This is a genomic window from Embleya sp. NPDC025285, from assembly GCF_055558835.1.
In genome coordinates this window covers 1-57,091 of sequence record NZ_JBVHLU010000060.1, presented here as the reverse complement: position 1 = coordinate 57,091, position 57,091 = coordinate 1, and the positions used below count along the sequence as shown (strand labels likewise).

The 57,091-nt window shown below is 70.3% G+C and carries 47 protein-coding genes, 3 pseudogenes and 3 CRISPR repeat arrays (1 of these 53 cut by a window edge); of the genes and pseudogenes, 27 read left to right on the top strand and 23 right to left on the bottom strand.

What is annotated here, in order from left to right; genetic code table 11:
• Positions 1-292, bottom strand: partial view of a pentapeptide repeat-containing protein gene (locus tag ACZ4FV_RS32665; RefSeq protein WP_465323951.1) — the start only. It extends 1,310 nt beyond the left edge of the window; the window shows 292 of its 1,602 coding nt (coding positions 1-292); the start codon lies at positions 290-292; its stop codon lies beyond the left edge, outside the window.
• A 348-nt stretch (positions 293-640) separates the two neighbouring features.
• Between ACZ4FV_RS32665 and mobF the strand changes: the two are divergent.
• Both mobF and ACZ4FV_RS32655 read left to right on the top strand, forming a co-directional pair.
• Positions 641-1,813 (top strand): annotated as a pseudogene (gene mobF, locus ACZ4FV_RS32660) (MobF family relaxase); the annotation flags it as partial.
• A 330-nt stretch (positions 1,814-2,143) separates the two neighbouring features.
• Positions 2,144-3,748, top strand: a complete 1,605-nt coding sequence (locus ACZ4FV_RS32655; RefSeq protein WP_465323962.1) for an AAA family ATPase — start codon at positions 2,144-2,146, stop codon at positions 3,746-3,748.
• A 723-nt stretch (positions 3,749-4,471) separates the two neighbouring features.
• Here ACZ4FV_RS32655 and ACZ4FV_RS32650 read toward each other — a convergent pair.
• The gene (locus ACZ4FV_RS32650; RefSeq protein WP_402239369.1) at positions 4,472-4,666 is read right to left on the bottom strand and encodes a hypothetical protein; all 195 of its coding nucleotides are present in this window, start codon (positions 4,664-4,666) and stop codon (positions 4,472-4,474) included.
• 541 nt (positions 4,667-5,207) lie between these two features.
• Positions 5,208-5,522: a hypothetical protein gene (locus tag ACZ4FV_RS32645; RefSeq protein WP_402239372.1), complete on the bottom strand. Its 315-nt coding sequence runs from the start codon at positions 5,520-5,522 to the stop codon at positions 5,208-5,210.
• A gap of 387 nt (positions 5,523-5,909) precedes the next feature.
• Between ACZ4FV_RS32645 and ACZ4FV_RS32640 the strand changes: the two genes are divergently transcribed.
• On the top strand, positions 5,910-6,185 hold the full coding sequence (locus ACZ4FV_RS32640) for a hypothetical protein (protein WP_402239374.1): 276 nt from the start codon (positions 5,910-5,912) through the stop codon (positions 6,183-6,185).
• 7 nt (positions 6,186-6,192) lie between these two features.
• Positions 6,193-6,435: a hypothetical protein gene (locus tag ACZ4FV_RS32635; protein ID WP_402239376.1), complete on the top strand. Its 243-nt coding sequence runs from the start codon at positions 6,193-6,195 to the stop codon at positions 6,433-6,435.
• A gap of 316 nt (positions 6,436-6,751) precedes the next feature.
• Here ACZ4FV_RS32635 and ACZ4FV_RS32630 read toward each other — a convergent pair whose 3' ends face one another.
• The 3 genes from ACZ4FV_RS32630 to ACZ4FV_RS32620 form a co-directional block, all read right to left on the bottom strand.
• Positions 6,752-6,949 carry a hypothetical protein gene (locus ACZ4FV_RS32630; RefSeq protein WP_402239377.1) on the bottom strand — a complete coding sequence of 66 codons (198 nt, stop codon included), beginning with the start codon at positions 6,947-6,949 and terminating at the stop codon, positions 6,752-6,754.
• Positions 6,950-7,667: 718 nt separating this feature from the next.
• Positions 7,668-7,853, bottom strand: a complete 186-nt coding sequence (locus tag ACZ4FV_RS32625; protein WP_402239379.1) for a hypothetical protein — start codon at positions 7,851-7,853, stop codon at positions 7,668-7,670.
• Positions 7,854-7,949: 96 nt separating this feature from the next.
• Positions 7,950-8,108 carry a hypothetical protein gene (locus tag ACZ4FV_RS32620; RefSeq protein ID WP_402239381.1) on the bottom strand — a complete coding sequence of 53 codons (159 nt, stop codon included), beginning with the start codon at positions 8,106-8,108 and terminating at the stop codon, positions 7,950-7,952.
• A 228-nt stretch (positions 8,109-8,336) separates the two neighbouring features.
• Between ACZ4FV_RS32620 and ACZ4FV_RS32615 the strand changes: the two genes are divergently transcribed.
• Positions 8,337-9,332, top strand: coding sequence for a hypothetical protein (locus tag ACZ4FV_RS32615; protein ID WP_465323950.1), 996 nt, complete (start codon positions 8,337-8,339; stop codon positions 9,330-9,332).
• Positions 9,333-9,597: 265 nt separating this feature from the next.
• Here ACZ4FV_RS32615 and ACZ4FV_RS32610 read toward each other — a convergent pair whose 3' ends face one another.
• Complete coding sequence (locus ACZ4FV_RS32610; protein ID WP_402239386.1) at positions 9,598-9,795, bottom strand: hypothetical protein; 198 nt, start codon at positions 9,793-9,795, stop codon at positions 9,598-9,600.
• Between the two features lie 555 nt (positions 9,796-10,350).
• The gene (locus tag ACZ4FV_RS32605) at positions 10,351-11,472 is read right to left on the bottom strand and encodes a PP2C family protein-serine/threonine phosphatase (RefSeq protein WP_465323949.1); all 1,122 of its coding nucleotides are present in this window, start codon (positions 11,470-11,472) and stop codon (positions 10,351-10,353) included.
• A 238-nt stretch (positions 11,473-11,710) separates the two neighbouring features.
• On the opposite strand from ACZ4FV_RS32605, the gene ACZ4FV_RS32600 reads away from it, so the two are divergent.
• The 4 genes from ACZ4FV_RS32600 (at position 11,711) to ACZ4FV_RS32585 (ending at position 14,531) form a co-directional block, all read left to right on the top strand.
• Entirely contained in the window at positions 11,711-12,775 is a 1,065-nt protein-coding gene (locus ACZ4FV_RS32600; RefSeq protein ID WP_465323948.1) for a site-specific integrase, read from the top strand.
• A 76-nt stretch (positions 12,776-12,851) separates the two neighbouring features.
• Positions 12,852-13,013, top strand: coding sequence for a hypothetical protein (locus tag ACZ4FV_RS32595; RefSeq protein ID WP_465323947.1), 162 nt, complete (start codon positions 12,852-12,854; stop codon positions 13,011-13,013).
• Positions 13,010-13,576 carry a DUF4145 domain-containing protein gene (locus ACZ4FV_RS32590; protein ID WP_465323946.1) on the top strand — a complete coding sequence of 189 codons (567 nt, stop codon included), beginning with the start codon at positions 13,010-13,012 and terminating at the stop codon, positions 13,574-13,576. The genes ACZ4FV_RS32595 and ACZ4FV_RS32590 overlap by 4 nt, the downstream gene beginning before the upstream one ends.
• A gap of 136 nt (positions 13,577-13,712) precedes the next feature.
• Positions 13,713-14,531, top strand: a complete 819-nt coding sequence (locus ACZ4FV_RS32585) for a hypothetical protein (protein WP_465323945.1) — start codon at positions 13,713-13,715, stop codon at positions 14,529-14,531.
• A 445-nt stretch (positions 14,532-14,976) separates the two neighbouring features.
• Here ACZ4FV_RS32585 and ACZ4FV_RS32580 read toward each other — a convergent pair whose 3' ends face one another.
• Together ACZ4FV_RS32580 and ACZ4FV_RS32575 are read right to left on the bottom strand one after the other, a co-directional pair.
• Entirely contained in the window at positions 14,977-16,092 is a 1,116-nt protein-coding gene (locus ACZ4FV_RS32580) for a DUF1963 domain-containing protein (RefSeq protein ID WP_395874423.1), read from the bottom strand.
• A gap of 788 nt (positions 16,093-16,880) precedes the next feature.
• Positions 16,881-17,543, bottom strand: coding sequence for a hypothetical protein (locus tag ACZ4FV_RS32575; RefSeq protein WP_465323944.1), 663 nt, complete (start codon positions 17,541-17,543; stop codon positions 16,881-16,883).
• Positions 17,544-18,279: 736 nt separating this feature from the next.
• On the opposite strand from ACZ4FV_RS32575, the gene ACZ4FV_RS32570 reads away from it, so the two are divergent.
• Both ACZ4FV_RS32570 and ACZ4FV_RS32565 read left to right on the top strand, forming a co-directional pair.
• Positions 18,280-19,275 carry a protein kinase domain-containing protein gene (locus ACZ4FV_RS32570; protein WP_402242217.1) on the top strand — a complete coding sequence of 332 codons (996 nt, stop codon included), beginning with the start codon at positions 18,280-18,282 and terminating at the stop codon, positions 19,273-19,275.
• Between the two features lie 19 nt (positions 19,276-19,294).
• Positions 19,295-19,654: pseudogene (locus tag ACZ4FV_RS32565) on the top strand (IS701 family transposase); the annotation flags it as partial.
• A gap of 295 nt (positions 19,655-19,949) precedes the next feature.
• On the opposite strand, the gene ACZ4FV_RS32560 reads toward ACZ4FV_RS32565, so the two are convergent.
• The 4 genes from ACZ4FV_RS32560 to ACZ4FV_RS32545 all read right to left on the bottom strand — a co-directional run bounded on the left by ACZ4FV_RS32560 (position 19,950) and on the right by ACZ4FV_RS32545 (position 26,266).
• Positions 19,950-20,333 carry a DUF6009 family protein gene (locus tag ACZ4FV_RS32560; protein WP_465323943.1) on the bottom strand — a complete coding sequence of 128 codons (384 nt, stop codon included), beginning with the start codon at positions 20,331-20,333 and terminating at the stop codon, positions 19,950-19,952.
• 111 nt (positions 20,334-20,444) lie between these two features.
• Positions 20,445-22,019, bottom strand: coding sequence for a DNA primase family protein (locus ACZ4FV_RS32555; RefSeq protein WP_465323942.1), 1,575 nt, complete (start codon positions 22,017-22,019; stop codon positions 20,445-20,447).
• Positions 22,016-23,035 carry a bifunctional DNA primase/polymerase gene (locus ACZ4FV_RS32550; RefSeq protein WP_465323961.1) on the bottom strand — a complete coding sequence of 340 codons (1,020 nt, stop codon included), beginning with the start codon at positions 23,033-23,035 and terminating at the stop codon, positions 22,016-22,018. The genes ACZ4FV_RS32555 and ACZ4FV_RS32550 overlap by 4 nt, the downstream gene beginning before the upstream one ends.
• A gap of 1,059 nt (positions 23,036-24,094) precedes the next feature.
• Positions 24,095-26,266 carry an NACHT domain-containing protein gene (locus ACZ4FV_RS32545; RefSeq protein WP_465323941.1) on the bottom strand — a complete coding sequence of 724 codons (2,172 nt, stop codon included), beginning with the start codon at positions 26,264-26,266 and terminating at the stop codon, positions 24,095-24,097.
• 398 nt (positions 26,267-26,664) lie between these two features.
• Here ACZ4FV_RS32545 and ACZ4FV_RS32540 point away from each other — a divergent pair.
• Positions 26,665-26,829, top strand: a pseudogene (locus ACZ4FV_RS32540) (protein phosphatase); the annotation flags it as partial.
• 26 nt (positions 26,830-26,855) lie between these two features.
• On the opposite strand, the gene ACZ4FV_RS32535 reads toward ACZ4FV_RS32540, so the two are convergent.
• A complete protein-coding gene (locus ACZ4FV_RS32535) occupies positions 26,856-27,845 on the bottom strand; it encodes a PIN domain-containing protein (RefSeq protein ID WP_465323940.1) in 990 nt (329 codons plus the stop codon).
• A gap of 509 nt (positions 27,846-28,354) precedes the next feature.
• Positions 28,355-28,729, bottom strand: a complete 375-nt coding sequence (locus ACZ4FV_RS32530; RefSeq protein ID WP_465323939.1) for a hypothetical protein — start codon at positions 28,727-28,729, stop codon at positions 28,355-28,357.
• Positions 28,730-28,926: 197 nt separating this feature from the next.
• Between ACZ4FV_RS32530 and ACZ4FV_RS32525 the strand changes: the two genes are divergently transcribed.
• Together ACZ4FV_RS32525 and ACZ4FV_RS32520 are read left to right on the top strand one after the other, a co-directional pair.
• The gene (locus tag ACZ4FV_RS32525; RefSeq protein WP_465323938.1) at positions 28,927-29,862 is read left to right on the top strand and encodes a hypothetical protein; all 936 of its coding nucleotides are present in this window, start codon (positions 28,927-28,929) and stop codon (positions 29,860-29,862) included.
• Between the two features lie 922 nt (positions 29,863-30,784).
• Positions 30,785-31,315: a ferredoxin gene (locus ACZ4FV_RS32520; protein WP_465323937.1), complete on the top strand. Its 531-nt coding sequence runs from the start codon at positions 30,785-30,787 to the stop codon at positions 31,313-31,315.
• A gap of 118 nt (positions 31,316-31,433) precedes the next feature.
• On the opposite strand, the gene ACZ4FV_RS32515 is transcribed toward ACZ4FV_RS32520, so the two are convergent.
• Positions 31,434-31,880, bottom strand: a complete 447-nt coding sequence (locus ACZ4FV_RS32515; RefSeq protein WP_465323936.1) for a DUF4267 domain-containing protein — start codon at positions 31,878-31,880, stop codon at positions 31,434-31,436.
• Positions 31,881-32,761: 881 nt separating this feature from the next.
• Here ACZ4FV_RS32515 and cas3 point away from each other — a divergent pair.
• The 8 genes from cas3 (at position 32,762) to cas2e (ending at position 42,209) form a co-directional block, all read left to right on the top strand.
• Positions 32,762-35,689, top strand: a complete 2,928-nt coding sequence (gene cas3, locus ACZ4FV_RS32510) for a CRISPR-associated helicase Cas3' (RefSeq protein ID WP_465323935.1) — start codon at positions 32,762-32,764, stop codon at positions 35,687-35,689.
• 216 nt (positions 35,690-35,905) lie between these two features.
• Positions 35,906-37,600: a type I-E CRISPR-associated protein Cse1/CasA gene (casA, locus tag ACZ4FV_RS32505; RefSeq protein WP_465323934.1), complete on the top strand. Its 1,695-nt coding sequence runs from the start codon at positions 35,906-35,908 to the stop codon at positions 37,598-37,600.
• Positions 37,587-38,186: a type I-E CRISPR-associated protein Cse2/CasB gene (gene casB, locus ACZ4FV_RS32500; protein ID WP_465323933.1), complete on the top strand. Its 600-nt coding sequence runs from the start codon at positions 37,587-37,589 to the stop codon at positions 38,184-38,186. The genes casA and casB overlap by 14 nt, the downstream gene beginning before the upstream one ends.
• 47 nt (positions 38,187-38,233) lie before the next feature.
• The gene (gene cas7e, locus ACZ4FV_RS32495) at positions 38,234-39,364 is read left to right on the top strand and encodes a type I-E CRISPR-associated protein Cas7/Cse4/CasC (protein ID WP_465323932.1); all 1,131 of its coding nucleotides are present in this window, start codon (positions 38,234-38,236) and stop codon (positions 39,362-39,364) included.
• A 41-nt stretch (positions 39,365-39,405) separates the two neighbouring features.
• The gene (cas5e, locus tag ACZ4FV_RS32490) at positions 39,406-40,146 is read left to right on the top strand and encodes a type I-E CRISPR-associated protein Cas5/CasD (RefSeq protein WP_402239519.1); all 741 of its coding nucleotides are present in this window, start codon (positions 39,406-39,408) and stop codon (positions 40,144-40,146) included.
• A gap of 3 nt (positions 40,147-40,149) precedes the next feature.
• Positions 40,150-40,908, top strand: a complete 759-nt coding sequence (gene cas6e, locus ACZ4FV_RS32485) for a type I-E CRISPR-associated protein Cas6/Cse3/CasE (RefSeq protein WP_465323931.1) — start codon at positions 40,150-40,152, stop codon at positions 40,906-40,908.
• A gap of 3 nt (positions 40,909-40,911) precedes the next feature.
• Positions 40,912-41,934: a type I-E CRISPR-associated endonuclease Cas1e gene (gene cas1e / locus ACZ4FV_RS32480; protein ID WP_465323930.1), complete on the top strand. Its 1,023-nt coding sequence runs from the start codon at positions 40,912-40,914 to the stop codon at positions 41,932-41,934.
• The gene (cas2e, locus tag ACZ4FV_RS32475) at positions 41,931-42,209 is read left to right on the top strand and encodes a type I-E CRISPR-associated endoribonuclease Cas2e (protein ID WP_380014033.1); all 279 of its coding nucleotides are present in this window, start codon (positions 41,931-41,933) and stop codon (positions 42,207-42,209) included. The genes cas1e and cas2e overlap by 4 nt, the downstream gene beginning before the upstream one ends.
• 79 nt (positions 42,210-42,288) lie before the next feature.
• Positions 42,289-44,686: direct repeats of the CRISPR family, unit length 29 nt; unit sequence GTTGGCCCCGCGCTCGCGGGGATCGCTCC.
• A gap of 558 nt (positions 44,687-45,244) precedes the next feature.
• Here cas2e and ACZ4FV_RS32470 read toward each other — a convergent pair.
• A complete protein-coding gene (locus ACZ4FV_RS32470) occupies positions 45,245-45,994 on the bottom strand; it encodes a hypothetical protein (RefSeq protein ID WP_465323929.1) in 750 nt (249 codons plus the stop codon).
• Between the two features lie 14 nt (positions 45,995-46,008).
• Entirely contained in the window at positions 46,009-46,884 is an 876-nt protein-coding gene (locus ACZ4FV_RS32465; RefSeq protein WP_465323928.1) for a DNA-processing protein DprA, read from the bottom strand.
• Positions 46,885-47,081: 197 nt separating this feature from the next.
• Positions 47,082-48,758: direct repeats of the CRISPR family, unit length 29 nt; unit sequence GGGACCATCCCCGCGGACGCGGGGCCGAC.
• 372 nt (positions 48,759-49,130) lie between these two features.
• On the opposite strand from ACZ4FV_RS32465, the gene ACZ4FV_RS32460 reads away from it, so the two are divergent.
• Both ACZ4FV_RS32460 and ACZ4FV_RS32455 read left to right on the top strand, forming a co-directional pair.
• Complete coding sequence (locus ACZ4FV_RS32460; protein ID WP_465323927.1) at positions 49,131-49,538, top strand: hypothetical protein; 408 nt, start codon at positions 49,131-49,133, stop codon at positions 49,536-49,538.
• Positions 49,539-49,622: 84 nt separating this feature from the next.
• The gene (locus ACZ4FV_RS32455; RefSeq protein WP_465323926.1) at positions 49,623-49,907 is read left to right on the top strand and encodes a hypothetical protein; all 285 of its coding nucleotides are present in this window, start codon (positions 49,623-49,625) and stop codon (positions 49,905-49,907) included.
• Between the two features lie 58 nt (positions 49,908-49,965).
• On the opposite strand, the gene ACZ4FV_RS32450 is transcribed toward ACZ4FV_RS32455, so the two are convergent.
• From ACZ4FV_RS32450 to ACZ4FV_RS32435, 4 genes are all read right to left on the bottom strand, one after another.
• On the bottom strand, positions 49,966-50,232 hold the full coding sequence (locus ACZ4FV_RS32450) for a DUF6247 family protein (protein ID WP_465323925.1): 267 nt from the start codon (positions 50,230-50,232) through the stop codon (positions 49,966-49,968).
• Between the two features lie 82 nt (positions 50,233-50,314).
• Positions 50,315-50,557: a hypothetical protein gene (locus tag ACZ4FV_RS32445; RefSeq protein ID WP_465323924.1), complete on the bottom strand. Its 243-nt coding sequence runs from the start codon at positions 50,555-50,557 to the stop codon at positions 50,315-50,317.
• A 156-nt stretch (positions 50,558-50,713) separates the two neighbouring features.
• Entirely contained in the window at positions 50,714-51,025 is a 312-nt protein-coding gene (locus ACZ4FV_RS32440) for a 4a-hydroxytetrahydrobiopterin dehydratase (RefSeq protein WP_465323923.1), read from the bottom strand.
• Positions 51,026-51,041: 16 nt separating this feature from the next.
• Positions 51,042-52,388 carry a helix-turn-helix domain-containing protein gene (locus tag ACZ4FV_RS32435; protein ID WP_465323922.1) on the bottom strand — a complete coding sequence of 449 codons (1,347 nt, stop codon included), beginning with the start codon at positions 52,386-52,388 and terminating at the stop codon, positions 51,042-51,044.
• A 181-nt stretch (positions 52,389-52,569) separates the two neighbouring features.
• Here ACZ4FV_RS32435 and ACZ4FV_RS32430 point away from each other — a divergent pair, with 181 nt between their 5' ends.
• From ACZ4FV_RS32430 to ACZ4FV_RS32420, 3 genes are all read left to right on the top strand, one after another.
• On the top strand, positions 52,570-52,746 hold the full coding sequence (locus ACZ4FV_RS32430) for a hypothetical protein (RefSeq protein ID WP_465323921.1): 177 nt from the start codon (positions 52,570-52,572) through the stop codon (positions 52,744-52,746).
• 293 nt (positions 52,747-53,039) lie between these two features.
• Positions 53,040-53,330 (top strand): hypothetical protein, encoded by a 291-nt coding sequence (locus ACZ4FV_RS32425; protein WP_465323920.1) that lies wholly within the window; start codon positions 53,040-53,042, stop codon positions 53,328-53,330.
• Between the two features lie 386 nt (positions 53,331-53,716).
• Positions 53,717-55,550: a CRISPR direct-repeat array (repeat unit 28 nt; unit sequence GGAGCATCCCCGCGTTCGCGGGGCCGAC).
• Positions 55,551-55,886: 336 nt separating this feature from the next.
• Entirely contained in the window at positions 55,887-56,927 is a 1,041-nt protein-coding gene (locus ACZ4FV_RS32420; RefSeq protein ID WP_465323919.1) for a hypothetical protein, read from the top strand.
• The last annotated feature ends 164 nt before the right edge of the window (positions 56,928-57,091 follow it).

The following is a 57,091-nucleotide window of genomic DNA, read 5'->3' as shown; positions in this document are numbered from 1 at the left end:
CGTCGGCGGTGAAGGTCGCGCCCCGGAAGTAGGCGTCGGCGGTGAAGGTCGCGTCCCGGAATTCGGTGTCGGCGGTGAAGGTCGCGTCCTGGAAGTAGGCGCCGGCGGTGAACGTCGCGCCCCGGAAGTTGGCGTTGCCGAGATGGGGATGGGTGGTGGCGGGGTCGCGAAGTGCGTCCAGGAGCGCGGTCAGGAGAAAGCTGTCGAAGGTGGTGCTGCGGTGGTCGACGTCGGACCCGGGGGTCAGGGTTGCCAAATACGCGGCCCGATCGGTGGGATCGAGGTGGGTCAAGCACCGTGTGTGTCCGGCGACGTGCACGCCTCGGCAGCCGACGGGGTCGAGGACCGGGTCGGTGCCCTCTGCACAGTGCGGCCAGGGCGGCGGTGTGGGCGAAGGACCGGGAGGCGACGTCATGCCACCGGGGACGACCCGGAGTGATCCTGCGGTTGCGGAGCGATGAACCCGGTTCCGGTTACCTGATGTCCATCAGGTTCACTGACATTTTGCGTGGCCAACCCGCTGACAGCGACTGTCGAAACCCGCTGGCAGTTCCACGGCAGACGACAACACCGCCCACCATGACACGCCAAAGACCAAGATCATTCCTCGGCCTGCGGCTGCGCGGTCGACTACCGGCTCGCCGCCGAGCAGCCCCTTGAGTGGTTCGGCGAAGGCCTGCGCGACGTCGGCATCGAGCCCGGAACGCTGCTGCTCACCGACGCCGACCGGGACAAGGCCCGGGCCCTGGCCGCCGGGTGCGACCCACGCACCGGCGAGCAGCTCGTGGCCCGCAAACAGGAACTGGACCCGCGCGGCAAACTCCCCGCGCGGGCGTTCGTCGACGCGATGCGCGCGGCCGCCGAGGCGGCCGGCACCACCCCGGCCGGGCTGCTCGACCACGGCACCGCCCCCACCAAACGCCTGCGCCGATACGCCCAACTCGAACGCGGACTCGTCAACGAGGGCGACGCGCACAAGGTGCCGGTGAAGGAGCTGGGCGTGCTCGCGCGGGCGGCCGGCATCGACCTGGACGCGGTGTACGGGGCGGACTCGGTGGCCGAGGCGCACCAGTGGGCCGGGGCGAAGGTGACCGTCGGCAACCTCGGGTTCGACGTCACCCTCGAATGCCCGAAGTCGTTGTCGGTGCTGTTCGGCACGGCGCCGGCGGAGCTGGGCGCGGAGCTGCGCGAGACGTACATGGAGGCGGTCCGCGAGAGCGCCGCCTACCTCGAGGACGCCTGCGCGTACGCGATGGCTGGCCACCACGGCGGCGGCCGCCGCGCGGAACGCCGCGACACCTCCGGCCTGCTGGGTTGGGCGATGCTTCACCAGGCGGCCCGCCCCGTCCCCGACGCCCCCACCGAAGTACGGACCGAGGGGCAGGACGCCGAGGAGAGCGCGACCGCCAAGGAGACGCCCCGGCACTCGCCCGGTGACCCGCATCTCCACGTGCACCTGACCGTGATGAACATGGCCCACGCCGACGACGGGAAATGGCGCACCATCGCGGCCGGCGGCCGAGACCTGCACCGTCACGCCCGCGTCGCCGACGCGTACACCGAGGCCCGCATGCGCGCCCTGACCGCCCAGCGGTTCGGGGTGCGGTGGGAGCGTCGGGTGCCCGGCGGGGCGTGGGAGGTCGTCGGCATCCCCGAGTCGATGCGGCTGGGGTTCAGCCGCCGTTCGACGGCGATCCGGGCGAGCGTCGCCGAACAGGGCCTGGGCCCGGGCGCCGGGAAGAGCGTGGGTTCCGCGACCCGCCGGGCGAAGCTCGCGGTGGGCGAGGACGAGACGCGGGTGGTGTGGCGCGAGCGCGGTACCGAGCTGGCGGGCCGCGACGTCGACCTGGTCGTGGCCGAGGCCGCCCCCGACTGGGACGGCCACCACCCCACCGGCCCCGGCACACCACCCGCAGGCCCGCCGCGGTTGCCCTCGCCGGCCGACGTCGCCGCGCGGATCTGGGATCCCGAGACCGGCCTGACCAGCCACCGCAAGGTCGTCACCCGCGTCGACGTCCTCGCCGCGGTGCTGGAGGAGTGCGGCGAGGGCGTCACCGACATCGCCCAGGCCGAGGAACTCGCCGACCAGGTCCTCGAACTGCAGGAGTGGGTCGTCGCGTTGCCGGGCGGCGGCCAACGCCACATGTCCGACGCCGCCCGCTACACCACCGTCGACATCGTCGCGGCCGAGGCGACCATCGCCGCGCACGCGATCGACGGCATGCGCGGCCGCAGGTTCGCCGCCGTCCCGATCGAGGTCGCGGCCGCCGCCGTCCAGATCCGCGAGACCTCCCAGCAGTGGCGGTTCAGCCCCGAACAACTCGACGTCCTCGAAAGGCTGTTGACCGGCGGGAACGGCATCGAGGCGGTCGTCGGCGTCGCCGGCGCGGGCAAGACGTCGTTGATGGCGGCCGCGCGCACCGGCTGGGAAGCCCAAGAGCTGGTCGTCGCCAGCGCATCCACCGCATCGGTGGCGGCCGAGAACCTCTTCAACGAGGCGGCGATCCCCTCCCACTCGATCGCCTCGTGGCTCGCCCGCATCGACCGCGGCCAGGGACTCGCAGGCGTGGACGTCCTGGTCGTGGACGAGGCCGCGATGGTCGACGACCGCGCGATGGCCCGCCTGGTCGTCGAGGCCGCCCGCACCGGCACCAAGGTGGTGTCGATCGGTGACCCCGAGCAGCTGCGCGCGATCGGCGTCGGCGGCATGTTCGCCGAGGTCCACCGCCTCACTCACGGCCTCACGTTGGGCGAGAACCGGCGCCAGGTCGACGCGGCCGAACGCGACGCGCTGCAGACCTGGCGCGACGGCGACCGCCGGGGCGCGCTGCGCGCGTTGGCGGCGGCCGGGCACGTCCACGCCACCGACAGCCCCGCCCAGGCCCACGAACAGATGCTCACCGCCTGGGCCCAGGCCCGCGCCGACATCCCCGACCCGCACGACCGCATCGACGACGTGCTGTTGCTCGCCGGGCGCAACGCGGACGTGGACATGCTCAACGCCGGTGCCCGCGCGCAGGCCCGGGCCGGCGGCGAACTCGTCGGCGACGACGTCGACTACGGTCCCGGGATCGCCCTCGCGGTCGGCGACGTCGTGCGGGTGCGGGCCAACGACTACCGCTCCCGGCGCGGCGCCGGCGCGGACGTCCTCAACGGCTACCGGGCCGTCGTCACCGAGCAGGATCCCGAGCTGGGCGCCCGGATCGCCTGGCGCGCCCCGGGCCCGGACGGGCCCGAGCTCACGCAGGCGTGGATGAGCCCTTCGGCGATCGCCGAAGGGGAGCTCACCCACGGCTACGCGATGACGATCGCCTCCGCGCAGGGACTGACCAGCGACGTCGCGCTGGTGTACGCGGCCGGCGCCGACGCCTACACCATCTACCCCGGCATCACCCGCGCCCGCCGGCGCACCGACACCTGGCTGCCGCTGGACGCGCTGGAGGACGACACCACCCGGATCCGCCTGGGGCCGGTTGCCGACCGCGCCGAGCGCCTGGACCGCGCGGTGACCGCCTACGCCGACCGCGTCGAACGCGCCCGAGGCCTGCGCGAGGAGGCGAGCATCCGCGCCGCGCTGCCCGCGGACCGGCTCGCCGCCGAGGACGCGATCCGCGTCGACATCGAACGCGACCGCCGCGAGCAACGCGCCCGCGAACGCCGCCAGGAGCAACAGCTGCAGCAGACCCGGCGCCCGAGGCTGCCGGCCCACCAGGGACCCGGACACGGCGGCCGCGGGTTCTCGATGTAGGCACGCACGGCACCGGGCCACGGGAACAGGAGACCGTCGACGACCGACGAGAACGCCATGGCGAAACCACTGGGGCCCGGCCGCCGCAGCGTGGGTGGATTGGGATTGCTCACGACAAATCCCATATACAGACTGCGCGTCCGACAGGGTGTACAAAGCCCGCCCACCTGCGGCAATGCCCGACACCGGGCGTCGTATCCAAGGACGACGGGCCACGCGAGGCCCCCGGCGACGGGGCAGGCGACGCCCTAATCGTCACGCCCCGATCCGGTGACGATCAGGGCATCGGGCGATTCGCAGGATCCGACGCCGATGACCCTCCCCGCTGGGCCGCCTGACGTTGGCGCGTCGCCGAGGTAGGCACGCCTGCGGCGGCCGCCGTCTCGTATCGCCTGTCGGCGCCATGCCACCTGCGGCGGCATCGGGGCCTCTCCCGCCGGCCCCGATCCCCGGCGGGCCCTCGCCTACCGTCTCGCCCGCGTCGGTGGGCACCGTCGGGCGACGCCGGTCCAGGCCTGCGACTGTGCTCGCCCACGGCCGCCCCCGTCGCGATGGTGGGACCAATGGGACCGTCCATCGCGGGCGCGCGGGCGCGTGCCAGGTCCCGACATCTTGTGTCTCGCCCTGAACGGACGCCTCGACACGAGGCGTCGACCTGCGCGTATGCCTGCGTCACGGTGTCGCGGGTGCCCGAGACGGTGGTTCCGAGGTGGGACCGTCGGCTCAGTCGAGGCCCGCTTCGGCGCGCAGCTCGGCGATCTCGCGGTGCGCGGCCGCGAGATCGGCGGCCATCCGTCGCGTGCCCTCGGCGACTCCCGCCTCCCACACCTGACGCACGAGCTGCTCGGCGGCGGCCTGGTCCAGGCCGGTCACCGCCATCACGCGGTGGGTCAGGGTCACGATCGGATGCTCGTCCATGCCTTCAGGACATCCCGCCGGCCCGTACTCCGCACGGCGAGGACGCTCGCCACTCCCGCAGCCTGTGACGAACTGTGACGAAAACCGGGGCGCGGCGCCGTATCCCCCGCCCCCCGCGGTCGCCTGCCAGGTGGGCGAGGCCGTCGAGCGCCTGCAGACGGTGGCGGACGGGCCGAACCGGGACTGGGGACCGGACGTCACCGAGACAACCGGCGCCGCCGTGCGCGACCTCCTGGCGGTCCTGGCCGGCATCGACGCCGGGCCGCCGAGATGCTGCAGCCGGTCGCCGACGCCTTGGACCCGATCCTGCAGCGGCTGTACGAACAGGCCCGGGCCCGATGGGAGTCCGACCATGGCGACCCCGGGCCGGCCGGGTTGTGAGACTTGTAAGACCACCCTCGCGCGCGGGCACGCGCGCGAGGCCTCGAATCCCCGCCCTGAGCAGCCCGGACGCCCGATCGGCCACTCGCTTAGTCAAGTCCCGGGACTTGACTAAGCGACGGTCGCGACGTGTGCGTTTCTTCGTCTCGCGCTGGCGCCGCTACTCGTCGTCGAGGCCTTCGTGCAGCAGGAACGTGGCGGTGCTGCCGAGCTCCTGCAGGACGTCGAGCATGCCGGCCACGCCCTTCCACTCGGGATTCAGCGCCGGGTTCAGCCCGGCCGCTTTGGCGTCCTCCCACAACGCGGTCACGTAGGTGACCAGTTCGTGCCGCGCGAGCAGCTGCGCGCCGCGCTCGTCGGCGGTCAGCGTCAGAAAGCGCGCCCGGTCACGCTCGCGGAACGCGTCGCTCAACGCCATCGCCGCGTGCTGCGCGTCGGGGAAGTCCTTGGTCTCGTTGGTGCCCGTGACAGTCATGCCGGGCACGCTACGGCCGGCCCCGCCGCCGGGGCGACCCGTTCTCGGTGAGGGGTCTTCGGAATGTTCGGACTGTTCCCATACGCGCACGTGCGCGAGGCCGTCGGGCGGGTGACAACGTCGGGTTGTCGCCCGGCGGGCCCGCTTCGACGTGTAGGTCCGGCTGTAGGTTCACCCCGGCCGACGCCCCTACAGGCCCGACCTCGCCAAGCCGCAGCCCACGCACGTGATCGGGCCCACGTGCCCGGTCCGATCAAGGGGTGCGGCCGGCGGCCGGGGAAGACGCGGGCGGGCCGCGATGTCACCCGGAAGGCCGCGTGCCGCCCGCAGGGGCGGGCTCGTTGTCGAGGTCGACGCATTCAAGTCGACCCAGGAGATTCGGCAACGATGTCGAGGAAGACGGACCCGAAGGCGAGCGAGCGGACGTTCGACACCGTTCTCGCCGAGGCCCAGGACACCCCATGGCTGTTGGTGTGCCACATGGATCAGGCGGGGCGTTCGATCGTCCTGCCGGTCCAGTCCCCGGAGCATGCGGCGGCGTGCCTGTCGTCACCCTTCTTCGCTCCGAAGGAGGGCACCCGCAAGCTCTTCGAGATCGTGCGGCCGGAGTGGCACGAGAAGGCCCCGCCGGTCTCGGTTCCACCGTTCACCACCAAGAGGTAGGCGAAACATGCACGGTGGGGATTACTCGACTCTCTTCGCGGTCTTTCGCGGCACCGGCGTCATCAACCGGGAGGGCTTCTATCTGCCGACGTACGATCCGGAGACCGGCGCGTGCAACGGCCGGATCGACGCACACGCGTTCGCCCACGAGATCCTGAACGCCCTGGGCCGCTGCGGAGAGGAAGAGGGCACCTGCCCCCTGCCGTCCTGTGCGCCCGAGAACGACGACGAACCCGAACGCGTCGCGTAGGCCACACAGTTGTGCGCCCGGCCCGTGCGTGACGCACAACCTGTGCGCAGTGCGGCGCACAGCCCGACGCACGGCTGTGCGTGCGTCACCGGGCGCACGGCGGCTCGTTGTGCGTGTGTGCGCCGACCGTCCCCCGTGGTCGGGGCTGTGCGTCCGGCGACCCATCCCCCGAGGTCGCCGGACGACGCCCCTCCCCGGCCGGTCGGCCGACGCGCGGAGTCGTGGGGCCGAAGGTGTCGTCGACCATGCCGCCGAACGCGGCCGGGCCCGCCCGGCGATCCGAGGGGGAACGCGGGACGAGCCCGGTGTCGAGGAACTACTCGGTGATGCTCACGACGGTGGAGACGGTGCCGGACACCAGGTGATGACCGGCCTCCTCACCGATGCCGCTGAGCAGAGCCGGCAGGAGCAGGGCCAGCGCGGCGTACGCCCGCCTTCCCCACCGCGACCGCGGGGGCGTCCCGGTCGGTTCCGGGGCGGCGTGACAGCATTGAAGTGGTTCGTCGGTGGGCATGTGTGTGCCTTCCTGTCGTACCGATTGGAGATGATGGCTCCCGGCGGCAACCGGGGGCCGTCGCCCTTTTTGGCGGCGGCCCGGTGAGCTCGACAGGCACAACCCTAAGCACACCGAGCCGCGCGCTCGGGGCCTCCGCGTGACTCTGACCTGCGGTGGAACCGGCTGATTCGGCCGATCGGAGATCCCTTCGATTTATCCCGACACGGTCTCGGACCGGTACCGCCGACACGCCGCTTCGACCGGCGCGGACAGGCTGCCGGACACATGTCGGGACACACACGCGGACAAGTCCGCGTGTCCGCGCCGGTTGTCCGCCCGACAACGCTCGTCGGCGGTCGTGCACGCCGCTGACCAGCGCCGACAGTGTCGGGACAACCGGGGCGGACACTGTCCGCCCCGGTTGTGAGGCGGGCACGCCCGTCGGCGAGCGGGCACATCGCTGACCAGCGCGGACACGCGGCGGACAAAAGGCGGACATGTCCGCGCCTTGTCGCGACACCTGTACGGGCAAGGTGTCGGGCGGACACATCTGCGGACATGTCCGCGAGTGGTGCGGACACGGTGTCGAAGGTGTCGATGTCGGTTCGACACAACGCCCGCCCGTCCACCGAGGCGCCCCCGCGAGCGTTCGATCTTCGTCGCCTCGACCCCCTGCGACTTCACTCAAACGGGTGACATGGCAGTTCGTCGGGGCGCCCGAAATCCGAGGCGAGGTCTACAGCCCCAGGCCCTCGGTGGCGGCGTCCTCCCACATCTCGCCGTCCTCGACGTAGGACCAGAACACCGGCGAGTTCGCCGAGTGTCCGGACTGCTTGCGCAGCTTCTCCGGCTTCTTGCCGCGCTTGCGGCCGGTGGTGGGGTTCAGCCCGGCCGCCTTGGTCTCCTCCCACAACGCGTCCACGTAGGAGGCCGGGACCCCTGTGGGCGACCTGCCGTTCTCGCGTCGCCGGGTTGTGCCCCATGGAGGCGGGCTTTGCGGGGCCGGGTTCCGGAAGGGTCACCGCCCGAGCCAGAACGTCCCTGCCGATCCGAGGACGGCGGCGGCGACGGCGATGATCCGGTGGGGGATGTGCTGGACAGTCAGGCGCAGGCCGCCGACGCGCAGTTCGAGGAAGGGTCGCGTGCTGCGTGCGGTGGAGGTGCGGGGTCGGGGCATGTCGGGTTCTCCGTTCGTTCGTCGTGTGCCGGGTGGTCACCGGGCACGGGACGAGCGTCCGGCGTTTGTGGGGTGCTGCGGCAGGGGGAACGGGGTGTTCCCGGTGGATTGGCAAGGCATCGTTCGGCAGGCGGGGTGTTCCCGGTGCGGAAACCTTCGGGTTCTCGCACGGCACGGCTTACAGTCCCGCTTGAATCGGGAACGGGAACGGTGTCGAAGGGGGCAGGCATGATCGAGGAGACGCCCGAGCGGGACGGTGTCGAGCCGGGGGCGGCGGTCTACGGGGCTGCGATGGAGGAGTGTTTCGAGCGGTGCGGCGCCTCGCGCCGGGAGTTCGCCGCGTCCATCCCCACCAACGCCTCCGTCGTCACCCGCTACTTCCAGGGCCGGCGCGTTGCACCCGCCTCGTTCCTGAATACGCTCGCGGCGTTCCTCGCCGAACGCGGCGCGCCGCTGGCGCTGCAGGAGGCGGAACGGTTGGACGAGTTGCGACGCGCGGCGCTGGACGCGAGTGCCCGCCCGCACCACCAGGCCCAGGCGTGGCGCGAACGCGCCGAACGTCTCGCCCGCGACAAGGACGAACTCGCCGCGCTCCTGCGCGAACAGCAGAACCGCGGCGACCGCGAACGATGCGAGACCACCCGGGCCCTCAACGTCCTCGGCCTCGATCTCGCCGAACTTCGCGAGGACCTCGACTGCGCGCTGGCCGACAACACCCGCCTGCAGGCGGAGAAGACCACCACCGAACACGAACGCGACGAGCTCCGCACCCGCGTCGAGCGGCAAGACGGCCAGCTCGCCGCCGCCGCGTCCCACACCCGCAACCTCGAACACGAGCTCACCGAACAACGCACCATCGCCGAACACCTGCGCCGCGAGGTCGAGGTCCTGCGCGGCCAAGTCCACACCCTCGCGCGGGAGGCCACCCCGGCGGAGACGCCCGCCGTCGCATGTGTTCCCACCCCGGCAACACACCCCGATCCAGCCCCGCGCACCCCTGGGGAGGAAGTCCGGCGGCGGGGATCGCGCGAGTGGGAAGAGCTCATGCTGCGCTCGGCCCCGGCGCCGGAACCGAGCCTGCGGCGGGGATCGCGCGAGTGGGAGGACATCATGCTGGGCTCGGCCCCGGCGCCGAAGCCGAGCCTGCGGCGGGGATCGCGCGAGTGGGAGGACATCATGCTGGGCTCGGCCCCGGCGCCGAAGCCGAGCCCGCGGCGGGATTGAGGTTCGTTCCCACGGGATTGGTCACTGCCGTTGCTGTGGTGGGGACGTGGCCCGTGAGCGGGGTACCGATGTGGGTGCGTCACCACACCTTGATCTTCCAGGTGAGCGCCTTGATTCTCCTGGCCCTGCGCATGCGCCTGATCCCCGGCATCGTCCGAGACGCAAGGGACCACGGGGTGACCGACGGGGAAGCACGTGCGCTTAGTCGAGCGGCCGGGCCCGCCCGGCGTTCCGAGGAGAACGCGAGGCGGGCCCAGGGTGTGTGTTACTCGGTGATGCTTGCGACGGCGGATGCGGTATCGGTGACCAGATGGCGTCCGGTCTCCTGACCGACGCCCACCAGCACGGCGAGTACGAGGGTGCCGAGCGCGGTGAACGCACGTCGCCGCCACCGCGAGCGCGGGGCCGGAACAGCCGGTGCCGGATCGGCGTGACAGCATGGAAATGGTTCGTCGGTGGGCATGAGTGTCTCCTTCTCGGACCGATGTGAGAGATGGCGGCTCCCGGCTGGCACCGGGGGCCGTCGCCGTTTTTCCGGCGGCGGCCCGTTGAGCGGCAACAGCAGACTAGCCACGTTCCACGGAGGCTGTTGACGCTCTGACCTGCGCGAACGGTGGGGGGACAACGCGGACAAGGGTGTGCGGACACGGGGGACACCCTTGTCCGCGCTGTCCTGCCGGAGTGTCCGGGACACCTTCGGACCTGCGCGGACACGGGGGGACAAGCGGGGGACACGTTGTCCTGCAGTTGTCCGCGGCCTCCGCCCAGGAGGCCCCGAAAAAATCTTGAGATTTCCGAAACTCGCGCGGTGAGAACGAGAGCAAGTGAAAACGGACAAAAAGGTGTCCCGGGTGGGGCGGACACCGTTGTCCCGGTTGTCCTGTCCACTCGTCCGCGACGTCCCGGACCTGCGCGGACACTGTCCGGACACGCTGTCCTCCGGTTGTCCGCCGGGGTGTCCGGGAGGTCGGGTCGGAGGCGTGAAGGGGGACGCTCTCCAGGTCGCCGGTGGAGGCGATCACCCGGATGGTGTGGTCGAACTCGGCGACATCCCGACGGATTCGGAGGCGTTGTCCAGGGTGAAGGCGAGGAGGACCCGATCGTCCTCGTCGGACCCGGGGGCCTGGTGCGCCAGTAGCGCGTCGCAGACGGCCGGGGGCGGGCCGGTGGACGCGGAGAAGCGATTCAGGAGGTGTGCGAGTCCTGCGTCGAAGTTCTCCTGGCGCCGGGCGATGAGGCCGTCGGTGTACAGCAGACACATGGCGTCCGGCGGCAACGACATTTCCGTAGCCTGATAGTTCGGGTTGTCCGCCACTCCGAAGGCCAGGCCGGTGTTGCCCCACGCGACTCCGCTCGCGCCGCCCGGCGCGCGGAGGAGCGGCGGAGGGTGCCCGGCCGAGGTGAAGGTGAACCGTCGGGTGCCCGGGTCGACGATTCCGTACACGCCGGTCGCGATCCACGAGGACCCCGAGATGCCGAGCATGAGGTTGTTCGAGCGTTCCATCACCTCTTGGGGCGGCAGGCCCATCGACGCGAAGGCCCGCATGCCCGCGCGCAGTTGCCCCATCAGGGCGACCGCGCTCGGTCCGCTGCCCATGACGTCTCCCACGGCGACGCCGGTTCGACCGTCGGGCAGGGGGATGACGTCGTAGAAGTCTCCGCCCATGCACCAGTAGATGGCGGGGCGGTAGCGGGTGGCGATGGTGATTCCCGGAGTCTCGACCACGTCGGCGTGCAGCATTGCCCACTGCAGATGGAGGAGGGCCTCTCGATCCTCCTGTTCCCGCGCGTTTCGTTCCTGAGCCGCGGCCACGAACCTGATCAACACATGGTCCGTGTCCGTCGACGAGGTTGGCGTTTCTTCCCGGGCGGCGCTGTCGCCAGGCTTTGTGTCGGATGCGGCGGTCCACAGTTCGAGGAACCGTGGGATCTCCTGCTCCGGTGTGGTGCTTCGAGCCCGTGTTCCCAGGATCTCGACCAACGTCTCGACCGTGTCCCATCTGGGCAGGCGCGCCTGGGTGAAGGCGGTGTGGAGCGTGCTGCGCGATATCCGCCACCCGCAGAGCCCGCTCATCTGGTCGAGCGAGGGCAGGCCCGCCCACAGATGCAGATGGTGCAGTGCCTCGTTCAGGTCCTTCAATGGACCCTCTGGAAGGTTCGGGCGTCCGAACCTACCCGGGTTGCCCACGTGTTCCCCCTGTCGTCGTGGTGGCGTCGAAGGAGAGTCTTGGGTACGGGAGTCGGACATCGGACACTTCTGGACGGCGCCGGACCTTATTCCTCGTGAATAAGGCCAACAGGGTTGGCATCGCGTCGGATAAGCTCCCCTTATCCGACGCGACAAACCGGACGCGTCACCACGTGAGGGAGACCCGCCCGTGAGGCACGTCCTCGAAGGCGCTCCGGACGGCGGCCGCGACGAGTTGGTGACGCGCTGGGCCGAGCGGCACGGCGTCGACGTCGCCCGCCGCCTGGTCGAGGCGGAGGACCTGGCCGACGCCGTCGGCGCCGCGATCGTCCCGACCAACACCACCGACACCTACGACAAGGCCTGGCGGACCTGGGAGCGATTCACCACCGCGCAGGGCCTGCCGGTCGACGAGGGCGGCCGCGGTTCGTTGGTGGCGTTCGTCGCGTGGATGCTGCGCGAGGGCCGCCTCGACGGCACTGGCTACGCGCCGCGGTCCGTCTCGACGATCCTCGCCGCGGTCGTCGTCGGGTTGCGCGAGCGCGGTGTGCGGATCGTCCGCGACGACCAGGCCGAGGCTCGCAAGGCCCTGGACGGCCTCACCGTGCGGCTCCTGCAGGAGGGCGAGCGGCGCGGACGCGGCCAAGCCAAGGGCGTCAACGCCGGGGACCTGTACACCGTGGTCCGGGCCTGCCCCGACACCCTCACCGGACACCGCGACCGTGCGCTGGTCCTCACCGGCCTGCACTACGCCTCCCGCGCCCAGGACCCCGCAGGCCTCCTCGCCCGCGATGTCGCCCTGCACCCGCGAGGCCTGGTCGTGTCGATCCTCACCGGCAAGACGAAGCACTCGGTGCGCGACGCCCGGATCCTGCGCCAGTACGATCCGGAGGTCTGCCCGGTCCGGGCCTGGGAGACCTACCGCGCCCGACTCGCCGCCGACGCACCGCTTGAGTGGTCCGCGCCCGACGCCCCCGCGTTCGTCGGCATCGACCGGTGGGGCCACGTCACCGGCGGCATGACCCCCGACTCGATCACCCGCGCGGTGAAGCGCGTGAGCGCCCGGGCCGGGGTCGCGGTCGCCTGGACCGGACACTCGCTGCGCGTCGGCCACGCCTCGATGGCCCGCCGCAAAGGCCGCGACGCGGTCGCCATCGCCGACCAGGGCGGCTGGGCCCGCCACTCCCGCTCCCTCCACGGCTACATGCAGATCGAGGACGGCTGGAACGACAACAGCTCCGCCGACCTCGTCTGAGGCCGACGGGAAGCACGTGCTTCCGGAACGGTGAACTCGGTAGACGCGGTCCCCTCCGATGTGGCTAGGTACCCGAATGGCAGCGACCACGTTCGGCTCGAACAACACCGACATGTACAGCAAGCACATCGACTCCCGGACGGGGATCTGCCCGCACCCCGAGTGCGCGGTAGGCGTGGGGATGACCCTGCGCAACAAGCGCACGATCAGTCCCCGGCTCCGTATAACACAGTCGTGATCCCCGATGGCGCCATTCACGAGGAGGCGTGGACCTGTGACCTGTGCGGGCGGACGATCCTGGAACTGGTCACCTGGTTCTGGACCGAGGACGACGAGGACGACGCCGTCGTGTCCGAGCGCCGAGTGATCTGGCCCGCTGCCGCTCCGCGCGAGCTGTCTCCCGACGTCCCGGAGAAGATCCGCGACCTGTTCGTCGAGGCGTCCAGGGCGGAGGGAGTGGGTGCCTACCGGCTGGCCGGCGCCGGCTATCGGGCGACCGTCGAGGAGATCTGCAAGGACCAGGGCGCGCAGGGCAACAACCTGTTCGCCAAGATCAAGGACCTCGCCACGCGCGGCGTGATCGCCCAGGACCTGGCCGACGCCTTCGACGAGGCCCGATACCTGGGCAACGACAGCCTGCACGACGGCCTCGCGTACGCCTCGGACGAGGTCGCGGACGTCGCCGAACTCATCGAGGAGGCGACGGAGTTGCTGTACGTCCAGCCCGCCCAGCGCAAGCGGATGAAGGATGCCCGCGGCGCCCGCCGCGCGGCGCACAAGGCCACGCAGCAGAAGACCTGAGTGTTCCTTGGGATCCCCAGAATCCCGGCAACTGCCTCGGATCCGGCATGTTATCCGAGGTGGTTAACGCGAAGCGGAAGCCGCACCGCCGAAAACCCCTCCGAACGCCGGAAGATCGCGAGTAGCCTCCCGAGCCATGACGAGCACACCCTGGCGCACGCTGTCCGTCCGCCTCGGACACGCCGAGTTCGACGACACGCTGTACGAGGGCGTCCCCGACCATCTCCGGGACGTCCTGGAGAGGTGGGTGCACGACACCGTCAACGCCGCCCGCGCCGAAATCATCCGCATGCGGCTGCGGATCCCCGCCCACCCCCAGATGAACGACTTGTACGTCCTGACGTCCCTGAACGACCTCGCACTCCTGGACGTCATCGACGCAGCTCTGTCCGAGCCTCATACCGTCGATCACTACGCACGCCAAGCCCTCGACACGTACCTCGAAGTCGCCGGATCCGCCTACCACATCAACGCGATGCGAGACGGGCTGGAAATGCGGGTGGACCCGACGGTCACCTCCGCCGTGCGCGAGACGGTCACCGAGGCCGCGGACACCACCACTGCCGGCTCCGCCGCCGACCACCTCACTGCGGCGTGGACGGCCGTCTACGGGCTCGACCCCGACCCGAGCGTGTCGTACAGCAACTCCATCAAGGCCGTGGAATGCGCGGCCCACGCCATCGTCCAGCCCAATCACGCGAAGGCCACGCTCGGCACGATGCTCGGCGAACTCAGGAGCGTGCCAAACACGTTCGAGTTCACCGTCGCGACCGCGCCCGACCCGATCGCGGTACCGCGGGTGATGATGCAGCTGCTGTGGGACGGCCAGACCTCCCGCCACGGCAAGCAGACCCCCACCCGCCCGGAAACCCTCGAAGAGGCCCGCGCCGCCGTCCACGCGGCCGCCACCCTCGTGCAGTGGTTCGTCTCCGGCGCGATCACGCGTCTGCCGTAGCTCGCCGCTGGCCTCGGATATCCCGGTCCTATCCGAGGTCAGAACCCGGAGGCGGAAGCACCTACCTCCGGAAGAAGGGGAAACGTAGGGCTCGGCACGTCGCATCGTGGGGGACGTGCCAAGCCATGGCGCCGGCTACCGATTTGGTCCTGATCGGTCGATGCCGTTGGGGTACTGGTCGAAGATTTTCTGCAGCGTCTCCTCGGATGCGCTTGAGTTCCTTGTGCAGGGCTTTGATGCGGGTGTCGGCGTCGGGGCCGGCGATGCCCAGGGTGAGGCCGTCGTCGGCGGGCGGTGGCTGACGGGCCAGCCGGCCGCGGCGACGCGGTGGGCGACGAGGGTCCGGGCGCGGGCGCGTCAGGTGGGAGGCGGGTTCTTGAACGGTGGTTTCGGTTCAGGACCGCAAGCGGGATTTTTGCCGAGGATTCTCGGGCGATGGTGCCGTTCAGGAGCAGTCGAAGCGGTACGCCCAAGGCATGCTCGGACAACTCGAACAGACGAAAAGATACATTCCACCCATGTCGCCGATGCAGAGATCGGTGGGACTGAAGCCCCCGCCGATCGAGTCGACTCGCGGATCGATGTCGACGCCGACATGCTCGATCGGTGCCCAGCGCTTGCCGCTTTCCACGTCGTACTCCCGGCTGGAGACCGTGAGCAGATGCTCCATCCGACGACCGCAGGCGCACTCCGGCCACAGTGGCGGCTGGGCCCAACCCGGCCAACCACCGACCTTGACCCCCGGTGCCACGGACAGATGGCGGGAGTACGACCAACCGGTCGCCGCCTCGGCAGCCTCCATCCGGCTGTGACGCTCGAACGGGTACTCCGGTTCGTCGGGGCTCGGGTACTCGACGACCCGCTCCGGATCGATGAGACACGGCCGCGGCACCGTCCCGAACGGAACGTCCTCGTACGGCTCCGGCGTACCGGCGACCGGCCGGGCACCGACGCGGGCCTCGTTCCGCCAATACAGCACCGGCCGCGGCCAGCAGCCCCCATCCTCATCCGGGTGATCGAACGGACACCAGAGAACCTGCAGCAGATCCGTCCCGGGCGGGTACGGCAACTCCGACACGTCCCGCGCGTACAACTGGACGATCGGCACCAGTGGCACTGGCCCTCGGGGCTCACTCACGACGTCGACCCGGCCGTGATGGGGTATCGAACAGGTCGGCCACGGCTCGACGGCAGGCCAGAACAACGGTCCACCCACCGAACTGTCCGACGGCGACGGAACCCCAGGGCACGGATGCAGCCGGGTCGCCGTCCGCGCCATCGGCAGCAACTCCGGAAGACGACCGGCGGGATCGACCGGCCGCGCCCGGGTGGTGTGCATGCCGAACCGGTGCAACTCCCGGGGCAGAACCACGTGACAACGACGCAGCGACATCCGCGTCCACTGACCAAAGAGGTCCACCTGCGCCCAGACGTGTCCGTCCTCGACGCTGTCCAGCGTCGCGGTCGTGCCCTTGAACGGACCGCCGATTATCTCGACGCCACGCCGGAGCGTGTCATCGTCCGTTGCCCTCCGACCCGGTACCCGATCATCCAGTGTCACGGCTAACTCGTTTCCTTCCATGAGGACAGGAGGCTTCTCAGGTGTGGTCAGGCATCGAGTGCCCCCATGTCCGGCGCAGTCTGTTACGTTCGCCGACATCACATCACGCAGGACGGCGGCACCATGCGGTCCTCCAGGCCCAGTCGCCGATGCGTACTGGCCGGAGGGCCTTCAGGTCGACCAAGGCGGCCCCATGGCTCTCTCCTCCTCGCTGCGCTGGCGGGACCGCTCGGCCCGCTTCAGCGCCTGGGGTTCGAGGTATTCACGTCGACAGACGCGCTCCTGGGCTTCGCGCGGCGACGCAACGCGGCTGCATCGGGCGCGATCCCGACACAGTGAACGACATCTGAGGATCGCAACGGCCATAAGTCCAAGCGCGGTCTCCGACACGCGGCCACCCGGCTCTTCGCGCGCTCGGTGGATTCGCCTTGTGATCGCAGACGAGGAATGCGTTGACGAAAGCCCGGCCATCCGCACGGATGGGAAAGGCAGCCGAGTATCCGGTAGCGGCTTGTGCATTCTCGCCACGGAAGGCGAGTTGAACGTCTCGACTCCGCTCGTGGATGACAAGGGAGTCGACCTCGTCTTTCACCATCGTGGAAGGAGAGGGTGAAGACGACCGTCTTCGCCGGGAGGTTCGACCGCAGCCCCCTGAGGTCGCCCGCCGCATCGTCGAGCACCCCGCCGAGTGAGGGGCAACCGACCGCAATCGAAACGGAACCGGCGCCAAGCTTCCGTCGGTCACCGGTGGGCGACTGACGGAGCGTCGGCTGCGTGGGGTGTGCCGCTCAGTCCGTGAGGAACGCACCTTCGCGGCAGGCGCGGCAGACGAAGACATAGCCCAGCCGGCCGCCGAGGTTCATCGCGGTCTGCGCGGAGATTCCCTCCTCCAGGTGTGCCGCGAACTCCATCGTGCCGGTGCAGGAGGGGCATGTGGGCAGTCGGTCGTCCTCGAGGTAGGAGGGGCTGCCTCCGAGTGACCCGAGCACTTCGCGTTGCCTCCCGAATCGTTCTTCGGGCTCCCGTTTCCACCCCGAGCGGGCGAGGTCGTACGCGTCGGGCGCGACTTCGTCGTCATCGCCGTCATCGCCGTCCTCCGCGGGGTCGATCGTCACGACGTGGGTGCGGATGGCCGAGGTGGCGGGCAGCAGCGTCACGCCCGTCGCGGGCACCTCCACCGGCCGCAGTTCCTCCCGGGGGAACAGATGGACCCGGTTCCTGCCGGACGTCGCGTCCCAGAACTCGCACGCGCCGGGATCGTTCTGGCACACGAACACCGACAGAACGCCGTACTCGACGGGAAGATGGGCGAAGAACTGCAGCGGCCCTCCGCAAAAGGACCCGCATATGGGCCAGCTGAATCCCGCAGGAGCCAGCGGCACTCCCCCGGTCCGCAGGACGCCGGAATCGGCCGGCGCGGTGCCGTCGTAGATCATCAGAGTGGACTGCATGGTGAGAGGCTACGGCCGAAAACGTCTTACGCCACGGCCGAGAACCCATCGTGACCTCCACACCACCGCACAGGTTGGACAACCCGCTGTCCCGATCCCGCATCTGCCAGGCATGATCACGCAGATGCGCCGGGGCGTCGGGACCAGGTGCTAGCGTTGCGTCGATTCGCATGTAGCCGACGAGGGGTTGCGTGGACCGCTGTGCCGGGGGAGTCGGCAAGAGCCATCGCGCGCCACCTTCCGGCCGCAGCAGCCGGGCTCTCGCCAAAGACGTCACACTCGGGGGTCTGGTGGACTCGCGTATGTGGTCGGCACCGTCGCCCACGACCTCGGCCCGGACGGCCCCGGACCAGCGTGCGTCCCCACCGAACTCGTCGAGGGATCGAGCCTCGGCGACATCCCGTACCCGGACGCAGGTTCGGGTCGTCCGAGGCCGTCGAGGTGGGCAGGCCATTAGCCGAGGCCCTGGGCCATACACGCCGCCGGGGTGGCCCACGGAGACCTCCAACTGGGCAACATCGTTCTCGGCGACAACGGCGCGCCACGGATCATCGGCCTCGTACGCCGAGGCCGCCGACACGCCGCGCACACCCGGGCACAGCCCCCCGGCACTGGAACCAGAGCGGGCGGTCGGTGCCGTACGAGTCGTGCTTCGAGGCAGATTCAGCATCGGCGGTCAATGGCGCCGGGTCGGCTTCGGCGTCGCCTCAAGCGCCGAGGGGGGTGACCGCACCCCGTGACCGAAGCAAGCTTCCTGCCCGACGGCCTCGAACTCCTCTCGCCGGACCCGATCGGGGAAGGCCACCAGGGGGTCGTCTACGCTGCCGTCCACCGGCGGAGCGGGACCCGCGTGGCGCTCAAGACGCTGTTCGACCTCCACGGCGTCGACGTCCACCGCGACCTCATGCACGAAGTCAGGCTGGGAAAGCGCGTGCAGCCGTCCCCCCACGTGGTCCGTACGCTGGGCTACTACGCAGCGCTGGGCCCCCGTCTGCCGTTCGCCGTCACCGAGCTGATCACAGGCCGCCACCTGCGCGAACTTGTCGCAGAAGGCCGTAGGTTCACCCCCAGGGAAGTCACGGAGCTGGGCAAACAGGCCGCCGCGGGTCTGGCGAAGATCCACGACGCGGGCATCCACCACAACGACTTGCACGGCGGAAACATGCTCCTCGGCGAGGACGGCGTCCTCAGGATCATGGACTTCGGACAGGCAACCGCGGTCGACCCCGACCTTTCCCCGCGTCGGCGCGCCCACGGGGTGGCATACGACGTCGGGGGTCTGGGCGATGCGCTCGCCGAAATGTTGTGCGGCCCCATCACTGCGGAAGAACGGGTGCACGAGCTGGCTGTTCCGGGTGCCTACCGCAGGCTTGCGCTGGACGCCGGAGCCGGCTCCGAATTGGCTGGTCTCATCGGCGATCTGGCACACGGGGACCACCGAAAGCATCTGACTGCGCACGAGGCCCACGCCCGCCTCGGGGAGATCGCTGCCGTCGCGCGCTGCGCCGAACGTGCGGCGCGAGGAGCGTTGCCGGCCCGCCGGGTTCTTCCCGCACTCGGGAAGGAGGCCGGACCGGCCGGCGCCAAAGTGGACCGGTCGCGCGGCATGGGGCATCACGGCCCGGACGCCGCACCAACCCCCGTGAACGGATACTCCCGGGTCGGCGGAGCCCGGCGTTCCGGAGGCAACAGCATCCGGCCGAACGAGCCGGGCGGCGGTCGGACACTGTGACGCGGTGCGCCCCGCCGCCGCCCACGATGCGGGGTTCGCGTCCCGCGCCGTCGCAGCCGGCAGCGCGTACGGCGACCAGGACGGCTTCCGGTGTGAACTCGCCGACGCCGGACTGCCGTTCGTGATGGCGTTGAGGCCGCGGCACGGGACCTGGGCACGCCCCGACCAGGCCCACACCCCCGTCGACGCCGCCCGCGTCCCGACCTGGAGCGGATCGCGGAATCCCGGCGACTGGCGCGCGGTGATCCGCACCTTCCGCGACAGACACACCGAGACCTGGTGGGCCGCCTACGCGACACTCGGGTGGTGGGGCCCGGACGGCACGACCCGACTGGTGGTGGCCACCACCGACCCGGCGACGCGAACGCCGTACTCGACGGGAGATGGGCGAAGAACTGCAGCGGCCCGCCGCAAAAGGAGCCGCATACGGGCCAGATGAATCCCGCAGGAGCCAGCGGCACACCCGGTCCGCGCGACGCCCGAGTCGGCAGGTGCGGTGCCGTCGTGGATCATCGAGTGGACTGCATGGTGAGAGACTACGGTCGAAAACGTCTTGCGCCACGGCCGAGAACCCATCGTGACCTCCACACCACCGCACAGGGTGGACAACCCGCTCTCGGCTGCTCCCGCACAGGCCTTCCTCGGACCGGGAGTGTGGCCTCCTCGTGCGGGCTTCAGCGGCCGGCCGGCGTTATCGCGGCGGAGCCTCGCTGGGAGCGGGGGGTCTTCTCGCCGACGCGCCTGGGGGCGATGGTGCGCGGGTCGACCGCCTCTCCGGGCGCGCCCGCCTGGTAGGGGCCCTCCGGCTCGCTGTCCCGGTCGTGCGGGAGGAGGAAGAAGACCCTGCGCAGTTGCAGGCCGCTGTCGGGGTCGGCCTCGGCGGTCTTGTCGAGTTCGGTGTACCCGACCAGGCGGCCGTCGCGTTCATAGCGCGGCTTCCCGCGGCGGCGCATCGTCTTGTCGAGGGCCTGGCGCACGTAGTCGAGGCCATCGGGACTTTCCAGCCACACCACGGAGTCCTCGTGGAGGAGATCGCCCTCGTTCAGTAGCGAACTCATGGCCGGCCCCACTTTCTTGACGGGTTCGAACGGGTCGTTCGTGACATCGATGGAACCCCGGGGGTTCCCCTACATGGTAGTTGCGGCCTGCACGTTTCGAAGGGGCGCGATTCAGGCATCACGTGCCCCGTCGTCGCGGCCGGGCGCGTCGCCGTCCTCGGGGAGCAGGCCCAGGCCGGGGTAGTACTTGCGGCCGCTCGACTTGGTCATGTCCGCCGGGGACGCGAGCCCCAGCTCCTGGCGGACACGGGTGGCGAACGCGCGCGCGGTGGCCGGGCGCAGTCCCTCCCCGGCGTTGCACCAAGCGCTGTAGGCGCCGTAGAGCAGGCCCTGTTCGACGCGGAGGTCCGCTCGTTCGGCGTCCTCGACGCCGCGGGTGCAGCGTTCCCCGAGGAAGCGGCCGATGTGGTCCTCGGTGGTGGCGTAGGCCTCGGTGGCGCTGCGCACCGACGCGGGGCCGGTGAGCGGGTCGCGGGTGGTGAGGTAGCGGCGGGCGCCCTCGACGAGCCAGTGGAGGATGCCGGGGCCCTCGCTGTCGACGAGTTCCTTGGCGAGGTTGTCGATCTTGCGGGAGGCGGGGACGACGCGTTCGAAGGGGATCAGGCGGATCCTGCGCCAGAAGGCGTGGCCGCCGGTGCCGACCTCGGGGCGGTGGTTGCCCAGGAGCCAGAGTTTGTGGGTGGGGGTGAAGCTGAAGAAGTCCTGGCGCATGCGGCGGGCGCTGATCCGGTCGCCGCCGGTGAGGAGTTTGACGCGGGCCTCGTCGAACCTGTCGTTGGGCCTGAGTTCGCTGCAGACCACGATGCGGCGGCCGTGGAGTTCGGTGAGTTCGGTGCTGTGCTCGCTGAACTTGCCCTTCTCCATGAGGAATCCGGGCGGCGCGGCCTGGGCGTAGTCGCCGAGGATCTGCGTCATCACGTCCAGCAGGACGCTCTTGCCGTTGGCGCCCGTGCCGTACAGGAACGGCAGGACCTGGGCGCCGACGTCGCCGGTGATGGAGTAGCCCAGGAGCAGGTGGAGGAAGTCGATGGTCTCCCGGCCCTTGGCGTCCTCGCCGAAGGTGTCGCCGAGGAACCGGTGCCAGCGCGGGGTGGGCGTGTTCTCGGGTGCGACGCCGGTGGCGCGCGAGTGCATGTCGTGCAGGGGGTCGGGCTTGTGGAGTTCCCCGGTGCGCAGGTCCACGACCCCGGCGGGGGTGCACAGGGCGTAGGGGTCGCCGTCCAGGACGTCGGTGTCCAGGGCCAGCGCGGGCGAGGCCTTGGCCTGGGCCAACATTGCCTTGATGCCGGGGGTCGACATGGACCGGCGGCGGTGCGCGGCGAGGTCGCGGTCGGTGAACCGGCCGTCGGGGTCGGTGGCGGGCATCTGTTCGGCGAGGTCGCCGGCCGCCCACACGGCGGCCTTCTCACCGCCGGTGCGGCGCCACCGGTAGGTGTCCCACGCGTACCAGCCCAGGCCCTCCACGTGCCGGAAGCGGTCCCCGTACGTCGCGGCGAACAGTTTCGCGTTGCCGCGGTCGGTGAGCAGGGTGGGGAGTTGCCCCTCGGCCGCGGGGGGCGGGTCCCGATGGTCCGCGGCGCCGTGCTGCGCGGGCACGCCGGGCACTCTGGCGGCGTCCCGGATCTCGCGCATCTGCCGCGCCGCGTCGACGGGGTCGAAGCGGGTGCTGTCGGCGGCGCTGGTCATGGACGTCCTTTGGGGTGGAGCGGCCGGCGCATGCCGGCGGACAGGGCGGAGGCGACGACGGTCTCGTTGCGGTGCTCCTGGTGGGGGCGCGCGGACCGGGCTGCCGTGAGGAGGCGTTCGCGTATGCGGTCCTCGGTGACCACTCCGGCGGCGACGAGGCCTCCGGCGGTGTAGGCGGCGCGGTTGAGTTTCTCGGTGAAGCTCGCGCCGTGGGGGGTCGCGGCGCAGGCCTCGATCTCGGCGACCAGCGTGTCCAGGACCCCGGCGCCGCCTCGCCCGGGGCGCGCGGCCGCGACCGGGGTCGGTGTGGGTCCGGCGGGTGCGGGTGTGGTCGGGACGCTGTGCCCGGTTCTGTCGAGTTCGCCGGCGAGCCAGTCCGGCAGGGGGGCCGGGGTGCGGGCGGTGCCGAGCGGGACGTACGTGCCGGCGGGGGTGCGGGTGCCGGGCGCGACGATGTACCCGCCCGTGGCGCGGACGTCGACCTGCCAGGCCAGGGCCACCTTGTTGCTCGATCCGGTCGAGGAGCGGTAGGGGCCTTGGGTCGGGGTGGTCCGGTACCAGATGTGCAGGCCTTTCGACGGGGTCCTGACCCGAAGGGTGGTGATGTCGTCGGCGGGGTCGGGCTGTTCGTGGTAGGCCGCGAGCAGGGCGAGGGTGTCGAATCCGGAGTCGAGTCCGGTCAGGTCGATGCTCTCGTGGACAGGGATGCCCGGGAGGAGGCGGTCGCGTCCGGGGACCCGGACGGCGTGGGCGTCGACGTCGACGACGACGAGTCCGGCCGGGCCGCAGGAGACCCCCACGCCGAGTCGGGGGGTCTCGCCCCACCAGGCGTCGATGCGGGCGGGGTCGAGGGTCGCGGCGTGGAAGCCGTGGCACCAGCGGCCCGCCCGGGGGCAGGGGCAGTCGTGTGGGGGGTGGGGACGGTGCCGGCAGGTGTCGCAGTTCGCGGCGGGGATCTTGCCGCCCGGGGCGAGGGGGTGGACGGGCCATCCGTTGCGGGCGCACCAGCGCGCCACGTCGAGGGACCGAACGGTCCCCGGCGTCGGTGTCGAGGCACCGTCCTCGTCGTGGCGTCGCACGAGTGGTCCTTGTCGGCGGTCGTCGGGCATTCCTTCGGTCCGGGAGAGAACGTGCTGGTGGGAGCATTGATCGGAAGGACTGAAGGGACTGAAGGGACTGAACTTGCGGATGAGTGTCCAGAGCCTAGCGCAGTAGGGACCCGCGTTTCGGCGACCTCGCGCCCATGTCATTCCTTCGGTCCCTTCAGTCCCTCCCTTCTGGGAACAAAGGCAAATATGTTTCTCTTTTCGGACCTCATGCGGGGTCGGTGGCGACCGATCGGCCGGAGAACCCCGCTCCGGCCTCGGGCGGCGAGGAAGTGGTCACCGCACGCCGACTTCCCGAAGGAGAGGCGCAGGCAACGTGCCCCGGGGAGGGCGGGCTTCGCCTCCCCTGACCGCCACCGGTCCGGGAGACACGCGACACCCATACGGCCACGACGTGCGGAAGGGACTCTCCTCCGTCGGCACGCATTCGGCCCCTTCGTTCAGTCCCCTCACAAAAGCCCAGGTCAGGACCACAACAAGAGCACACCAGGGACTGAAGGGACTGAGATCTCCAGTTATGAACAGCAGGTGACATCGCCTTCTCTACACGCGCACATACACACGCACGCACGATCACCGGAACCGGAAGATTGGGTCCCTTCAGTCCCTACAGTCCCCACCCCAACAACCCACAGGTCACTGACCTGCACTTTTCGAAGGGACCGAGAAGGGGACCCAACCATGGAACAGCCGCTTCGGCATGTTCCGCCCCTGAGGCGGACGCCGCCACAACACAGGCTTGCCGCCGCCGCGAAGCCCTCGGAGCGCCGCGCCCTTCTCTGGCTTCACCGCGCGATGTGTCACCCCGGGGTCGACACATCGCGTTCGGACTTGCCTCCGGAGGGCAACTTGCTTGCCTCCGGCGAGCAATATCCGTCCACGCCCCAGGTTGTCGAAGGTCCCATTGCCCGACGCCCCTTCCCGGCCGGTCGGGGTTGGCTGCCCATCCCGTCGGGATTCGGGGGCCGTTCAGGGTGTGGGGTGGTGGGCGAGCCAGTCCTGGAGTTCGCGATGGCGGAACTGGTAGGCGATCCCGGTGGTGCGCAGGAGACCGGCCTCGTCGGCACGGTGGAGGAAGCGCCCCAGGCGCCAGGGCAGCCGATGGGGACCGCGACGGACGCACATCAGGAAGGCGATATACCGATGTCCCGCCTCTCCGAACACGCATGCGATCGCAGGGCCGATCGTGGCTCCGATCGCGACCCCGACGCCGGTCCCGAACACCAGGCCGAACGCGAGACCGTAGATGAGGCCGCCCATGGTCCCGATCACGAGTCCGGACACGAGGTCCAGGCGAACGGGGTCGCGTGGACCTTTGCGTCTGAGCGTGTGGTCGTCACTCGTGAATCCGCACAGGTCCAGGAGCACGCACAGGATTCCCCCCGCGATGCCGCCGGCGACTCCACCGATCCCTTCGACCTTCTGGCCGTTCTCGAGGGCGAATCGACCCAGCGGAGCGAGTTCGATACCGCCCTGTGCCACGAACAGGCCTCCGAACAAGAGCCCGGGTATGGCACCGACCAGGAACGCGGGTACGAGCGAGTCCGTGACTCGGCTGCGGCCCTGGCGGTTCCGCAGCTGGGACGGGTTGGCATGCCGTGGTGTCGTCCACGCTCCCCACGCGGTCGACACCAGGGTGGGAAGGAGGATCAGGGCGGTCGCGTCCGCGCCCAGCAGGCCGTACGTCGACGACTCGAAGTCGAGTGTGCCGACGCCCGCCGCGAGCATCACCACCACGCTGACCAGCACCGAGTGGATCCCGCGGGCGCGCTCACCGGCCAGGGGCCACAGGTCGTGCAGGACCAGGTCGCTTCCGGACGGCGTCCTTCCTGCAACCGTCCGTCCGGTGACGGTGTTGGCGTGCAGATATCCGGCGAGGACGGCCAGCCAGCCGTGCACCCGCTCCCGGGTATGGCGCGCGTAGGGCCCGCCGGGAGCGGTGAGCGCTGCGACTGCGGTACGAACGTAGAGCTCGTTGAGGTGGTCCCGCATGGCCGCCGGGCGGGCCAGGGCCGGCGACAGGAGGTTCCGCGGCGCGTGCGGATACGCCCCCGTCCCGGGTTCGCGTTGTTCGTGGACGGTCACGGCGGTGGTCAGCCGCCACGGGGTCGACAGCCCTCGCGCGAGCGTTCCGGACGGGTCGGTGTCCAGAGCGTGGATCACGTCTCTCCACCGCATGGGGTCGTCGACACGGGCGAGGATGAAGTCCCGGGCCTGGGCGGGCGTGACGGGAGTGACCTCGACGCGAGCGGCGTCCCTGGCCCACACGTCCAGCGCCTCGTAGGGACCGCTGCGGCAGGTCACCACCACCCCCGCGAGTTCCCGCCCTCTGGTGTAGGCGTTCAACGCGTGCAGGGCCCGTCGCGCTCGCGGACCCCCGCGAACACCACCGGCGGGTCCACCCGGGGCCCCTCCGGCATCGGTGGCGTCCATCTCGTCCAGCCCATCCAGAACCGGCAGGATCATGCCCGCCTCGACCAACGCCTTCGCGGTGTCGCCGGCCATCTGGTACACCCGTTCCAGATGCTCGCGCACCCAAGTCTCCACCGCCCGGCCCGCTTCGGCGGCATGCCCGACACGGCCCGCATCGTCGTCCGGCAGGGTGGTCCAGGACGCCAGGGACATCCGCACCGGCACCGGGTCCCTCGTGTCACGTCCCTCCAACAGGGCCAACAGGAGCTCGAGGGCCAGAACCGTCTTGCCCGATCCGGGTGCCCCCGTGATCACCAGACGGCGAGGGCGCAACCTTCGGTAGTAGTCGACGACCGCGCCCAGACGCCCGTCGGGATCCGCGCCCGCGGCATTGCGTGCCGGCGCGGGGCGCAGCGCGAAACGCAGGTCGATCGGCTTGTGATCGTTGCCCAACAGCCGCGCCCGCTCCGGGCTTTCGGCACGCAGGACCTTGTCGGCGAGCCGGCCGGCCATCACGGTGACGTCGGTCATCTGCAGGCGAAACGAGACGAACGACATATACGCCGCCCCCACGCCGATGCCCAACCCCGGCAACGCGATGGCCGCGCTCAGCCAATCGACGTCACCCCGCTTGACCTCGTGCGATCCCCACCCGACGACCCACACCACACCCATCAGACACAGCGCGGCCCATGCCCACCCGGCCGCACGCCCCCTACGTCGCCCCATGACTGGTCATCATGACGACCCGCGCCCTTTCCGCGTCGGGCTTTGCCCGATCGCGACACAACGCTGCCGTCACTGCGTTGGGGCGGAGTGACCTTTCCGAACAACGGTACTTCGCCGAGGGACCGCGGCGCGTCCTACACGCCGCCTCCGAGAACACCGGCCGGGAGCCGTGCACATGGGTCGTGACGGACATGTTGTTGCTCGCAGGCGCAACGAGACCAGCCCCCTGCGAGGAGTTTTCGGTCCAGGCTGCGCACGCCCGTTGGCGTCGGTGGGTCGCCGACAACGAGGCCGGCCAGGTGCTCGAAGCACAGTGGGGCCGCTGGCGGTGGTCTCGACCCGGCTGAATTCCGGTGCTGCAGGGACGACGGCGGCTGCAGGGCCGGTTTGCCGACGTTGGCTTGCGCGAGACGGTGGCAGAGCTTCTCCAGCTCGCGCTGCGCGGCAGCGGCCCGGACAACATCACTGTCATCGTGGCCGACGTCCTGGACAGCGACTCCGGCGACACCCCCGCCACACATCGCTCCGACACCCCCATTGTGGTCGGCGCGGTCGCCCGCTCGCCAATCGGGCCGGTCCGCTGCCGCGATCAGGATTGTTGCTCCTCGCCCGGGGCGTCGGGGTCGGCCTCGGCAAGCTCCCCATCCCTGCGGTTCTTCCGCTGCCCGCGCGAACCGGTACCGCGAGGTTGATCACCGCGGTTGCTGTGACGGGGCGGTTCGTCGCCGACTCCCGCTTCGTTGGGGAGCTTGGTGACCTTCAGGCCGGCCAAGCGGCCGCGGGTGGCCTGGCCGGTGTCGCATGTCAAAAGGCGCACGTCGCGGCCTGCGACGGCCCGGATGGTGGCGGCACGTTCGATGATCTCGTCGTCGGCGATCGGTCGGCGGGTGTGCCCCGGCGGGTCCAGGACGATCTCTGTGGTGACCTGTCCGACGATGGATCGACCCTCGCCCGTCGCCCGAGGGTGCAGGGTGCCGGTGGTGCCCGAGGTGATCGCTTCGTCCAGGCGTCCCAGTGTGTGGCCGGCGCGCCATCTGGGGTGGTTGCCGCCCGTTTCCTTGAGCCGGTCGAGTTCGTCGACCACCACGATCGGGAACAGCAGGTGGATCTCCTCGTCGGTGGGCAGGGCCATGACCTCGTGCAGGTCGGTGTCGGCGAGGGGTTGGGGGCTGTTGAGGTAGAAGCTGGAGTCGGCGACGACAAGCCGGATCGGGCCGCTCCAGCGCATGATGTGCTCGTTGAGGGTGTCCACCGCTGCGCCGAGGGCGGCTGCGCGGTCGGTGAGTTCCTGGTCGACGAGGCCGTTGACCAGGCGTTGCTGGACGCTTCCGGCCAGGGTGCCGCAGGCCCCGAGGAGGGCGTAGTAGCGGCGTGTCTGGATGAGGCGGTCAATGTCCTTTCCGCTGACCTGGTCCTGCAGGAGCCGGACGGCGTCGGTGACCCACTCCAGGTATTGCAGCAGCCGCGTGTACGCGGCGGAGGGGGCGGCGCCCCGGAGGTTGGATGCGTCCAGGTGGAGCTTTTTGAGGGTCTCGAGGATGGTGTCTCGGTGGGCGCCCGGCCGCGGGGTGATGAGCATGGGCTGATCGTGCCAGGGCGCGGGTGAGGTGTCGCCGGTACGGCAGGCAGCCGGCGGGATGCGGCAGCGCACACGGTGTCGGCACCGCCTGCGGGCCGCGTGGATCCTCCTGATCAACGCCCCCTCCAGGAGCCGGGGTTGGGTGGCGTAGGTGGGTGAGGCGGGTTGCAGGTCCAAGCGCCCGTTGTCGGGAGCGTAGTGGCCGACGCGGACGGGTTCGCCGTACTCGGGACAGGCCCGAGGCCAATCCGAGGCGTTGCCCACCCGCATTCGAGCGGGCAACAGATGCTGGCAACGGGCCTGCCCGCCCGTTGGTCGTCACCGGTCTCCGCGATCGGGCCGGGAGCGGTGGTGCTGGTGCGGCGCGGCCGGCCGTGAGGGCGCCGCTCGTTTGCGTCCGCCTCTGGAGCGATCTTTGGGCCTGTGGCCCGGAGTGGAAGCGACCCGGCAAGCGTGTAGTCGACGCCGTCACCTGCGGAGGTATCGCGCGGCAGCCATTCCCGGCTGCTTCATTGGTTGGTCAGCCACCAGGCGATCCAGCCTCCCATGGTGGTCCCGACTCCGGTCGCGGCGCCGTGCACCGCGGTCACGGTGAGGGACCGGCCCACACGAACCGCGCGCGCTCGAACGCGGACTCGTCGGATGGTGGGCGGCACAGAGGCAGGGGCGATACCGTCCAGGTTCGTCTCGCGAGTCGGGTCGCTCTCCCGCATCAAGACGTTGTCGAACAGCCAAAGAGCGGTCTTGGAGTAGATCTTGCGGATGCATCGTCCGTGCCTTGTACGACAGCGAGCAGTCGTCGAACCGATCGGGGCCGTCTCGGGGTTCGGCTCGATATTCGTCGGTGTGATCTCTTCGGTGATTGGAGCCCGGTCGATGTCCATAGCAGTCCCTCGAATGTCCGGTAGCCGCGCGCAGATTCGGGCCAAACAATCCGAGTTCTGAGGCGGACGCCTCCTTGCTGAGGCGTGATCCAACCATCAAGCCGAAGGTGTCCACCATGGACGATCGGCCACAAAATCGGACGGTCCGGCATCATGTCCGGACGGTTCCGGACGGCTCCGGATCGAGGAGGCAAGGGATGGGAAGGACCGGGGATTTGAAGCGGCCTGTGTTGAGCGACGGTCCGCTGAAGGATCTCAACGATGCTCTGCACGAGTTGCACCTGAGAGCCGGGCTGCCGTCGTTGACCATGATGAGTAAGGCGATGGGCAACAGAATCGGTCGGAGCAGCTTGCACGAAGCGTTTTCCGGCACGAATCGCCCCGCTTGGGACACCGTGGACGCTTTGGTGGAGATCCTGGGCAGTCGGGCGCGTGGCACCACGGCCGAGCGCGAGTTGGACCTGTTCGACAGACTGTGGAGGCTCGCCGCCAGCGCCACACTCGCCGAACCCCAGAGCCAGCCGACAGCGGAGAGCCGGGAGGCTTCCGAATCCACACTCGCGGACCACTGGGTTCTGAGCGTGGAAATAGCTGGATTCACAGGAATTTCGGACGTATTGCAAGTGCAACGCCGCCGATGTCTGTTTGTGATGCTCGGCGAAGCCCTCGAGTTTTCCGGGATGTCGACCGCCGGTCGCGTCGACCTCGGAGACGGCGTCGTTCTCACGGCACCCGTCGAGTCGACCGGACCCGGATCGGTCCTGGGTTTCCTACTTCATCTCCAAAGGCTCCTCCACCGGGGAAGCAAGGACATCGCGGATCTTCGCCTTCGCGTGTCCGTCGCCCGAGGCCTGCTCGGCTTCTCCGACGCGGGGTGGACAGGCTCCGCGTTGTCGGCCTCGACGCGGATGCTTGAAACCCATCACTTGCGTCGACTCGTAAACGTTGAATCAACCGCGCGGCTGGGGGTCATCGTCACAGCGGAGACACGCGACACGCTGGTCGATCGCGCGTATCTCGGATTCGACGCCACCATGCTCACCCCCGTCACAGTGCAGACCAAGGGCGAAAGCTTCCGGGCTTGGATGTTCCCGGCCGAGACGGAACCACAGACAGCACGAAGCGGACCATGAGCAGGTATCCGACCCCAGGTAGGAGGCGAACGCCGTCGTCGCACCGGCACACCCGTTTTCGATCGCCACGCGCTTAAGTGGGGCGGAAATGCGTCCGGTTCCCGCCGCCGACGGCCTTCGCGCACGTCGCCCCGTCGGCGGGTGCGGTCTCGTCGAACGTAACACCCGGGGTCCTTCACCGAGCGTCCCGACCCCGGTGGCGGTCGGCCTTCGGACCGACCGAGGATCGCAACTGGTTCGCCGCAATGGCAATCGCGATCGGTGCCGAGTGGCGGTCGACCTTCGGGTCGACCGAGGGTCGCAACTCCGCCGTGTTGGCCAAGTGCGACGCGCGGATGTCGTGGCGGTCGGCTCACGAGCCGACCGAGGATCGCAAAAGCAGACATTATTGACGTGTGTGGGTTTCCCCTCGGCTCCGCGCCGGTCGGTGTTCGGGCTTGCCGATGTTCGATGCGCAGAGTGCGTTTGGCGCCAAGGGATAGGCTGCGCTTGCGGTCGGTGCCGCAACGGCCGCAGCGGACGGTGGTCTTCTGCTTCGGAACCCCAAGCGCACACGCGACACGCCTACTGCGCCGAAGTCGAAGGTCCGCTTTGTTCACGAACGATGATGCCGGTGGGCTTCCGAACGCAGTGCCTTTGGCGGGATTTCCCTGCTTGGACAGGGGTGGCGGTCGCCCTTCAGGGCGAGCGGGGATCGCAACCGGTGGACGATCACAGTCAGTCGTCGCGACCCCAGGGTGGCGGTCGCCCTTCAGGGCGACCGGGGATCGCAATTAGTAACTACTACGCGCGCGCGCGAGACGCGCGCCAGTTGCGGTCGACCTTCGGGTCGACCGAGGGTCGTGACTTGCACGTGGGCCGCTGCATGGTCACGGTTCACGGTGGCGCCGGGTGGGTCGAACGGGCGCTCTAACCTGTGGGCATGAGTCTCTACTTCGACCCCGGGACCGCGATCGACGACAACGATCGCAAGTCGTTCCTGGCTCGTTGGGAGGAGCGGCTCTGGTTGAACGTACCCGGGCCCTTGTACTGCGGTGAGACCGACACCTGCTGGACGGGACGGCTCTCGGCCCCCGACCACGTCCTCTACGGCGAGGACTACTTCACCGAGTACATCTACCGCCAGCCCCGGTCGGCGGCCGAGACGGCGCTCCTGGTCGAGGCTGCGGAGTGCGAGGTGTTCGGCCGTTACGGTTGCGACGGCGACACTAACTGGACCCCGTCGGCGGTTCGGGACCGGTGGCGTGATCGGGGACGGATCACGCGGTACCTGGCACAGGAACACCACGACTGGGCCGACGACCCCGAAGCGGTGAGGCAGGGCGTCCGGGCGGGGATCCGGGGCTTTGCGTCCTACATCGACGGCGAGTTGGCCACCGATCTGCGCATCTACATGTACTGGCTGGAAGAGCGACGGTTGCCCGAGCCGGGCAACCGGCTGCCCGATCTCTAATCGGGTCCCGCACGAGAGGCTCCTCCCGCTGCCTGCGATGAGGGGCAGTCGACCGCAAGGGAGCGGCGCTTCATCCCGCCCGCGACGCAGGGCACCGGTATCGGCGTGGCCCCGGGGGTCAGCGTGCGGCCGGGAGGCTCACGCGCGGGGTGGTCGGGGTGGGCGTGGGGGTGGTTGCCTGGGCCGGGTGTTCGCGCAGGAGCAGGCCGGCGGTGAGTGCCACCAGGCAGGCGGTGAGGCCGTGGATGCCGAGGGCCGTGACGGTGGAGCCGTCGTTGCTCAGCACGATCGTCATGTCGCCGGCCGGGATGAAGGTCATGGCGAGCATCGTCCAGCCCAGTGCCCGACGGTGTCCGGTCAGCAGGAGGGCGAAGATGACCAGCCCGGTGCCGATGTCGCGGACGCCCTTGACGGCGAGGAACCCGGTGCCCTGGTGTTCGGGCCAGGTGGGCAGGCCGAAGCCGGACGCGGTCGACTGCGGGGCGAACAGGTAGGCCAGGCCGACGTAGATGATGAACGCGCCACCGAGCGCGGCCAGAATGGTGGTGAGGGTCCTGAGCTTCATGGGTGTTCTCCCGAGTGTCGGGCCGGTGGGACCGGCCGTCGTCGCCTTGTGGGGAAAACACTCGCCGAGTGGCCCTGGAAGGCACATGGAAGCGACTTGGAGGCAACCCGGACGGCGAGCGGGGAGCCGCCGGGGCCGGGCCCGGACGGCCCGCCGACACGTGGTGGCCGCGCCCGCCGCCAACGTCCGCATCGCCGACCGCATCCTCGTCACGGACACCGGACGCATCCTCGAGACCGGACCTTCGACGAACTCGTCGACGCCGGCAGCCCCTTCAGCGAGCTCCACAAACTCCAGCAGCGCTGAAGCGAAGCAACCCCGCAGGCGCCCCGGGTTCGTCCGGTGCGGGAACCCCTGCAGTTGCCGGCACCTGCACTCCGGTGGCAGAGAGGCCACAGCGCCCCTTCGGCCAGGACGAGGGAACATCCCCGCGAGCGCGGGGCCGACTGCGTGACCTGGTGTTCTACCAGCGGGTAATGGTGTTTTTGATTAGTTGTATCTTGCCACCAGGCTTGGATCATTTGTCGTCTGTCTTCGGTGGCCTGCCGATCGACTCATCCGAGATCGTTGATTGTCCTGCTCATGGTGAACGGGCCGCGCTCGACAGCACCGTAGTTGACCCGGAGGCTCGCGGGTTCCGCTTCTGCGGGTCGTGTGGCTGATCGCCCGTTGAGTCGTTGCTTCACCTGCCCGCCGTACGTCGCGATCATGCTCTCTCTGGCTCTTGCCGATCTGTAGGTAACGGAAGGGCGTGTCTGGTCGCCGGGCTCGAGCTCAAGGCCCCTCGTTGAAGAATTCGTCGGGCTCGGCTCGCGACTTCACGTCTTGTGTCAGTGCGACCTCGTAGAGTCCCGGCCTCGTTGTCGATGGAGGAGTGGACCATGCCGGATGCATCGGGCGATTTACTGCGGATCAGAGGCGATCACGCTGCCCTCCTGGGCGCGTTGTGGGGCAAATCCGCAGGTAAGGCCGGCGGGCGCGTCAATCTGTTGCTGTCGCATCTGCTGGACACCGCTGCCGTGGCGGAGCTGATCTGGGATCGCTACCTCGCTCCGTCGACTCGCCGGGCGCTCGACGAGCTTGCGGGTGGGAGAGGACGAGGGAAGCGGCTGTTCTGTTGGTTGTGTGCCGTGCACGATGTCGGTAAGGCGACACCACCCTTCCAGCAGATGGATCGTGCGGGCTCCCAGGCCGTGAAGGCAGCCGGCTTGGGTTGGCGGAGGGAGGCCGGGCCCAGGGAATGGCAGCACGATCGCGCGGGTGGGCGCGTGTTGATCGATCAGCTGCGGGCCTCCGGGTGGCGGGATGAACAGGTCGACTGGGTGTGGCCGCTTGTGGCAGGGCACCATGGGCTCTTCCCGACCATGGGGTCTTTGGCCCTGCGAGGAAGTAAGCGCACCCTCTTCAATGGGGACGCGCGGTGGGAGATCGCCCAACGGGCCCTGCTGGAGGTGGTGACCGCCGCGCTCGGGTTCGAGTCCGTGATCGAGGTGGAACCGGTGCGGGCTCCTTCTCGGGCGACGCAGCTTCAGGTGAGCGGCTTGATCGTCATGGCTGACTGGATCGCCAGCGACGAGAAGCACTTCGTGGGCGTCGACTCCCTGGCGTCTTTGGGCATGGAACCCTCGCGTGAACGCGCCGCCAAGGCCTGGGAGGAGCTGGGTCTGAGGGGCGGCTGGGGGAACCTGCCGCCTCCCGGCGCCGACGTGTTCCGGGAGCGGTTCGGTGAGGAACCGCGGCCGTCGCAGGCCATGGTGTTGCGGGCCGCGCGCGAGATGACCGAGCCGGGATTGATGATCGTCGAGGCTCCGATGGGAGAGGGAAAGACGAAGGCCGCGTTCGCCGCGGCGGAGGTCCTGGCCTCGCGGTTCGGCGCCGATGGGGTGTTCATGGGGATGCCGACGCAGGCCACCTGCGATCCGATGTTCGATCAGATGCGCGCCTGGTTGCGCGGCATCGACCCGGAACTCGTTACCCAGGTGGCCCTCTTGCACGGCAAAAGCAGGTTCAACCCCGAGTGGAAGACACAAGCCGACGCCGGGGCGGGCCCCCGGAGCGCACGGTTTTCCGGTGTCGACGAGTTCGGCTTCGATTGCTGCGACGATCCCTACCTGGACGGCGGAGGCGGCACGGTCGCCCAAGCGCTCGCCGGGTGGTTCCTGGGCCGCCATCGGGGCCTGCTGGCGCCTTTCGTCGTCGGCACGATCGACCAGTTGTTGTTTGCGGCGACGCGTACGAAGCACGTGATGCTGCGGATGGCCGGGCTCGCGGGCAAGGTCGTCATTCTCGACGAGGTACACGCCGCGGACGTGTACATGGGGCAGTTCCTGCAGGAGGCGCTCCGGTGGCTCGGGCAGGCCGGCGTCCCGGTCGTGATGCTGTCCGCGACCCTCGCGCCCGCGCAGCGCCACACGCTGGTGGGCGCCTACCTCGCGGGCGCGGCTTCGCGGACCGAATGTGATCTGTCCGACTGGGTCGAGCCGCGGGGCTATCCGTGCGCGACGTCGGCTTGGTGGGACGGGGAACGAGCCCGGTTCGGTATCGACGCGGCGCCCGCGTGGCGCGAGGTGCAGTTGCGCGAGGGCGAGACGATTCCTGCGGTCCGGCTCGAGGTACTGCCGGAGACGGTGACCGGGACCGACGAGAATCGCGCGGCCGCGCAGCGCGTCGCGGACGACGCGGTCGCCGACCTCCTGGCGGATCGGCTCGCCGACGGCGGTTGTGCCCTGGTCATTCGCAACACGGTCGGGCGAGCCCAGTCGTTGACGAAAGTCCTGATCGAGCGGTTCGGCAAAGGGGAAGTCCGGCTGCTCCACGGCCGGTTGACCGTGCAGGAACGGGCCGATCGAACCCGGGCCGCCCTGAACGCACTCGGAGCATCGGACGGGGATCGCGTCCGTCCGGCCCGTTTGGTGCTCGTGGCGACGCAGTTGGCCGAGCAATCCTTCGACGTCGACGCGGATCTCCTGATCACGGATCTGACCACGGTCGATCTGCTGCTGCAGCGGATCGGGAGGCTGCATCGTCACACGGGCAGGGTCCGCCCGCATGCCGTGCGCGAACCCCGAGTCGTGGTGACCGGATTCGCTCCCACCGACGACGGACCACCGGACATGCTCGGGGCGTCCGAGGCGATCTACGGACGCTGGCCGCTGCTCCGGACCGCGGCGCTGGTCCTCGAAGCCGCCGCGCGAGACGGTTGGCGCGTACCCGCGCAGGTTCCCGAACTCGTCGGCCGCATCTACGGGCGGACGCGCGACGTGGTCCCGGCGGCGTGGCAGTCGGCGGAGGACGAGGCCCTCCTGGTCTGGGAGGACGACAGGCGCGGCCGCATCGAGAACGCCGAGCGCTTCCTGCTGACCCGCCTCGGCGAGCACGAGAACCCGACGCTCGAGGGATTGCATTTCGCGGGGGCGTTGGACGGGGGCGAGCGCGGTCTCCAGGCCGTCGTGCGCGACGGCCTGCCCAGTGTCGAGGCCGTCCTGGTGGTCGGCGAGCCCGGCGGCGGATACCGGACACCGACCGGCCGTGCCCTGACGGTGAACGGTGACGTCGCCGAGGTCCTGCTCGACGAAGTTCTGGGCGGGACGGTGCGGTTGTCGACGGGCCAGAGCCGGGTCGCGCAGAAGGAGTTGAAGCCACTGCCCGGATGGCTGGGCGACCCCTGGCTGCAGCACAGCCCGGCCCTCGTCCTGAACGCGGACGGACGGGTGGAACTCGGCGGCTACACCCTGCGGTACGACCGCGTGCTCGGGCTCGTGGAGGAGACCGCACCCGACTTCGCGGGCCGTCCTAAAAGACGGCGGTAGGCGCGGTCGGGACCGTCGACGACGATCCCGACCGCCCCCGCGAACGCGGGGCCCACCCGGCGACCTGGGTCGGTGCGAGACACGGACACGGGTCATCCCCGCAAACGACGCGGGGCCCGGGCCGGATTCTTCCATTCCGCCGCGTCGCTCTCGTCGAGTGTGCCAGGGTTTTTACCGAAACCTCTTTTAGACAAGGACAGTTGGGGGCTATTCAGCATGCCCACATTCAGCCTGGTGGACGACCCGTGGCTGACCCTCGCCCCGAAGGGTGGAGGGCCGCCCGAACTCCACTCCGGGCGCCACGCCGTGATCAATGCCGCCGACTTCGAAGGCATCGTCGTCGAACTGCCGACCCAGGCACCGGCACTCCTGCGCCAGTTCTTCCTGCCGATCGTCAGATCGGCACTCGATCCACCCCGCGGCCGCTCCGGATGGCTCGAGCGCTTCCGCGCCGGCGCCTTCGACAAGGACGAGAAGAAGCGGCTGAACACCTACTTCGACACCCATCACGACCGGTTCGACCTCTTCCACCCCAGACACCCGTTCGCCCAGGTCGCGGGACTGCGCACCACCAAGGACGAGACCAAGGGATCCGCGCTGCTCGTCGCGACCGCCGCCACCGGCAACAACGTGCCGCTGTTCGCGTCGCGGACCGAGGGCGACCCGCTGCCGCTCACACCCGCCGAGGCCGCCCACTGGCTGCTGCACACCCACTGCTGGGACACCGCCGCGATCAAGACCGGCGCCGCCGACGACCCCCAGGCGAAAGCAGGCAAGACGACCGGCAACCCGACCGGCCCCCTCGGACAACTCGGCGTGGTGGTGCCGACCGGCCGCAACCTGTACGAGACCCTCCTCCTGAACACGCCGTACCGCACGGGCGCCATCCCCGGCGACAAACCCCAATGGGAGCAGCCCCCGGCCGGACACACGTGGAAACCCCGAGGAGCCCACGGCCTCCTCGACCTGTGGACCTGGCAGTCACGCCGGATCCGACTCGTTCCCCAGGAGACCAACGACGGGACGATCCGGGTCACCCGCGTGATCATCACCGCGGGCGACCGCCTCAAGGAGACCCCGGACTTCGAACCGCACACCGCCTGGTCGATCCCCCCGACAAGCAAGAAGACCACCCAGGGACCCTTGCGCCGCCCGCGTCGCCACCAGCCGGGAAGGGCGGCCTGGCGCGGCCTGGACGCGCTCCTGGAAGCGGACGCGCGGATGTCCACCGGAGCGGGCAAGACCTCGGCCGGCTTCGAGACGAGCGCGCTGGTCGACCAACTCCGCGACCTGGGCGACGCGCTCCCCCACGACTACCCCATCCAACTGGAGATGACCGGGATGTCGTATGGGACCCAGTCGGCCGTGGTCGACGACGTCCTCTTCGACGCCATCCCACTGCCGCTGACCGCACTCGCCGCCGACAGCCCCGCCCGCGAAGCCCTACTCGAAGCCGCCGAACAGGCCGAGGAACTCGCCCGCGCGATCAACCACCTCTCTGCCGACCTGCGCCGCGCGGCGGGCGCCGACCCGATCCCCTGGGACAAGGGCCAACGACCCGGCGAACTCCTGCTGCACGCCCTCGACCCGCTGATGCGTCGACTGCTCGCGGGCCTGCGCAAAGCCGGCGAAGACGCCGACCGGGTCGAACGCGGCCTGCTCGCATGGGAACAACTCGCCTGGCGGCACGCGAACGACATCGCCGACCAGGTCGTCACCGCCGCCGCGCCGGGAGTGTTCGGCGGGCGCACCGTCGACGACAACGGCCGCGAACGCACCTATCGCCTGGCCACCGCCGACGACAACTTCCGATTCCAGCTCCGACGCACCCTCACCCGGGCCGTCGAGGCAGCCGAGGCCGCACGGCGCAACGCCGCAAAACCACAAGAGGACGAGGATGACAACGCCTGACATCCAACAGGGCGAGCGGTACTGGGACACCCGCATCGGCGTCGACGGCCGCTGGCGCATCGACCACGCCACCGGATACGTCGGCCCGCCACCCGGCGCCGACCTCGCGGCGATGCGCACCGGCCTGGGACGCGCCCCCGGCGAGGCATGGGCGGTATGGACGTTCTGCGTCTCCGAAGTCGACGAACGCCTCGCCCGCCAGGACCGCATGTCCGCCGAACAACGGGCCGAACACGCCGCGTTGGCCCTGTACGGCCTCCACCAGCAGTCGCAGTCGACACCCATGCACAAGGCCGGCGTACGCCCCGCCCAGGCCCTGCGCGCCCTGCGCGCCTCGGGAAAGTTCAGCGAACAAGCCGTCGACAGGCGCGTGGACGCCGCCGCCACCGCCACCCGACCCGAAGCGCTCCACATCCACCTGCGCGGCCTGATCACCCAACTGCGCACCGTCGCCCAACCACTCGACTACAACGCGTTGCTCGAAGACCTGCGCGAGTTCGAACAGCCCGACGGACGCCGCCGAGTCCGCAGGCGCTGGGGCCGCGACTACCACGGCTGGAAACCGGACGCCGAACCCAAGCCGTGACACACGCGCCCCACATTCACCCGATCCCACGAACCCCGGAGAAACCGATGACCCTCGCCCGCACGTACGTCGACATCCACATCCTGCAGACCGTCCCACCCGCCAACCTCAACCGCGACGACCAGGGCAACCCCAAGGAGGCCTACTTCGGCGGCGTCCGCCGCGCCCGCGTCTCCTCCCAGGCATGGAAACGCGCCACCCGCATGGAGTTCGCCTCCCACCAGCCCCAAGGCGAGCAGGGCACCCGCACCAAGCGCATCGCCGCGGAACTCGCCACCCGCCTCGGCCGCACCGGCCTCGACGCCGAACAGGCACAGCGACTCGCGACCGCACTGCTCACCCCACTGGGCGTCAAACCCGGCAAGAAGGCCGGCGACACCGCCTACCTGCTGTTCTACGGCCACCGCCAGGTCGAGGACATCGTCGACCTGGTCGCCGACGACGCCAAAGACCTCGTCGCGCTCGACGACACGGCCCTGGTCGAGGCCGTGAAGAACCTGCCCGTCGCCGACCGCCTCCGCACCGGACACCCCATGGACGTCGCCCTCTTCGGCCGCATGGTCGCCGACATCCCCTCCCTCAACGTCGACGCCGCCACCCAAGTCGCCCACGCCCTGTCCACCCACGCCGTCGAACTCGAATTCGACTACTACACCGCCGTCGACGACCGGAACACCGCCGAGGAAACCGGCGCCGGCATGATCGGCACCATCGGCTTCAACTCCGCCACCCTCTACCGCTACGCCACGATCGGACTCCACCAACTCGAAGCCAACCTCGGCGACCCCGACGCCGCCATCCAAGCCGTCCGGCTCTTCGTCCAGGACTTCGCCCGCGCCGTCCCCTCCGGACACCAGAACACCTTCGCCCACCGCACCCTGCCCAGCCTCGTCGCCGTCGCCATCCGCAGCGACCAACCCGTCAACCTCGTCTCCGCCTTCGAGGAACCCGTCCCCGGCACCGACGGCATCGCCGCCGACTCCGCCATCCGCCTCGCCGGGGAGTACGCCCGCGTCACCCAGGCCTGGGGCGGCCCGCAACACATCGACGTCTGCCACACCTTCGACACCAAATCCCCCGCCGGCATGCAACTCGCGGAGGTCTTCGGCGACCAGAGGCCGTTCCCCGCACTGCTCACCGACCTGACGGGCCGGCTCGAGGCGAGGAAGAACGCGTGACCACCGACCGCCGGGTGCTGCTGCTGCGCCTCGCCGGGCCGATGCAGTCCTGGGGCGACCGCAGCGCGTTCAACCGACGCGAGACCCGCCCCGAACCCACCAAATCCGGGATCGTCGGACTGCTCGCGGCCGCCGCCGGGCGCCGCCGCGAGGAGGACATCGAGGACCTGGCCGGGCTGCGACTGGGCGTACGCGTCGACCAGGCCGGGTCGCTGATGCGCGACTACCACACGGTCAGCGACTACCGCGGGCAACCCCTGCCGCAGGCGGGAGTGTCCGCCAAGGGCATCCAGAAGCCGACGTCGCCCGCCAAACACACCCACATCACACAGCGCTTCTACCTCCAGGACGCCGTCTTCGTCGCGGGCGTCGAAGGACCGACCGACCTGATCACGACCCTCTCCACGGCGATCTCCAACCCGGCCTTCCCGCTCGCGCTCGGCCGCCGATCGTGCGTACCCACCCAGCCCGTGAACCTGGGCCTGCGCGAAACGGGCCTGGAGGCGGCGCTGACCGCCGAGGTCTGGCAGATCGGCGACCACGCCCGCAGACGCCACACGGGCAAGGGCCGACCCGCCACCGTGCAACTGTCGGCGACCTTCGACGACACCGACGGCGACGACGTCGCACACGACCAGCCCGTGTCGTTCGACCCACTGCGACGCGCCTTCACGAGCCGGCGCATCCGCCACGACTGGCTGACCGTACCCTCCGGATTCCACAACCCGGACCAAGGCACCGGCGCCACCGGTCACGACCCCTTCGCACTCCTGGACTGGTGACCCATGCCCTACCTGTCCCGCGTCCGCCTCAACCCGCTGCGCGGCGAGAGCCGCACCCTCCTCGCCAATCCCCGAGCGATGCACGGCGCCGTCATGGGCGGCGTCGCCGACCGGCCCACCGAGGAACGCGTCCTGTGGCGACTGGACACCGACAACCCACGACGGCCGATGCTGTTCGTCCTCACCGAATCCAAGCCCGACTGGACCCACATCGTCGAACGCGCAGGATGGCCCGACGCCGACGGCGAACACGCCGCCGTACGCGACTACACACCACTCCTCGCACGGATCGCGATCGGACGCGAGTTCGCCTTCCGACTCACCGCGAACCCCGTACAGAACACGAGCACACCCCAGGCACCCTCGACCATCCAGGACAAACGCAAGTCCGAGACCCACACACGATCCTTCCGCATCGGCCACCGCACCGCCGCCGACCAGATGGCCTGGTTCCTCAAGCGCTGCGAACGCTGGGGATTCACGGTCCCTCAAGCACGAACGGACCCCGCGGCACCAGGCCTCGACGCCCCCGAAAGCGGCGCGGCCGCACGTGAAGCCCGGATCACCGCACGACAACGCCACTCGTTCGGCAAGGACGGCCGCGGCAAACCTCCCGTGGTCCTGACCACGGCCACCTTCGAGGGACGGCTCCGCGTGACCGACGCCGCCCTGTTCGCGGAAAGACTGGTCGGGGGCATCGGCCCGGGAAAGGCCTACGGCTGCGGCCTGATGACCCTCGCCGCGTTGCCGGAGGAGTCCTGAACCGTGCCCGACATCTGGTGGAAGGCCCACCCCCACGACCTGCACCGCCTGGTCGATCGCGTCTCCAGCGTCTACGTCGAACGCAGCCACGTCGACCGCGACGACAACGCCGTCGTCATCATCAACAAACGCGAGACCGTACGCGTCCCCGCCGCAATGATCGCCGTCATGCTGCTCGGACCCGGAACCCGCGTCACCCACCAGGCGATCGCGGTCCTCGCCGACTCCGGCACGGCGGTGTGCTGGGTCGGGGAACGAGGCGTACGGCTGTACGCCACCGGCATCGGCCCCGCACGCGGCGCCGGACTGTTGCACCGGCAGGCATGGCTGGTGACCCGACCCAAGGAACGACTCGCCGTCGCCCGCGCGATGTACGGCATGCGATTCCCCGGCGAGGACGTGTCCAAGACGACAATGCAGGTGCTGCGCGGACGCGAAGGCAGACGAATGCGCGACGTCTACAAGGCCGAATCGGAACGCACCGGAGTGCCGTGGAAACGCCGCGAATACCGCGCGGGCGACGCCTTCGCCGCCGGCGACGACGTCAACCGACTGTACTCCGCGGCGAACGCCGCACTGTACGGCATCAGCCACGCCGTCATCGTGGGCCTGGGCGCGAGCCCGGGCCTGGGCTTCGTCCACACCGGGACGGCAACGTCGTTCGTCCAGGACGTCGCGGACCTCTACAAGGCCGAATATTCCGTGCCGTTGGCCTTCGACCTGGCCGCGAAGGGACTCGTGGACGAACGCGACGCCCGCGTCGGCCTACGCGAACTGATCGTACGCGACAAGCTGTTGGGACGAATCGTGGACGACGTCAAGTCACTGCTGTCCCCCGAAGGAGTCGAAATCCCGGACGTCGAGACCAACGAACTCTGGGACGACCAAACGGGCACCGTCGCGGGCGGCGTCGACTACGGCGGGGACGACGCGCCGGACCTCGTCCGCGAGGCGTCGATGGGAGAGGACCACATCGCCATCCTGGGCCCCGACCTCGACGAACCCACCGAAGGCGGGAGACAGTGACGGTCATCGTGCTCATCGCCGCCCCGGAAGGCCTGCGCGGCCACCTCACCCGCTGGATGGTCGAAGTCAACGCCGGCGTCTTCGTCGGCACCCCCAGCCGACGAGTACGCGACCGCCTCTGGCAACTCCTGACCGAGCGCATCCGGGACGGACAGGCCGTGATGGCCGAACCGGCGAACAACGAACAGGGCTGGGCCGTTCGCACGGCCGGACGCGATCGCTGGCGACCGACGGACTTCGACGGACTGATCCTGTCGGCACGTCCCGGAAAGTGAAGACATCGACAGGCGTGGTGGCATGATGCAACTAAATGAAATCCGTGTTACCAGCCGGTAGAAGCCCAGGTCAGGCAGTGTTGGCCCCGCGCTCGCGGGGATCGCTCCCGCGAGTCCTTCATGAGGTGTGTGCCTTTCGGGTTGGCCCCGCGCTCGCGGGGATCGCTCCCGCCGAGTTCCTCGATGTGCGCGGCCTGCGCGGTTGGCCCCGCGCTCGCGGGGATCGCTCTCGCCGGGGCGGGGTGCGCGTGGCCTACCTGTTGTTGGCCCCGCGCTCGCGGGGATCGCTCTCGACCGTGGCCCCGACTCTCCTCGAGCACGCTGTTGGCCCCGCGCTCGCGGGGATCGCTCCCGTCGACGCCACGGGGACGGCTGGCTGTAGTTGTTGGCCCCGCGCTCGCGGGGATCGCTCCGACGTCGGGAAGTTGGTCCGCGCCTCCCGCAGGTTGGCCCCGCGCTCGCGGGGATCGCTCCTGCTGGTCGTCCCTGTGGCCGGAGGGGACACCGTTGGCCCCGCGCTCGCGGGGATCGCTCCGCGATGCTGAGGCCGACACCGATCTGCTTAGGGTTGGCCCCGCGCTCGCGGGGATCGCTCTCACGCCCCGCGGCCGCGTCGAGCGCTGACCACGTTGGCCCCGCGCTCGCGGGGATCGCTCCTCCCGCCGCGCGCCCACCGTCCGCTCCGACTCGTTGGCCCCGCGCTCGCGGGGATCGCTCCCGCACGACGTCGACGTCATCGCCCGAATCGGGGTTGGCCCCGCGCTCGCGGGGATCGCTCCAGGCACGGCGACGTGTGGGTCTCGGGCAGGAGGTTGGCCCCGCGCTCGCGGGGATCGCTCCGCGCCACGGTGTGGCTGAACTTGGCGCGGGCGGTTGGCCCCGCGCTCGCGGGGATCGCTCCCGACTCTCGGGGTCTAGCCGAGAGCCGGTTCTGTTGGCCCCGCGCTCGCGGGGATCGCTCCGCGGTAGCGCAGTACCAGCACGCGGCCCCGTCGTTGGCCCCGCGCTCGCGGGGATCGCTCCCGTTTTCGAATTCCCTTGCTGGCTCGCTCGTGGTTGGCCCCGCGCTCGCGGGGATCGCTCCACCCTTCGACCATGCTTCCTTCGGGTCCACGTGTTGGCCCCGCGCTCGCGGGGATCGCTCGTAGACCGCGAGCCGCTTCGGGTCGGTCATCCGGTTGGCCCCGCGCTCGCGGGGATCGCTCTTGGTTCGGGCGAACTGCTCTATCAGATAGGGGGTTGGCCCCGCGCTCGCGGGGATCGCTCCCCCGGCAAAAGCGGCCGGGGTTGACGGGGCACGTTGGCCCCGCGCTCGCGGGGATCGCTCCTCCGGGATCAAGACCCCCGATCGCATATGCAAGTTGGCCCCGCGCTCGCGGGGATCGCTCCAGCAGCGGGATGCCCCAGGAGCGGTCGAGCTTGTTGGCCCCGCGCTCGCGGGGATCGCTCGCTCGGTCACTCGACCGTGCGCCGCTACTTCAAGTTGGCCCCGCGCTCGCGGGGATCGCTCTCCGCGACCGCAGATCCGACAGGTCCACCTCGAGTTGGCCCCGCGCTCGCGGGGATCGCTCCGGCCTCGTGACCGGGCATTTCCCGGTGGACCCGTTGGCCCCGCGCTCGCGGGGATCGCTCCGCACGTCGGACGGCGGCCAAAAGTGCGTCACAGTTGGCCCCTCGCTCGCGGGGATCGCTCCACGAACTCCCTGCGGAGGAGCGGCTCTCCAGGGTTGGCCCCGCGCTCGCGGGGATCGCTCCGACCCGCCCGACATGCGACACACGTCCGGGGAGTTGGCCCCGCGCTCGCGGGGATCGCTCCCGCTCACAGATCGCGTCGAGTTCCTCGCGCGGGTTGGCCCCGCGCTCGCGGGGATCGCTCGTTCGGTACCCGATACGCCCAGGACGATGCACGGTTGGCCCCGCGCTCGCGGGGATCGCTCTCCCATGAGAACGGACCCCGCGTCTGATGATCGGTTGGCCCCGCGCTCGCGGGGATCGCTCTACGGGGTTCGCCCAGAACCGACCCACTGCGCTGTTGGCCCCGCGCTCGCGGGGATCGCTCCACCGCCCGCTCGTGCTCGCCCGCGCCCGTCGTGTTGGCCCCGCGCTCGCGGGGATCGCTCCCCCGGCCGGGTTGGCCGCCGTGGTTGGCCCCGCGCTCGCGGGGATCGCTCCGGGCCCCGACGCCGCGGCCGTTGCCGTCGACCGTTGGCCCCGCGCTCGCGGGGATCGCTCCTCACCATGGGCGGGTGACCCGGTGGCCGTATGGTTGGCCCCGCGCTCGCGGGGATCGCTCCACCCGTTCCGGGCGCGGCCTGTCCAGTACGGCGTTGGCCCCGCGCTCGCGGGGATCGCTCGATCGAGCGGGGCGAGCGCCCGCCGAGCCAGCAGTTGGCCCCGCGCTCGCGGGGATCGCTCCTGCACCACCATTCGTGCTGGTGTCGCGCCTGCGTTGGCCCCGCGCTCGCGGGGATCGCTCCATCTCGCGCGTGACCATCGCGTCCTCGGCCGCGTTGGCCCCCCGCTCGCGGGGCCGACGACCCGCACATCTGGCACGTCAGGGTCAGAGTCGGAACAGCCCCACGTTTGCGGGGCCGACCCCGGATGACCTGGGCATCTACGAGCGGGTAACAGCGCCTTCAATGGCCCACCTATGCGTCGGCTCCGGCGAGGCGGATCTGCTGCGACACCACGGTAGTTCACCCGACGGCCGCATCGGGGCTCGCCGAGTGGGGACCGTTCCGGACCGACCGACGCACGATTGGGGGCAGCCTCCGTCTTGGATGTAGGTCGGATCGAACTGCAGGCCCGCCGCTGCGCCGGACTGGCCATATTCCCGGACGTTGTCCCATCGGGAGGGACTCCCCGCCGTGCTCTCAGGCGATTCGGGGCGGATTCTTACGGTCGAGGCAGCGCAATTCCCGCGTTCGCGGGGCCACCCGTGGTGCGAAGCTGCGCGCCGGAGCAATCCCCGCTCACACGCGGCCGACCACCCTGGTCCCGACGGGACTTTCGCATGGGTCTGTCCCCCTGGCACTTCATACAGTGCTCTGGTTGCAGAGTACACACGTCTCCCAGGAGAACCGACGCAGTCGTGCCTGCTTCACATGCGTGGCTGTATCTCCGTAGTCGATGTTGAGATGGCGTCCGAGAACGACAATGGCCACGCTGTTCGCGCCTGCGGCCTTGAGTGCGGATGCCGCGGACTGGGCGTGATGGCCGGTGGTCCAGGTGTCGTCGATCAGGAGCACGTTCTCGCCTCGGACAGGCGAGGAGGTGTACCGCGATGAGGATGCGGTACGGCCGAGTTGGGCCGCGTTGGGCGTCGCGGTGAGAAGGTCGCGGTAACGGTCTCGGGTGACGCCCACCATGCCCGCGACGATCGTCCGTAAGGGATGGTCGACGCGGCCGCTGGTACTGGGCACGACGGTGACCGTTGTCAGACCGGGGACCGAGCAGTGTTCGGCGATGCAGCGCTCGTGACGTTCGAGGAAGCGCCACAGGACAGCCGCCAGGCCCGTCCTGAAGTACTCCTGCTGGGGTCCCACGGTGTTCTTGTATCGCCAGAGTTCGTTGGCGTACTGCTCGCGTTTGAGGGCCAGGCTGACGGGGATCACGGCGTCGGCCACGCCTGCCGCGAGGATTCCGCGTGCCTCGTGGCACGGCCAGCAGGTCGAGTACTCGGCCTTCGCCGGGCCCTTGCAGACCCGGCAGACGGCGGGCCCGGGCACCAGGGGGTGCACAAGGAAGTTGGCGTAGCGCGCGGACAGTTCGGCGACGGTTGCCACGTGTGTCCGCCCGCCTATGCCCAGGTCAGTTCGCCGGTGGTTGGGACGAGGGAGTCGATCCGTCGGAAGACGTCCTCGGGTCCGTCGATCACGGTGGTGTTCGGCCGGGCCGCGTAGTCGCGTGCCCAGGCGTGTGTCATCAACGATCGCATGAGGAAGACCCGGCGCCCGTGCTCCAGGGCGAGGCGGGCCTGCATGCGGGCGCCACTGCGGTAGGCGGCCTCGATCACCACCGTTGCGAGGCTGTAGCCGCTCATGACGGCGTTCCGCATCGGGAAGGAGGTCTTCGAGGGTGGTGCGTCCGGCCAGAACTGGGAGATGACCAGTCCGCGGTCGGCGATCTCCTGCTGCAGGCGAGCGTTCTGGGCCGGGTAGCAGCGGCGCAGTCCGGTTCCGATGACGGCGATGGTGCGGCCACCGGCCGCGAGCGCGGCGTGGTGGGCCGCGGTGTCGATGCCGGCGGCCAGGCCGGAGACGACGGTGACGCCCCGTTCCGCGAGCCCGCCGGCGATGGCGCCGGCGTGGTCGACCCCGTTCGGGGTCGGCGTTCGAGTGCCGACGACGGCGACCCGAAGATCGTCTTCGATGCTCGCGCCGCGCAGGAAGAGGAAGGGAGGGCGCTGGTGGACCAGTCGGAGGTACAGGGGGTATTCCTCGTCCAGGATGGTTACCAGCCGCATGCCGTCGCGTTCCCACGCGGCGATCTCGGCGACGATCGATTCCAGGTCCACGACGGGCTCCACGGCAAACAGGGCGCCCTGGCTTTCCGGCCTCTCCAGGACCTCTCGCGCGCTGCCGAGGGTTTCGACCTGGTCGGTGATCTCGGACCAGGAGCGGTCCGCCTGCCGCAGAAGGGCTACGAGAGCGGCACGCTCCAGCTCTTGATCCATGGCACAAGTATAGGAACCGACACCCCTGGAATTTGTCGAACAACTTTTCGATCCGATAACGCCGCGCAGCGTCTCGCGACCTGCGTGGTGGCCGGCGTCCACCCGACCAGGGATTGCAACGCTCTGGGTAACTTCGTCGTCGGTGCTGGCCCTGTATATGTCGATCTCCGGCTGGATTCGCTCATGCGATACCGCAGTGAAGCATCCCCGCGTTCGCGGGGCCGACGTACAGCGGCATGTCGAGCTGCATCGCGAGAAAGGACCATCCCCGCGCTCGCGGGGCCGACGGCACGGCGGCCGCCGTAGGCGAACACCCCGGGGGACCATCCCCGCGGACGCGGGGCCGACGTGCCCAGGGTGAGGGCGCCCGCGGTGGCGGTGGGACCATCCCCGCGGACGCGGGGCCGACCGCCTGTCCACGGCCACGGCCGGGGGCCGACAGGGACCATCCCCGCGGACGCGGGGCCGACCGACGCTGAAACCGCCCAGCCAGGTGATGCCCGGGACCATCCCCGCGGACGCGGGGCCGACTTCCGGGTTGACCTGCATGTTTGCGATCCCCTAGGACCATCCCCGCGGACGCGGGGCCGACCCCGCGGCCGCGCGTTCAAAGTTTCTCTACGGGGGACCATCCCCGCGGACGCGGGGCCGACCTCGCTGTAGTCCCGGCTGACGGCCGGGGCGAGGGACCATCCCCGCGGACGCGGGGCCGACACAGACACACGCACCTGGTACGGCACGGTCGAGGGACCATCCCCGCGGACGCGGGGCCGACGTGGTACGCCTGGCTGGCGGCTTCGGTGGCCTGGGACCATCCCCGCGGACGCGGGGCCGACACTCGATATCGGCCGCTAAAGTCCCGAAAAAAGGGACCATCCCCGCGGACGCGGGGCCGACCGTCGCCTGCCCCTTCGGGAGAACGTCGAGACGGGACCATCCCCGCGGACGCGGGGCCGACCCCGACCTGCGCAAACCGCCACACCTTGATCCAGGACCATCCCCGCGGACGCGGGGCCGACGGTGCCGGCGGCGACGGTGCTGGTCGTCATGCTGGACCATCCCCGCGGACGCGGGGCCGACACGACATCCCCTCGCGTACACGGCCACGACGCCGGACCATCCCCGCGGACGCGGGGCCGACGTGGCATCTATCAGGACCGGAGCACTACGTGACGGGACCATCCCCGCGGACGCGGGGCCGACGAGCCGGGCGGGGATCCAGCCGGATCCGGCGGAGGACCATCCCCGCGGACGCGGGGCCGACTGCGGGGTGACCTTGGCGCGGGCGAACATCGAGGGACCATCCCCGCGGACGCGGGGCCGACCCGCAGTCGTTCGGATCGCAGCACGCCCGCGGGGGACCATCCCCGCGGACGCGGGGCCGACGTCCGGTGTCAACTCCAGGCGGGTTTCCTGGAGGGACCATCCCCGCGGACGCGGGGCCGACGTCCACTGCGGTGTCCTCGACGCCGTCAGGGAGGGACCATCCCCGCGGACGCGGGGCCGACGCGCCCTCGTCGATGATGACCAGCAGGAACCGGGGACCATCCCCGCGGACGCGGGGCCGACCTTGCGCGCCTTCGCTGCCGCTTCGCGCACCTGGGACCATCCCCGCGGACGCGGGGCCGACTCGGCGCTGGTGCCCGGCACCACCGGGCGGACGGGACCATCCCCGCGGACGCGGGGCCGACGCCGGGGTCGGCACCGCGCGAACCTTGGCGCCGGGACCATCCCCGCGGACGCGGGGCCGACTGCCGGACGGGTTGGTGTCGGAGAGGCCCGGGGGGACCATCCCCGCGGACGCGGGGCCGACCTGGGGGTGGCGTCAAGGCCGTCCCGCAGCGCCGGACCATCCCCGCGGACGCGGGGCCGACACTGGATGACCTGGGGTTCTACCGGTGGGTAACGCCGTTTTCATTTAGTTGCATCTTGCCACCTGCTGCTGGCCTGTCGCGAAGCCGACCACACTTCAACCGCACGGTAGTTCACCCGACAGGCTCCTCATCGCACTTCCGCGGACTCCGTGAAAACGACGACCGAGTCCCGGCTGCGCCGCGGCCGGCGGCCGGACGGGCCACGGGCGAACCGACGACGGTGAGCGACGGCACCCAACTCGAGGGCGCCTCCGCGCCTGCGCGGGGCCGACATCCTCGCCGGACGCTTCCGCGACTCGTGCTCCTCGTGGATCGCGGCAGCACCGCCGGCCTGATCGTTGGCGGGCAGTTCCGGGTCGGCATCATCTCGGCATGACCCCAGCAGCCCTTCCCCGAACGGTGCGCGCCGTCGACACCGACCAACTCCTGGCTCTGCAACAGGACGCCGCGGCCTGCGGCTTCAGCCAAAGGCTCGAAGTCGCCCGGCTCCGGGAACACCTCGCCGCGGGGGCGACGCACTACCTCTTCCCCCTGCTCGTGCACGAGCTCGGCCATCGGCCCGAAGTGTCGCCCCAGTGGCGATGCCGACTCCTGCTGACCGTCGGCACCGGCGAACGGATCCTGGGCCTGCTCGACGTCCTTCCCGACACCTTCGACGAGATCCCGGAGACCTTGGACACCGCAGCGAAATCGGACATCGCCCGCCGCATGGATCAAGCCGTCAGCGTGCGCGAGTGGTCGGACCGGACGGCCGGAACCGCGACCCTTGCAGGGGACTGACCGGCGTGCGAACCCAGCCCGGCACTCCGTCACGGGCATGGGGGCGTGTGCGCTTGGTCGATGCGGTTCGACAGAATCGGTGGCATGACGCGAACGGTGCTCCCCGACGGCTGGACTCTTCAGCGGCTGCGTGAGGTATCCGGTGATCGGGAGGCCGTCGTCCTGGATCCGCGGCGCGTCGTGACGTACTTGGGCTGGCCGGCGCCGGACGAGGTCCTGCAGCCGGAAATCGTTCTGGGTTTCCACAGCCTTTGCGTCGTGAAGGCCATCGACGATGACGACTGGTACATGGGCACCCTCAACGACGACGGCACCGTCGGGTGCTGGAGCGCATACGCCGACCTCTGGAACGCACTTCGCGGACTCTGATCACGCTCACGGCATCGACGAGCCGCACGGGCGAAGCGAAGACCTCACCGACTCAACCTCATCCCTGTGCCAAGCACATCCCCGCCTGCGCGGGGCCGACGCGGCGCCGGGCGAGTTCGCCTTGCCACAGGGGCAGCATGTCTGCGAGCGCCTGGAGGTTGCCGTTGGCGTTGGCCTCGTTGAGGGCGGCCTGGTATTCCTCTTCGAACTCCATGCGCAGGTCGTCGGGGAGTTCGGCGCGCAGCTCGGCGGGGGTGGCGTGTTCGGGGCCACCGAAGCCGATGGTGTGCTGGGGCCGGCGGGGGTCGGTGGTCTGCTCGTCCATGTGCCCAGCGTGGCATCGCTGCCGCGGTGACCGGAAGCTGGCGCACTCGCGTGGGGTACGCGACCCAGTGTGCGCTCTGCGGCTACGCGTCGGTGTCGGGCGGCGGGAGGATGCCCGCCGCGACGGCGGCGCGAACCCAGTCGCGGGCCTGCTGGATGAGCGTGTCGGGGTTGTCTTTGCCGAGCCACAGCCAGTCTTCGCGGGTGCCGCCGGTGGGGAGTCGCCAGCGGGCTTGGGCGAGGGCGCGGACGCGGCGGTCGGTGTAGTGGACGCGTGCGGCGGCTGCGGGGTCGAGCGTGATGGTTTCGATTCTGGTGTCGTCCATGGGCTTCAGGGTGGCATGCCCGCGGGGGCGGGTGTGCCCGAACTGCCGGGTGCGCCCGGCGGCTCTGGGGGCCGCTACCACCACCCCGATGGGGATCCGGTTGCCCGGTTCCGGCCGGGCCCGGCAGCCGCAGGGGTGCGTCGATGCTACGACTGGTCAGTTGACCGGCGCCGCTCCGTGGCCTTCGGCGATGGAGTCGATCCATCGCGCGAGGACGAAGTCCCGGTCGGTCAGCTTGTTGTCGGCGTCGTGCGTGGTGATCGAGAACCGGATCCGCTGCCACGTGATGTGGATGTCGGGGTGGTGCCTGATTTCCCGAGCCTTCGCGCCGACGTACATCGCCAGGTGCAGGGTCTCGTGGTACGCCTGCGCGTACGTCCGCTCGATCGCGTCCCCGACCCGCCGCCAGCCGGGCAACTCGGCGAGAGCACTGGTGATCTGGTCGTCGGTCAGTGGCGTGAGTGCCATGTCCACCCCCATGTCGTCAGAGGCCGATCGTAGCCAGCAACTCGGCGAGGTCGCGCCCGTATGCGTGGTCGGCCCAGGGCTGCATCCTGTCGCGGAGCATCGCCAACTCGGCGCGGGTGCGCGCGGATCCGGTGCTGGTGCCGACCAGGGTCGCCCGCCCGGCGAGGTAAAGAGCCCGTTCCGGTTCGCCGGCCGCGGCGGCGACGGCGGCGTGCCGGGCCTGGAAGACGGCGACGTCGCGGCGTTGCGTGTCGGGCATTGCGGCGAGGACTCGCGTCCAGACGCGGTCGGCTTCGCGGATGGCGTCGGGGTTCTGGATCCGCCCGTAGCAGGTGGCGCGTTGGACGTCGATGTATCCGGGGGTGCGGCGGCAGGCGTCGCCCCAGGGCAGGTCGTCGTCGATGCGTTCGACGAGCTGCTGGGCTTCGCCGAGGAGGGCGTCGACGCCGGCGCGGTCGCCCGCGAGGGAGCGGCCGTGGGCGCCGTGGACGGAGGCGATGACGCGCACCTTGGGGGCGAGGGCTCGCGGGTCGGCGAGGGCCGCGTCGGCGAGGTCGACGGCGCCGGACCCGTCCCCTATATCCACGCACAGGCTGGCCTTGTTCGCGAGGGCGTAGCCGACGAGCTGGTGGTCGCGGGAGCGGTGGGCCATGTCGAGGGTGATGTCGCGCCACCGGATCGAGGAGGCGTGGTCGCCGGCGTCCTGGTGGAGCCAGCCGAGGAGGGCGGCGTAGGCGGCGCCGACTCGCAGGAGGTCGCGCCGCAGCTTGCCCGCGGCGGCCGACGACAGGTCGCAGATGAGTTGGTGCTGTGCGGTGACGGTGGCGACGAGCTGGTGCGGGCCGAGGAGCATGTCCGCCCGGTAGTGGCCCTGGAGTTGCTCGCGGAAGTAGAGCACGAGCGCTGGGTCGACCGGCTGGCGGGATGCGGGCGCACGTGCCGGGGAGGGCGGCGGCGTGAGAGCGGACGCGGTCCCGGTGATGGCGCCGGCGACGAAGTTCCTGCGGAGCACGTTGGTCCTGTCTGGGGCGGCGATGGATAGCTGCTCCAGCGTCAAGGAGGAGAGCACCGCCGGCGCCTCATTGTCCGCTTCAGCGGCTTGTCTGTCCGCTTCGTCGGCGAGGCGCCACGCTCTGACGAGGACGCCGCCGGTGTCGAGGATGGTGTCGAGACGTGCGGCGAGGTCCTCGTCGCACCGCCGCTCGGCCTTCTCGATCTTCCCGATCAGATCGCCGCTGACGTGCACCAATTCTCCGAGGTGGCTCTGTGTGAGCCGTGCGCGCTTGCGCCAGTGACGCAGTTCGGCACCGAGGTGGTGCCGCGGGGATCGGGAGCCGTCGAGGGGGCGGAGGGGGTACGGCATGGCGGCCTCGTCCTCGTGAAGCGGACAGGCTCGGCGTCCGGATCAGACCGTGGACGTCGAGGGGGTATGGCCCGCTGAATGGTCACAAGCTTTCCCCAGTACACACCCTCGATGACCTGTGTCGGGGGCGCACGACGGAATGGAGGCGGTCCCCGTGCCGCGGAGCGACATCGTCGTCCAGGTGAGCGTCACCGATTCGGGTGACTCGCAGCGTCCGCACCGCGTCTCGCTGCCCGGTCGCCCCGATCTGGACGTGTCGCGCGCCGAGTTGACCGTCTTGGTCCACGAGGCCCGGATGTGCCTGATGCGTACGGCGCCGCCGACGGGGATCGGCCGGATCTCGAACTCGGGCGGCTGAGCCCCGCCCGACGCCGCCCGCGATCGATCCGCGGCGGCACCCCCGGCTGTTTGCTCTTCGCCCGGCAGACGGCCCGGCCCGGCGGCTTGGTAGACCGCCGGGCCCTCGACTCCGGTCCCGCCGCCACCGGTGCGGTAGCGGGGCCGGTCGCGTCGCCCGCCCTTTCGTTCGACGGGCGACCTGGCCCGGTGGCGCTGGTATCGCCGCCGGGCCCCCATACCTCGCCCGGCCGCCAGAGCTGTCCGGCCGGGCGAGGCATCACCACTCACCGCCCGCACCACGGAGACGAGGCCATGCCCGAGCGCGACTGGACGCTGCGCGAGTACACCTACGACCCCGACCTGCTCATCGCGCACTACGAGTTGCCCGACGGGTCGTACGAGTCCGAGGCGCTCGCAGTCCCCCACGGCTCGGTCCCCGCACTCATTCAGGCGGTCCTGGCGCACGCGGACCAGAACGAGCGCACCGACATCCTGCGCGCGGAGGTCAAGCGGAACGACGAAGCCATGGCCGCCAGATACAGGGCGATGCCCGTGCCGGACTGGCTGCCTGCGGCCTACCGCGAGGGTCACACGCTCCGGTGACCGACCCCAGTCCTACTTCCCACCGGTCCGCTGGCAGCAGCAGGTCATCGACGGCTGCTGGCTGTCCGTCCCGCGTTTACCTGATGACCCTGACAACCAGGAGGACCGAGCCGATGGCCATGCCCAGCAGGCCCGCCTCCCCGCCGCGGCCGTATGTGCCCTCGCACCGACGCTCGGACACTCCAAATAGACGCTGATGTACGGGGAGCATTCCCGCGTTCGCGGGGTCGACCCGGGCACTCGCCCGAGTCGGCACGGGATTGGAGGAGCATCCCCGTGTTCGGCGGGGCCGACGTCCGCAGGTCGGTCGAGCCCAGGTTGCTGACGGGACCATCCCCAGCGCTCGCGGGCCGACTCGAGGCGGTGCGAGAACCTGACGTCGCTCGGGGGGAATCCCGCGTTCGCGGGGCCGACTTCGAGGACGATGTCGCGCGCGCCAGCTGACTTCGTCCACGCGGACAACGCGTCCTGCGAGGTCCATCTCCGTGTTCGCGAGGCCGACAGCCAATCCGGTCCCGCGGCCGCGGGGCCAACTCCAACAGGAACAAGGTCACGGAGTGGTACGGGGGCTCATCCCCGCGGTCGCGGGGCCGACGCAGCATGGTGCAAGGCGTCCGTTCGCGGGGCCGACGGGGTCAAGGGCCAAGCGGTGATGGTCGAGGCGGGCTCATCCCCGCGTTCGCGGGGCCGACAACTCCTGGGCTCCGCGCTTGGCCAGCGCCAGGGGGAGCATCCCCGCGTTCGCGGGGCCGACATCGACGTCCTGCCGAAGTCCTCCTCCAGCATGGGAGCATCCCCGCGTTCGCGGGGCCGACCGATCGTGAGCTTGGCGGGCATGGGCGTCTCCCGGAGCATCCCCGCGTTCGCGGGGCCGACCAAACTCTCCGGCGCCGGCCCGTGGCCGCGCGCGGGGAGCATCCCCGCGTTCGCGGGGCCGACTCGGAGGAGAGTTTGGGGAGGTCGGAGATCGGCGGAGCATCCCCGCGTTCGCGGGGCCGACACGCGGTCTCTGCTGGAGATCATCTGGGACCTGGGAGCATCCCCGCGTTCGCGGGGCCGACCCCAAGGCCACGCGCAAGGCGAAGAAGCCCGCGGGAGCATCCCCGCGTTCGCGGGGCCGACATCCTCTCGCGGCGGGGCGACACGCGCGGCGGCGGAGCATCCCCGCGTTCGCGGGGCCGACGCGGCCACCCTGGGCGCGTACAAGGGCAAGTGGGGAGCATCCCCGCGTTCGCGGGGCCGACGCGGCCACCCTGGGCGCGTACAAGGGCAAGTGGGGAGCATCCCCGCGTTCGCGGGGCCGACCTGTCGAGGGAGTGGTAGAAGGACCCGGTCGGGGGAGCATCCCCGCGTTCGCGGGGCCGACGCCGACTTGCGCAGCTCGGTCGCGGTCATCGGCGGAGCATCCCCGCGTTCGCGGGGCCGACCCGGGTCCGCCGATCGAGTCGATCGGCGAGACGGGAGCATCCCCGCGTTCGCGGGGCCGACCGGCTGCCGTCCGGGGCGCACTTCCATCCCTCGGGAGCATCCCCGCGTTCGCGGGGCCGACTGTCCTCTCCCGGCCGCCATCGGGCGACCTGTGGGAGCATCCCCGCGTTCGCGGGGCCGACGCCCAGGGGGAAGTCGAAGGCGGCGGCGAGCCCGGAGCATCCCCGCGTTCGCGGGGCCGACTCCTCCCGACGCCGCGCGAGGGTCGCGAGCATGGGAGCATCCCCGCGTTCGCGGGGCCGACGGTTCGGACATGGGCTTCGTCCTCCCCTCCGCCGGAGCATCCCCGCGTTCGCGGGGCCGACAGCACGACCAACCGGGATCGGGTGATCGAGGCGGGAGCATCCCCGCGTTCGCGGGGCCGACGCCGACCAGCGCGGCGTTCACGGCCTCGTCGAGGGAGCATCCCCGCGTTCGCGGGGCCGACCGGTCGCGGTCGGTGGCGGGTACCCAGAATCGGGGAGCATCCCCGCGTTCGCGGGGCCGACACCGCGTGCGGCTGACCGTGCGGGACCGCCGGAGGAACATCCCCGCGTTCGCGGGGCCGACGCGGGCGTGCAACGCCTTCTGGGCCGCTTCGAGGGAGCATCCCCGCGTTCGCGGGGCCGACGCCCCACCGGTGAGGTGGCGCCGACCCCGTCCGGGAGCATCCCCGCGTTCGCGGGGCCGACGCCGCCATCAACGCACGCAACCGCGAACTGGTGGGAGCATCCCCGCGTTCGCGGGGCCGACCCTGGATGACCTGGGGTTCTACCAGTGGGTAACACCGATTTTGTTCAGTTGCATCTTGCCACCTGTTGTCGGCTGTCACGGAGCGGATCTTTTTCGGCCCCACGGTAGTTCACCCGGAAGGGCCGGCCGAGCGGCGAGCCCGAGACGTGGTCTCGCGTTCGCGGGGGCCGGGCCGACTCGGCCAGTGCTGGGAGTTGACGTACATCTCCACACCACCCCCACGTGATCGTTTGTCGGTCTCGGCTGATATGGATGCAACGGTGCGCAATGGCACCGAAGTTCACGGCCCGGCCGCCGACATCGGCCGGGATTCTCTGCATCCCCGAAAGGTCTGACGTGACCACGCCCGTACTCGCGTCGCCCACCACCGGCCCCGACCTGGTCATGACGCCCCGAGGCAACGCGGACGTCCGCGGCCCCGCGAACTTCGAGAACTCGATCGTGCGCGGTGTCCTCCTCGCGCACCACGCCGCGCATCTCGGACCCGACGCGGGCGTATTGAAGGGGCTCTATCCGGGCGGGGTCGCCTACCTGTGGGGAGCCACGCCGTGCAACGTCCCCGGACACCAGAAGACACAGGCCATCGCCCAACGCAAGGCGGGCGACCATCTCCTCGTCTACGCCGAAAAGAAGATCATCGCCCGCGCGCTGATCGTCCACTGCCTCGACAACGCTCCCCTCGCCCGGTCCGTCTGGGGACAGACCAACGGGCAGACGTGGCAGCACATCATGGCCCTGGACGAGATCGAACTCCTCGACGACGTCCCCGCGGCGGGGATCCTCCAGCCGCTCGTCAGGCAGGACTTCCTTCGCAGCCTCGTCCGCCGGACCCACCAGGAATACCGCTCGATCGCCCACCTGCTTCCCCCGCACCTGAGCGTGATTCCCACCGGTCGAACGCGGCCGGGACCCGACATCCCCGCCCAGTTGGGCTCCGGACCGGTACCCGCGGGTCCCACACGGCGCACCACACAGACCGGCCAGCGCACCGTCCGCAACACCGCCCGGTCCGAACGCGTACGCGACCACTACAAACACACCTGCCAGATCTGCCAGCGCTCCATGCGCACCGCGACCGGTCACACCAGCGAGGGCGCACACTTCCGGGCCCTCGAACACGACGGCCCCGACCACGAGACCAACATCGGCTGCCTCTGCGCGTACTGCCACACCGAATACGACGCGGGCGGCATCTACATCGACGACGACCTGGTCGTGCGTTCGGGCTCGACCGGCGTTCGGGAACGCGACCTCCACGTGTCCAGGGCACACCCCATCGACCGGGACCACCTCCGCTTCCACCGCGCGTGGTTCGGTTTCGACACCCACCCCGACGTCGACCCGGCCAGGCTCAAGCCCGGATGGCCCAAGCCGTAACGCGACGTCCGAGCGGTCGGGTTCCGCCTCGGAGGCGACGGGCCGCAGATATGCCCGGCTTTTCGACGGTGAGGTGCCCTTGATCTTCCGGACAGCGACCCGCGTAGGGTTGCAGGTAACCGGAAAGAGAAAGCACGTGCCGCCAAGATATACACAGCAGTTCA

Excerpts from the sequence above, each read along its gene's own strand:
- ACZ4FV_RS32655 (WP_465323962.1), top strand. The coding sequence starts at position 2,144 with ATGTCCGACGCCGCCCGCTACACCACCGTCGACATCGTCGCGGCCGAG.
- ACZ4FV_RS32650 (WP_402239369.1), bottom strand. The coding sequence starts at position 4,666 with ATGGACGAGCATCCGATCGTGACCCTGACCCACCGCGTGATGGCGGTG.
- ACZ4FV_RS32645 (WP_402239372.1), bottom strand. The coding sequence starts at position 5,522 with ATGACTGTCACGGGCACCAACGAGACCAAGGACTTCCCCGACGCGCAG.
- ACZ4FV_RS32640 (WP_402239374.1), top strand. The coding sequence starts at position 5,910 with ATGTCGAGGAAGACGGACCCGAAGGCGAGCGAGCGGACGTTCGACACC.
- ACZ4FV_RS32635 (WP_402239376.1), top strand. The coding sequence starts at position 6,193 with ATGCACGGTGGGGATTACTCGACTCTCTTCGCGGTCTTTCGCGGCACC.
- ACZ4FV_RS32630 (WP_402239377.1), bottom strand. The coding sequence starts at position 6,949 with ATGCCCACCGACGAACCACTTCAATGCTGTCACGCCGCCCCGGAACCG.
- ACZ4FV_RS32620 (WP_402239381.1), bottom strand. The coding sequence starts at position 8,108 with ATGCCCCGACCCCGCACCTCCACCGCACGCAGCACGCGACCCTTCCTC.
- ACZ4FV_RS32615 (WP_465323950.1), top strand. The coding sequence starts at position 8,337 with ATGATCGAGGAGACGCCCGAGCGGGACGGTGTCGAGCCGGGGGCGGCG.
- ACZ4FV_RS32610 (WP_402239386.1), bottom strand. The coding sequence starts at position 9,795 with ATGCCCACCGACGAACCATTTCCATGCTGTCACGCCGATCCGGCACCG.
- ACZ4FV_RS32595 (WP_465323947.1), top strand. The coding sequence starts at position 12,852 with ATGGCAGCGACCACGTTCGGCTCGAACAACACCGACATGTACAGCAAG.
- ACZ4FV_RS32585 (WP_465323945.1), top strand. The coding sequence starts at position 13,713 with ATGACGAGCACACCCTGGCGCACGCTGTCCGTCCGCCTCGGACACGCC.
- ACZ4FV_RS32575 (WP_465323944.1), bottom strand. The coding sequence starts at position 17,543 with ATGCAGTCCACTCTGATGATCTACGACGGCACCGCGCCGGCCGATTCC.
- ACZ4FV_RS32560 (WP_465323943.1), bottom strand. The coding sequence starts at position 20,333 with ATGAGTTCGCTACTGAACGAGGGCGATCTCCTCCACGAGGACTCCGTG.
- ACZ4FV_RS32555 (WP_465323942.1), bottom strand. The coding sequence starts at position 22,019 with ATGACCAGCGCCGCCGACAGCACCCGCTTCGACCCCGTCGACGCGGCG.
- ACZ4FV_RS32545 (WP_465323941.1), bottom strand. The coding sequence starts at position 26,266 with ATGGGGCGACGTAGGGGGCGTGCGGCCGGGTGGGCATGGGCCGCGCTG.
- ACZ4FV_RS32535 (WP_465323940.1), bottom strand. The coding sequence starts at position 27,845 with ATGCTCATCACCCCGCGGCCGGGCGCCCACCGAGACACCATCCTCGAG.
- ACZ4FV_RS32530 (WP_465323939.1), bottom strand. The coding sequence starts at position 28,729 with ATGGACATCGACCGGGCTCCAATCACCGAAGAGATCACACCGACGAAT.
- ACZ4FV_RS32525 (WP_465323938.1), top strand. The coding sequence starts at position 28,927 with ATGGGAAGGACCGGGGATTTGAAGCGGCCTGTGTTGAGCGACGGTCCG.
- ACZ4FV_RS32520 (WP_465323937.1), top strand. The coding sequence starts at position 30,785 with ATGAGTCTCTACTTCGACCCCGGGACCGCGATCGACGACAACGATCGC.
- ACZ4FV_RS32515 (WP_465323936.1), bottom strand. The coding sequence starts at position 31,880 with ATGAAGCTCAGGACCCTCACCACCATTCTGGCCGCGCTCGGTGGCGCG.
- cas3 (WP_465323935.1), top strand. The coding sequence starts at position 32,762 with ATGCCGGATGCATCGGGCGATTTACTGCGGATCAGAGGCGATCACGCT.
- casA (WP_465323934.1), top strand. The coding sequence starts at position 35,906 with ATGCCCACATTCAGCCTGGTGGACGACCCGTGGCTGACCCTCGCCCCG.
- casB (WP_465323933.1), top strand. The coding sequence starts at position 37,587 with ATGACAACGCCTGACATCCAACAGGGCGAGCGGTACTGGGACACCCGC.
- cas7e (WP_465323932.1), top strand. The coding sequence starts at position 38,234 with ATGACCCTCGCCCGCACGTACGTCGACATCCACATCCTGCAGACCGTC.
- cas5e (WP_402239519.1), top strand. The coding sequence starts at position 39,406 with ATGCAGTCCTGGGGCGACCGCAGCGCGTTCAACCGACGCGAGACCCGC.
- cas6e (WP_465323931.1), top strand. The coding sequence starts at position 40,150 with ATGCCCTACCTGTCCCGCGTCCGCCTCAACCCGCTGCGCGGCGAGAGC.
- ACZ4FV_RS32465 (WP_465323928.1), bottom strand. The coding sequence starts at position 46,884 with ATGGATCAAGAGCTGGAGCGTGCCGCTCTCGTAGCCCTTCTGCGGCAG.
- ACZ4FV_RS32460 (WP_465323927.1), top strand. The coding sequence starts at position 49,131 with ATGACCCCAGCAGCCCTTCCCCGAACGGTGCGCGCCGTCGACACCGAC.
- ACZ4FV_RS32455 (WP_465323926.1), top strand. The coding sequence starts at position 49,623 with ATGACGCGAACGGTGCTCCCCGACGGCTGGACTCTTCAGCGGCTGCGT.
- ACZ4FV_RS32450 (WP_465323925.1), bottom strand. The coding sequence starts at position 50,232 with ATGGACGAGCAGACCACCGACCCCCGCCGGCCCCAGCACACCATCGGC.
- ACZ4FV_RS32445 (WP_465323924.1), bottom strand. The coding sequence starts at position 50,557 with ATGGACGACACCAGAATCGAAACCATCACGCTCGACCCCGCAGCCGCC.
- ACZ4FV_RS32440 (WP_465323923.1), bottom strand. The coding sequence starts at position 51,025 with ATGGCACTCACGCCACTGACCGACGACCAGATCACCAGTGCTCTCGCC.
- ACZ4FV_RS32435 (WP_465323922.1), bottom strand. The coding sequence starts at position 52,388 with ATGCCGTACCCCCTCCGCCCCCTCGACGGCTCCCGATCCCCGCGGCAC.
- ACZ4FV_RS32425 (WP_465323920.1), top strand. The coding sequence starts at position 53,040 with ATGCCCGAGCGCGACTGGACGCTGCGCGAGTACACCTACGACCCCGAC.